Here is a 55,861-nt window from a genome sequence, read left to right as displayed (position 1 = left end):
ACCCGTGGTCTAGACTTTCACTAGACTAGATGAAATGTCATGCCCGACACACAAGCATAAAATAAGACTCCTGAAATATCAGGGGTCTTATTTTTATTTAGCACGACTTGGAATTTCAATAGTTGTCTTAGCAATAATGTGATCTTTCACTTTGGCTAAAAATTCATTTAGATAATAACCATCTTTTAATTCCAATTCATCATCCAAGGCATAGACTGTTAATGAATAATTATGCGTCTTATCTGATGGCATAGGACCTGTGTAGCCCAATACCGGTCCTGAATCTTTGGGCAAAAACTTACTAATATTGCTGTTATAACCTTGAACAAAATCAATATTTTGATGATGTTGACTAATATCAGCGGGAATATCTTTGACTGGCAAGTTTGCAGCTAACCAATGAATCCAAGTAAAACCACAAACTGGAACTGAATCATAATCATAAAAACAAACTGCTAAGTTTTTTTGCATCTTTAGGCACGTCAGAAACAAAAATGGGAAAAGAGCGGCTAGGCTTACCTTCAATTTTTTGATCTGCAGGTGCGAATTTGCTATAACGATCAAATAAGTAACCGTTCATTGTTGGTACTTCAATTTTCATATTATCACCTCATGTTCATTATATTAGTCCTTAACTCAAAAAGGTTATCAAAAGCAGATTAAAAGAGCCAGAAAAATCTGACTCTTTTTTGCTATTCAACTTTATTAATCCGCATGTCTCCACTTCTTGTCTGTTAAGATACGTGCGGCAAGCAGCCCAAAAGGAAGTGCAATGACAATCATCAATGCTTCAGTAATCCAGTAAGCACCGATGTTAATGTTAGTAATACCGAAGTTGAACACTGCGCGGTACATATATAGTCCTGGCACCATAATTACGATTGAAGGAACAGTAATCGCAATTCGTGGGAAACCAACTTTTTGTCTAACAATACTTGCCAAAAGCCCGGAAACAAGAGCTCCAATAAAGGCTGCTAAAGCCGGTGCCATATGAGCGTAATCAACTAGACTCAGTCGTAAAGTATTAGCCATCGCACCCATAATTGCGGCAGTTGCGGCCATATTCGGACGACTATTAAACATAATTGAGAAGCCAAATACCCCGCAGAAGCTGGCAATTAAGCGCAAGAATGTTAGCATCCCCGGATTAATGCTCAACTTAAGCATGGAACCCGGATGCAAATTCAAAATCGTAGCCACTGCCCACCCTGACATGGTGGCAATCGTAATGATCAAAAGCGCATAGGTCATTCTCTCAAGCCCAGATCTCATATCTAGCTTAGACATGTCCAGTCCTGAAGTAATGAATGGAAATCCCGGAATCACGAACAGCATTGCACCAATATAGCCGTAAGCATGATGATAATCCAAATGGAAAATCATCTTGCCAATGTGAAATGTCAAGAAGTAAACTGCACAAGCAACTGCTACAGCAACCGCGATTTTAGCTACAAGGGTCATTTTCCGCTTGCCCATGAGTGCTCGAACATAATTTCCTGCCCCTGCACCTAAGAAGGCACAGATAACTTCGGGCCAGCCGCCACCTAGTAAAAAGATAAAGCCTGCACAAGCTAAACCGGAACTTAGACCCGCAATTACTGCAGAATATGCTGATTTTTGATTTTCGATCTCACGCAAGCGCTTGTGAATCTGTCCAATATTCCAATTACCATGACCTGCTTCAAACTGACGAACGAATTTTTCTAGTTCATTCAATTTAGTCATATTAACATCAGTTGCTGGCAAAGATAGCGTCTGTGAATATGACTCATTATCTACGTCAAAACAGGTATACTCGATTGAAACCAACCCAATATCCGTCGAACAGGTAATTCCTAAAGTTCTTGCAATCGTGTCCATCGAATCACGTACACGCCAGGCACCTGTCCCACAACTTAACAGCATAATCCCTACTCGGCCAACAATTGAGGCCTTTTCTACTAGAGTAGCATCCTGTGCCATCGTCTTATTATCACTCTTGAAAAATTCCTCCCATAGAATCTTCATGTGATGTTTTTGCGACAAATGATATTCTCGTTCCTTTTCCTTCATTAGATTAATTACTTTCCCTCATTTTTAAAATTAATTAAAATACGCTTTTCTATTTTAACACAGTAATATTTACGGAAAGCATTTTATATTTTTCAAAAAATAAGCGTTCCATTTTACTATTTTAAATCTATAATGAATATATGAATCATATAATAAAGGACGGTTTATAGTGGCACAATTAACCGATGAACAACTTGCTAGCATTGCACATGACTTTTATCTCAGCAAGTTAAATATCGCAGAAATATCACAAAAATATAACCTATCGCGCTATTTAATCACTAAGGCGTTAGACGATGCAGAAATGCGCGGAATCGTTAAAATCAAAATTACTCAAGGAATTAAACGCAATCAGGTTTTAGAACGAAAATTCCAAAAGCTTTTTGGCTTAAAAGAAGCTTTTATTCTCAAAAGTTCTGAAAATGATGCTAACGACGATGAATCTGTTGTCAACTTCGCTACTAAGCAAATTCAAACTTATTTGCAAAATACCCATATCGCCGGAGTCACATGGGGCAGTACAATGCGCGGTGTAATTAACAACTTTAATGAAGAAAACTTTAATAAGCTCTACTTCATTCAGCTCCTAGGGCACGCCATTAATGCAAATCGCCGCAAAAATCCTTTGGTCCAAGACGCTGCAGAAAAATTCCACGCTAAAAGCTTAGGATTGCCTACGCCACTTTACATCTTAAATCCTAAAATTATTCCAGCTTTAAAGAAAGAACCCTACTTTAAAATAGTTGAAAATTGTTATCACAACTTAGACCTTCTTTTTACCGGACTAGGAACTCTTGATTCATTCAAGGCTAATCCATTCTTAGATAAAAATTACGGTCCGCAACTATTTAAGAACATTCCAGAAGAACAAGTGGCCGGATTAATTATGGGACGTCCCTATAATATCAACGGAGAATTTTTCACTGATTTCGAAAAACACATCTGTGGTATATCAATGAATGACATTATGCAAACACCTACACGTTTCTGCGTTGTTAATAATCGCTTTAAGTCTAAAGCACTATTAGGCGCTCTGCGTAGCGGCATCATCACCCACTTGGTTATTAATGATGATTTGGCCCACCGCGTTTTGCGAGAAGCAGAATAATTATTAGAGGGGATAATTATGAAAAAATCAAAATATGATCTATGGATCGGAGCAATCAATTTAATCAACTGTTGTCTATTTATCTGTTCCTGGTTTGCAATCTTTGGTGCAGATTTCACAGCTAAAATTGCCTTCTTTTTCTATCTTTTTGCCTGGATTGGCGTGATTCTTAATGCAATCGCCGTCGTTCAATCACACAACTTAAGCATTTCATTAATAGGACCGATCTTAGGCGTAATCGGCAATGCCTTATATGGTTTTACCGCTGTGTTAGCCTTACCGGCAGTGATTATCAATATCATTTCTGCATTCTTTATTTTCATGCAGCATAACAATAAGAAAAAAGTATGATCAGATTAACTTTTCGATAAATTCGATCTACAATGACGGTAGAGGTTATAATTATGGAATTTAGAGTAGATGACTGTATTCCAGATGTTGAAACAATTATGGCCTTAGCCGAGGACATCGCTGATTTTAATTTAAACGGTAAAAAACCAGAAGATGTTCATGTAGGAAGGATTAGCAATGTTTAAAGTTGCCCGAAAAAGTTTGTATCAAAAAATGCATCCCTGATTAAACAGATCAAGGGATGCATTTTTTTAGCCTAAATATGAAATGGCAACTTGCAATTGTGCCAGCTTCATTGCTGCCTGAGCTACATTCTTGCGGTCAACATCAACATAAATTTCACAGTGGTCTTCGTCAAACTGATACCCTGAACCAAGAGCAATATCTGCCGCAGTCTCATATAATTCCATATCTTCTTGATTAGGATCAAGTTTAAACAAAATTCGACCGCCATCACTTACGCGGCAATGATCTTCATCTTCCTTTACCCATACATAAACGGTATCGCCATAAGAATCAATCATCATTGTCGCAATTTGCATGGTTTGATCATCAACCCAAATAATTTTGGTCTGATCGGCCGCATATTGGCCAATTTCATTATCTAATTTTTTAAGTTCGTCTTGTCTCATTTTTACCTCTAACTACTACTTCACTATTATCATAATTTTAATTGTAACATATCCACCCTTTTCTGCTACATCCCCTTGACGGTAACCGCTTTCCAATTATACGGTGTTATTATCACAAATCGGAGAAAAATTATGAAAAAACAAGGTTTATCTGTTAAAAATGTTGTCGCTATAGGGATCGGTTCTGCCATCTACGTTATTCTGGCGCGCTTCACCTCAATTCCGACTCCTATTCCTAATACCAACATCGAGCTAGTCTTTCCTTTCCTAGCTCTTTTCGCAGCCATTTATGGTGCTAAAGTCGGTTTTGCGGTCGGTTTCATCGGCCATACCCTATCTGATTTTATTATGTATGGTCAAACCTGGTGGAGTTGGGTTTTGGCTACTGGTGTACTTGGTTTGATTATTGGCCTTGCCTGCAAAAAGCTTGATTTGAAAAATGGTATTTTCGGTATTAAGCAAATTTTGCTATTTAATATCACTCAAATTATTGCCAATATCATAGCCTGGATAATCGTTGCCCCTATCGGAGACATTATCATCTATAGCGAACCTGTTAACAAGGTATTTGTTCAAGGAATCAGTGCCACCCTCTCAAATGGTATCACCATCTTGATAGTTGGTACGCTTTTATTAAAAGCTTATGCAGGTACCAAAATTAAAAAAGGCAGTTTACGTAAAGAAGATTAGAAAGACTTAGGCATGACTGAACCTATTATTACTTTTAAAAACTTTTCATTTAAATATGACAGCCAGGCATTCCCGACGCTACAAGACATTAATTTAACTATTAATCGCGGTGAAAAAATATTGATTGCGGGACCATCTGGTAGTGGCAAGTCAACTATTGGCCGCTGCATCAATGGCTTGATTCCCAATATTGATACAGGAACGATTACAGGCGAATGCTCGATTAATGGCAAAAATATCAAGGAGACCGACCTCTTTGACCTCTCATTTACTACATCGACTATCTTGCAGGATACTGACAGTCAATTCATTGGTTTAACTGTCGGTGAAGATATCGCCTTTGCACTAGAAAATGGTTGTCGTCCGCAAAACAAGATTAGACAAACTGTTCACCGCTGGGCTGACAAGCTAGAGATCAGCGATTTATTAAAGCAAGCACCGCAAAGCCTGTCTGGCGGACAAAAACAAACCGTGACCCTTGCTGGCGTCTTGATTGATGAATCACCTATTATGCTATTTGACGAGCCCTTAGCCAACTTAGATCCCGCTTCAGGGATGAAAACGATGGCGTTAATTGATCAAATTCAAAAGGAATTAAACGCCACAGTAATTATTATTGAACACCGTTTAGAAGAAGTGCTCAGCCAACCGATCGACCACGTCGTTTTAGTCAATGATGGCAAAATTATCGCCGATAAATCACCTAACGACCTGCTTCATCAAAACAAGTTAGAAGACATCGGTGTAAGAAGTCCACTTTATCTAACTGCTTTAACCAAAGCAGGCGTTGACTTGGATGCCATTCCTGATCTCACCTCAATAAAAGCTCTACCTGATGACGAGGACAAAAATTACAAAAATGGGCAGATGATGCTTCTTTGACTTCTAAAAAAGAAGAAAAACAGCCCCTGCTCGAATTAAAAGGCGTAGGACACCGCTATAACCATTTACAAGTTAATCCACTACGCGACGTTACAGCTACCATCAACAAGGGAGATTTCGTTTCCATCGTAGGACAAAATGGTGCAGGCAAAACTACGCTTTGTCGCCTGATCTGTGGCTTTATTCCTAATGAAGGTAAAATCTTATTTGATGACGACGACCTATCGCAATATTCTATTAAACAAATTTCTGAAAAAATTGGTTATGTCATGCAGGATCCTAATCAGATGATCTCGCAAAAAATGATTTTTGATGAAGTTGCTTTGGGTTTATGCCTACGTGGTTACAGCAAAGATGAAATCAAGGATAAGGTTTTTAAGACTTTGAAAATTTGCGGTCTTTACCCTTACCGTCATTGGCCAATTTCTGCTTTGAGTTTTGGTCAAAAAAAGCGTGTGACCATCGCCGCTATTTTGGTTCTAGAGCCTGATATCATCATCCTAGATGAGCCAACCGCTGGTCAAGATTGGAAGACCTATACAGAGATCATGAGCTTTTTAAAGAAGTTGAATGAACAAGGCAAGACGATCATGATCATTACCCATGACATGTACCTGATGATGGAATACACTAATCGCTCATTGGCTTTTGCCGATGGTAAACTAATTGCGGATACCGAACCGATTAGATTATTAACCGAAAAAAGTTTAATTAAAAAGGCTTCTCTTAAACGAACTAGTCTCTATGACTTGGCTCATAAATATAATTTAAGAGATCCTAATTACTTTGTCCGCGCTTATGTCGATTCAGAAAGGACCAGTCAAAATGCATGATCAAAACCAGATTCTAGGCTACCAGCCCGGCACCAGCTTTATCTATCAACTAAACGCGACTACTAAGCTAATCTTCATGTTGCTGGTCTCGGCGGCTTGTATGATCACTTATGATACACGCTTCTTACTCGCAATTTGTGTTTTCTCGATCATTTTATTTAAAGAAGCACAAATTAAATGGTCACAAATTTCCTTTATCGTGAAATTTATTGTTGCCTTCATGATTTTAAATTTGATCTTTGTTTATCTTTTTCAACCAACTTATGGTCAAGAAATATATCATTCACGTAGCATCATCATTCATGCTGGCTACTTCACTCTCACGATCCAGGAAGTCTTCTATTTATTCAACTTGCTACTAAAATATATCTGCTCAATTCCGATCGTCTTATTATTCTTGTTGACGACCAATCCGAGTCAATTCGCCGCTAGTTTGAATAAAATTGGCATTAGCTACAAGATCTCTTACGCAGTGGCGCTGGCTTTACGTTATATTCCTGACATTCAGAATTCATATTGGGCTATCTCTGCTGCTCAGCAAGCTCGAGGCAACGAATTGTCAAAGAAAGCTAAGTTATCGCAGCGAATCAAAGGAACTTTAAACATCATTATGCCGCTTATTTTCTCTAGTCTGGAGAGAATCGATACCATCAGTACCGCCATGCAGCTACGTCGCTTTGGTTCTAAGAAGAAAAGAACCTGGTATGTAGCTCAATCATTTAAGAAAGAAGATTATTGGGTGATGGGATTGTCAGTCTTGTCTATTTTAATCGTGATTTTGCTCTGGCAATTGAATCATGGCCGCTTTTATAATCCATTTATGTAGCAAAAAGCTCTATCGCTTTTTGACGAAAAATAATTCTAATAAGGTTATTACTTCTAATTAATCGGAAATGAAAGGACCATAAGGTAAAATGAGAAAAGTTGTTCTATTTATTGCAATGAGTCTTGACGGATATATTGCAGATAGTAATGGTGGTGTTGAATGACTAAAGGGACAAGGTAATGATAACGAAAATATAGATACCTATTCTGAATTTACCCAAAATATAGATACAATTTTAATGGGCTGGAACACATATCATCAAATTGTTACAGAGCTTTCTCCGACAAAATGGATATATAGCGATTTTACTACTTATGTGATTACACACAATAAGAGTAATTCTAACAAGCAAATTATTTTTACAGATGTAAACCCTATAGATTTATTGGAAAAATTAAAGCAACAAGATGGCAAAGATATTTGGATTTGCGGTGGAGCTAATCTTGTTCAACAGATAATGCGTGCAGATTTAATTGACAGATATTACATTTCCATTATTCCAACACTTTTGGGGAAAGGTATTAAACTTTTTGGAGAGTTGCCAAAAGAACAAAAACTATCATTAGTTCGAACACGCAATTATAATGGAATTGTTGAGTTAGTATTATGAACACAGAACCAGAAACATAGGTGCAGAGTCATTGAATTTGTGAGAAATCACAGTTCGTTGACTCTATTTTATTTCATTAGGTTTCCTATCAGGCCAGAAAGAACAGATTGACGGCATAACTTAATAAAAAATGTCTGTTAAGAAACAGCTTATTCAGCGCACCTAAAAAGCTGCTTATTGCCTAAATTTGGACAACAAGCAGCTTAAAATTTTGGAATATTATCGTGTCAGGCTCTTAACTTAATGACATTGATTTTGCATTAGTCCTTTTTATGTTTTTTCTTTTTATCATCGTCATCAATCGTGACAACTTCAGGCTTCTTAGGAATTGGCGGTGTAATAACTTCATAGTTACGCAACCGTCGTTCTAAATAATCATCTAATCGCTGCGTGATCTCTTCATGCACTATAATCGCCATTACACTCACCCACCTTTACTACATTATATATTAGAAATGTAAGTTAAATAAAGTGATAACCAGATAAGTCATACCGCTGGCAATTACGGGACCGGCAGCCACGCCCTTAAATACTACTACGCCGATGATCGTTCCTAAAACCAAGGCGACAGTTACTTGTGGCACGGCGGCTAACTGATCAACGCCATATCTTGACAAAATAGCTACAGCAATCCCGGCTAAGATAGCGATCCACCCTGCTGGCGATTTGAAAGTATTGATCAAATCCTTAAAACCAATCTGCCCTGTCGCAATTGGAATCAAGATTGCCACTGAAATAACGGTAACGCCCCAATTGATACCTTTGGCTTGAATCACTGGCAGCCACTTGCTGGCAAACGGAATTAACTTTAACGCCATCACTACGCCTGTAGCGATGATCAATGACATGTTTTTACCAACCAGGGCGACAACTAATACTAATGCTAAAAATAGCCAACTCTCCATATTTTTCCCCTTCATTTTATCTATCTTTCATTTAAATCTACACAAGAAAAAAGTTAGTGAAGCTGACTCACTAACTTTCAATTAGAATATTTTCATTATAACTAAATCTGCTTAAAAATAGAATTATTTTTTCTCAAGTCAAAATAAGTGAAAACTTATTATTAAAATGTCATAATAAAGATACTCAGACAAATATATGTATACGCAGAGCCTATTTACCAAGATAGGCTCGTTTTTGTATAAAAAAGACATGCGCCTCAGCACATGTCTTTCAACAGAATCAATTTTTAGTCTTTTACTTCTTTAATAGCATCAATAATTGTACCATCACGGTATTCAACTAAAGCTACAGTCCGGTCAGTATATTCAAGTGGCTTTGGTACACCAACTTGCTTTTCTGCCGTCTTTTGCAAATCATGAATGTCCAAAATATTAAGTCCAGGCACATTCTTAAATGCATCAATCAAGTCCTTGCGGGCTGGGTTAATTGCAATGCCTCGTTCAGTAACCAATACATCGATTGATGAACCTGGTGTAACGATAGTTTCAACACTAGGTACAACAGTAGCATTTCTACCACGAACAAGTGGAGCAGTAATAATGGTCATCTTAGCACCTGCGGCAGCATCTTGGTGACCACCAACGGCACCACGAATTACACCATCAGAACCAGTCATGACGTTAACATTGAAGTTAGTATCAATTTGCAATGCGGACAAAATAGAAACATCAAGGTTATTAACAACCGCACCCTTGTTATGAGGATCGGCATACCATGAAGCATCAATTTCTTGTTGGTTCTTGTTATTAGCCATAGATTGAGCAGCACCCTTATCAAAGTCCTGAACATCCATTACTTTTCTAACAAGACCTTCTTCAAGCAAATCAGTAGTTGGCTTAGTAATACCACCCAAAGCAAATGAAGCAGTAATACCGTCCTTAATCATGCTTTGACGAAGGTAACGAGTAACAGCTAATGCGGCACCACCTGAACCGGTTTGGAAACTGAAGCCTTGCTTGTAGTATGGTGAGTTAACAATAACTTGGTTAACCATTTGCGCAATCTTAAGTTCCTTAGGATCCTTGGTAAAACGAGTAGCACCTGAACCGATCTTGTCAGGGTCACCTACTTTATCAACCTTGACTACGTAGTCAACTTGGTCTTGCTTGATTGAAGCTGGGGTATTTGGATAATCAACAATATTGTCAGTTAAAAGAACAACTTTGTTAGCATATTGAGCATCCATTAAGGCATAACCTAATGAACCAAAGACAGCATCCCCATCTTGACCATTAGCGTTACCTGCAGGATCAGAAACAGGCACACCTAAGAAGGCAACATCGATCTTGATTTCTCCTTCTTCAATTGAACGAGCACGATTACCGTGTGAACGGAAAATCACAGGATTCTTCAAGCCGCCGTGAGAAACGAAGTCACCAAGTGAACCACGCATCCCTGAAGAAGTAATGTTAGTAATGACGCCCTTCTTAATAGCTTCAATTACCTTATCATTCATAACACCAGTTAATGAACTTGGAGCCAAAGTTAAATCCTTGTAACCCATAGCAATGATCTTGTCCATTACCATGTTAAAGATGTAGTCACCATTTCTAAAGTGGTGGTGGAATGAAATAGTCATGCCATCTTTCAAGTTGTTCTTGATTACGTCATCAAGAGAAGCAACGACCTTATCTTGACCAGTAGTTACGCGAACCTTTGGAGCTACACGCTTTACTTCTGGATGACCAATTTCAGTAGTTTCAAATGGCTTTAAATCCATCTTATTCATTAAATCGTCTGGTAATTCGCGTTTTACTTTATTCTCCAATGTAGTTACCTTCTTCATCAATCAAGTTAGAAGCTTTTGCAGTTTCAAGTACACGAGTTGCTTTTTCTACAACTGGCTTATCGACCATCTTACCGTTAAGTGAGATAACGCCGCTACCCTTAGCCTTGGCTTCACGAATAGCATTTTCAACATTTTTAGCTTGTTCAATTTCTTCTTTAGTTGGATTGAAGACCTTGTTAACCATCGCAATTTGACGTGGGTTAACCAAACTCTTACCGTCATAACCCAATTCGTGGATGTAATTAGTTTCACGATAGAAGCCTTCGGTATCCTTCATGTTAGAAAAGACAGTATCAAAGGCATAAACGTCGGCGGCGCGAGCTGCTTGCAATACCATATTACGTGCAAATTCAAGTTCACGACCATCTGGGTAACGGTGAGTGTGCATATCAGCAGTGTAATCTTCACCAGATACAGCAAGTCCCATCATCAATGGTGTAGCTGTCGCAATTTCTGGAGCATTCAAAACACCCTTGGCACTTTCAATGGCAGCCATGACACCGATTGAACCTTTTTCAATGCCATATTCATCTTCCCAGTGTTCAATGTCCTTGACCAACTTTTGAATCATTGCTGCTGATTCGGTCTTTGGCAAACGGATAACATCAACGCCGGCCTTAACCATGGCACGAACATCTTCATCATAAAATGGCGTGTCTTGACCATTTACTCTAACTACGATTTCGCTACCGCCAAAATCAACAGTCTTAATTGCTTCGTAAACAAGCATTCTAGCTGCGTCTTTTTCAGTCAAAGATACTGAGTCTTCTAAGTCGAGCATGATTGAATCAGCGCCATAAATGCCGGCATCTTTGATCATGGCAGGGTTATTACCAGGAACGAACATCATGGTTCTACGTAAACGATTTTTAACGTAAGTCATTTAAAGCACCTCCAAGTCAGGCTTATCTTGTGTTTCAGTAGCACGTTGAGCAGCTGCTAAAGTACGAGCCTTAATCACACAATCAAGCGCACCCTTGTCAGTTGCCTTAACCTTGGCATTTTCTAAACCGTACTTCTTCAAAGTCTCGGTGATCACCTTTTCAATTTGATCACCATATGCCTTTTTAACTTCAGATTCCAAATCGATTTCAATACCGTTAGAACCTTTAGAGATCATGATTTGAATATCAGAACTTTCGAGGGTTCCTGCTACGGCAGTAGTTTTAATTTCCATCAATATTCATTCCTTTCTCAATTCTCGATTGCAATTCACTCATATTTTGCTTAATAAACTCATAGGTAGATTCGGGTACAAACTTGTTGATCTTTGCCAAATCTCCATCCTTGATCCATTGTCTTACCTGAGTAGCAGTCACAATTTGTCCTGACTTTTCTAGGCGCTTAACAGTAATCACTTCAATATCAGGACCAAGCTCATGAGCTAAACTAACATTATAAAAGTGCGTCGTACGTGAAATAGGTTCTTGACCGATATAACGACGGGCAATGTTCAAAGCGGGTGCAATTTTATTCTTGAACACTGCAGCATCGACTGAGGTTTGGACGTCAATCAATTCATCAGGTGATTTTAAGAAATAAGCTGGGAATGTTGCTGGAGAAACCATGTAATCGCCACCTGAAACAACTTTTACATTAGCAAATTGCTTGGTCCCTTCCTGCACCAGCTTCATTCTTTCGTTAAAATTGAACAAGGAAACATCATTAGCTACCACAAAAACATAGACTAAATCATTTTCTTCACTTGCCATCTTAACTAAGTGTTGATGACCCAAGGTAAAAGGATTGGCATTCATCACAATCGCTGCGATCTTCTTATCAGCTTGATCTTCTACCTTTGGCAAATCACTCAAGAAATCATTTACATCTGGCATCCCGTTCTCTAAAAAAGCTGCCTCATCTGTCTTAGCCAGCAAATTAAAATGCAAGTGCTCAAAACTAGACGCATACTTGGCTTTAGTAAAAACGAATGAATGGTAAATCTTCTGCTCAGCTAAATACTGGAGCAAGTTGGTAACCACCTTGTTAAAGCGGGCGCCTTGAGTATCTTCATTAATCACGCCCACATACTTCAACACGTTCCCGGCAACGCTGCCTGTACCAACTAGCTTGCCATCCTCATCTACTAAACCAATCGTATGGTCGATTTGATCAACTTCACGTGCACTAAAATTATGCAGATCTAAAGATGAAAGCAAATTCTCCCACTTTTGACGAGTTGCGGCATCACTTAAAAACAAATCAACTACTTTATCCATTGATATGCCACCTTACTATTATCAAAGAGCAAGTAATCTTTTTCACAAAGAATAGTTTACTCTTGCCGTTTTAATATTTCAAATTTGTGCTTAGTTTTTTAAATTTTGCAAAAATTTACTAATAATCTGATGAACTTTTGCTGGTTGTTCTGCCTGAGGCAAGTGCCCACATTCCGGAACAATTGCGGTTTCAACCTTCTCATTCAGGAATTTAATTGCCTTCGTAAAATCAGGATTAAAGAATGGTGATTTTTCACCAGCAATTACCAGCATCGGAACTGGACTATCCATAATCATATCGCGCCAATCTTGTTCCGCATGCTCTACCAAGCAATTGTAGTTTTCCTCAGGATTATAAGGAAAAGCTTGATATTCATTCTTGGCATCTTGGAACATTTTTTCATCAATATGATGGTAAAAAGCCTTGCCAAAATCGAATTTTAACATTTCTGGATAATTATCCCAGGTTAAATCCTTAAAGCCATATTGCCAGGTCTTGTCGGCGATCATCTTAGGTGATTGATCTAGATCAACCATCGCCTTAAGCCGGCCCTTACCATAAATGGACAAGTAGGCCCAGATGTTGGCCGCACCCATGGAATTACCGATAGCAACAACATCGTGCAAATCCAGCTCTTCCATCAATTCTTCCAGGTCAACGGCATGACGACTGATTCGCTGACCGCGGTAGGTGCGCTCGGATTGTCCTTGATTGCGCGGATCAAGCATGACGAAGCGATAACGATCATTAAAAAGTGCAATTAGGTCTTGCCACATTTGACTAGAACCACCGATACCGGGGATGCCTAATAAAACAGAGCGATCTTTTTCCCCTGTATCGCTGTAATGCAGCATGACATCATCATTTGTTTTAAATTTCATTTTGATCCTTCTTTGTATTCTTAGTTTTAACCTTATTATTACACAAAAAAGCAACCTGGTTTCCCAGATTGCCTTTTTCTACCAAACACCGATAATCTTCATCCAAAGTGAACCTACAATACCAAAGATCAGCATGTAGAGAATACCCAAGATGAAATTCATCTTCCACCATTCTTTTTGCTTAACGTAGCCTGTCGTAGCCAAAATTGAAGCAGGACCGTTAGCATAGTGAGTAGTTGAAGCGTTAATTACACCAGTAAATGCTAACAGCATAGCTGAAAGGCCAAGCGGTGCACCCATTGCAGTAGCTACAGTTAAGAATGGCAAATAAAGAGCTGTCATGTGAGCTGTACCACTAGCAAAGAAGTAGTGAGTGTAGAACATTAACAAAATAAGTACTACTAAAACAAGGCCCCAGCTGATGCCGTGAACTTCGCTTTGAATAAACTTGGTGAACCAATCGATAAAGCCGTAAGAAATCAACTTACCGGCCATGAAGATCAAGATTGAAAGCCAAATCAAAATGTTCCAAGCACCAGTTTCATGCAAGGCATCTTCCATGCTTAACACACCAGTAATTAATAAAAGCGTTACTGCTAAAAATGCAACAAAGGCTGAGTTAAGTTGTGGAATCTTGAAGAATCCTGAAAGAACCCAAAGTAAAATAGCTAAAGAAAAGACAATTGCCATGATCTTTTCAGGTTCGGACATTGGACCCATCTCTTTTAATTTGCCATCAGCCCAATTTTTAGCATTAGGAGTTTCCTTAATCTCAGGTGGATACATCTTGTAAATTACAATTGGAATAATCAATGTAGCCACGATTACTGGAACTAAGCCTGCCCAGAACCAGCTAATCCAGCTCATTTGATAGTCCTTTTGTGCGGCCATCTGTTGAGCAACCAAGTTAGGAGCAGCACCGGTAATAAATAGTGCTGTTGATAAAATATTAGCGTGAAAGGCGGTGAAGTCTAAGTATGCACCGATCTTCTTTCTTGAAGGATCGTGAGGATTAGACTTGTAACTCTTGGAAATAGATTCAACTACAGGCCAAGTTACCCCACCAGTACGAGCACTGTTAGATGGAATAAGCGCACCCATGATTAATTCCAAGCCGGTAACGGCATAACCGATACCAATTGATCGCTTACCGAACTTTTTAATCATTAAGTAAGCTACACGGTTACCTAAACCGGTCTTGCTAATACCATGAGCCATGATAAAGGCCATAGCGATTAGCCAAGCAGCAGAGTTGCCAAAAGAACTCAAAATACCAGTTTGTACTACCACGCCCTTGGAATTAACTATGTCTTTAACTGGAGCTAAGCCAACTAAGACAGTTACTACCATTCCGAGCAATGTTGTACCACCAATTGGCAATGGCTTTGTGATACATCCCACAATCGTTGCAACAAAGATTGCAAACATTTCCCAGGCTTGAAGTGATAAACCACTTGGTCGCCATGGTGTGATCAACCACAGCACTATACCTACTACTAAAGGCCAAATGAAGCCTTTATAATTTACCTTCTCTAAATTTTTCATTTTTCTCCCCTGATGAGTATTCAATAAAAAAATCAATTCAAAAATGAATTTTTTCACATAGTATTATATACCTTTCAAGGGAAATTTAAACTATTTTAAAAAGAAAGTTATTTTTTATTTTAAAAAACATAAAAAACAAGTGCATTTCTGCACTTGTTCGCTGTCTTAACAAACATTAGTTTGATAAAATTATATCTGCAAAAAAGTTAAATTAGCGGTGGTACTTCTTTTAGAAAGAAGTTGATGCTTATGGTGTAAATCATTTTGCTCATATTCTAAAGAAAGGAGGACCAATTTTACTTGATGAATCTTCTTGTATTCATCCTTGGTGTAACATTTTTCTTATGTTGCCTGGCATCGGAGCTTGTATATCTAATCACCCAGACTATTCGATTAGTTATTCTAATTCGAACATTAAAAAAATAGCGAAATTAAAAACCGCTTCAATAGCTTTTGGAAGAAGTTTAGCGGTTTTTAATTAATCCTAAACAGTACCACCGTTTTTTAACGGTTTTGCACTAAAGAGGTGCGGCAGTCGTAATGCCGGCCTCTATTTTCATTTCTAATTATATCACATTAGCCAATATTATCCCAAGGCTTCAAGTCTACTGCTGGACCTTCTGCAAGTTCAACTTGCTCCTTAGTCAAAAATTCTTTTCTAACTACGACATCATAAACATAGTCTTCAAACCATGGTTGACTCATTTCGTAAAAGCCCTTGTGACCAAACTTGTCACCCCATGAATTTTCAACCTTCCACTTGCGAATGTGGCCGTGATCTTCATCAACACCGACTAAGGTCATATCGTGAGTAGCAAAACCTTCGCCAGTCGCTAAACGATCAGCCTTGCTCATCTTGGTATCAACACCAAATAATTTATCGGTTTGGTAAAGTTCGGTATCAAGATAACCAGTCTTTCTTTCCATTTGCTTTAAAACGTCGTTACCAAAGATTACGGCATCCCCAGATTTAAGTTGTGCTACAGCAGCTTGAGCCAAGTATTCAATTGGCACATTCAAAAACTTAATTTGATCACCGCCATCAACATTGTCATAAAGTGGCATATGGTAAAGCTTGTTAAATTCGTGGTTAGGACAGTTTGATAAAACTACATAATCATCAAACTTAAAGTCCTTGAAATACTTTTGTACGAATTCACGTGGAGTTAAGTCTCTTTCCAAGTGATATTTTTTGTCGTCATCGCGGTATTCCAAGTCAAACTTCTTTGGTGGTTCGCCTAAGGCAACAGATACCATGCGGTAAACTTCATTCAAAAAGTGCTTCTTAGCCTTTTCAATTTCATCTTGTGAACTGCCTTCACTCACTAATTTACGTAAAGCAATAGCATCTTTTCTTTCCTTACGTGCTAAAGAATCGATCAAACCAGTAGTATTGTTGGAGTTAAAACTTTCAGGCATTGCGTATGAAGGTACAACACCATATTTTTTAACTAGGTTGATGGCCATGCTCCAAAGGCCGCCATCTTCACCAGCAAAAGCTAACCATGATTGCACTTCGCGGTCGTTAAGTGGCTTATCAGCCAAACGGATCATTGCATCATAAAAGGCATTTGCACGTTCAATCTTATCCCAGAAAAAGTTATAAGCTTGTGAGAAAGTGAAATCTTTTACTTTGTTTTGCTTGCCAAAGTAATGACGCAAAACATTCAATGTGGCAAATTCCCAGCAACGACCAGAATGCTTTTGGTCAGTTACGCCACCTACATCAAGTTCAGTTGAAAAAACATGGTTTAAACGTTCTGAAACGCGATCGTTAAAGGATGCTTCAAGTAATCCGCTACGACGAGCAGCACGTGAAGCAACTTGATTTTTGCTATTAGTATTGAAATCGGCAGAAAAGTCTGCGATCTCTTGATCAGAAATAACTGTCATATCCTACCTCGTCAGTCTCTAATTTCTTATTAATTCTTTAATCATAATAATACCTTCTTTTGTATTATCTAGCAAGCAAAAAAAAAAAGGCGTTCAATGAACGCCTTTTTCTTAATATATCTATATCAATTAAAGTTCAATACCTGATAAAACTTCTTGCATTTTATCAGCTGAGTTGAGCATCTTAGCCTTTTCAGCATCTGAAAGCTTGGTTTCGATTACTTGTTCAATACCTTCACCGTTGATAACAGTTGGAGTACCTAAGTACAAGTCGTGCTTAATGCCATATTCGCCGTTAATTGGTGCTGATAATGGCAAGCAGATTGAACGGTTGTCCAAGATGGCACTAACGATTTGGGTAAGCATCATTGCAACACCATAGAATGTAGCACCCTTGTTAGCGATGATCTTGCCGCCCTTCTTGCGGACGTCAGTTTCAATTTCACTTAAAACATTGTCATTAATTTCTGCATAGTCGCGAAGCGGCTTGCCATCAACAGTTGATTCATCAAAGTTTTCAAAACTAGTATCACCATGTTCACCAAGAACCATTGAGTTAACCTTGGCAACTGGAACATTAAGCTTCTTAGCAAGTTCAACGCGAAGACGCATTGAATCAAGTGAAGTACCAGTACCAATTACACGGTTCTTAGGGAAGCCTGATAACTTTTGAGTTAAAGTAGTTAAGATATCTACTGGGTTTGCGGAAACAACGAATACACCCTTAAATCCTGATTCAACAACGGGTTCTACAATGCTCTTTAAAATCTTAACGTTCTTAGCAACCAAATCAAGTCTAGTTTCACCAGGTTTTCTAGGAACACCAGCAGTAATTACACAAACGTCAGCATCTTTAGCATCACTGTATTCAGCTGGATGGATATCAGTTTGACCCATAAATGGAGTAATATCTTCAAGGTCCATTGAGTCACCAACTGGACGATCCTTAGCTACATCGCAAATTGCCAATTCATCAACAGTAGCGTTTTGCAATAAGTCATTTGCAAAAGTTGAACCTACGGCACCATCACCAACAAGAAATACTTTTCTACTCATAAGTTATATTAGTCCTTTCATAAACGTAATTTTCTACATATTCCAATTATACACTAAGCGCTTACATTAGACACTATTTATTAATTAATTACGTTAATATTGTGCTTTTCTTAACAAATATATTGAAAAAAAGACAACTCTCATTGTCTCTTTTTCGGTTAGATTTATTTGTGTTCTCTAGCGTATTTAGCCATTTGAATACCAGCTTGGCGACCAAAGATAACCGTTTCAGCAACTGAGTTACCACCAATACGGTTGTTGCCGTGAAGTCCGCCAGAAACTTCACCAGCTGCATAAAGACCTTTAATTACGTTACCGTTGGTATCCAATACTTGAGTTTCGGTGTTGATATGAATTCCGCCCATAGTGTAGTGAATAGCTGGGTGAATGTGAATAGCGTAGTATGGTCCAAGGTTTAATTCACGATCCATACCAGTAGTTCTGCCAAATTCCTTATCCTTGTGGTTTTCAACGGCCTTGTTCCACTCATCTACTGTGGCAGCTAAGTTTTCTGGATCAACATCAATTTCCTTAGCTAAGTCGGCCAAAGTGCTGCCCTCCTTAACCAAGCCAATGTGGTCATAAAATTCTACAGCTGCAAAATGAGCACGAACACCTGAATCGAAGACCAAGTATGCACCGTCTTCGTTTAAACCAGTAATCGCACTTGAAACAATTTTACGGGTGTTTAATTCGTTAACAAAACGCTTGCCGGCCTTGTTAACCAAAATAGCACCTTCACCACGTAAACCTTCACCGATTAAGTAAACGTGTGGGTTATCAGTATCTGCAGTTGGGTGAACTTGAATAAAGTTCATTTGCATCAATTGCGCACCAATTTCTTTAGCAAGCTTAATCCCATCGCCAGTAGCACCTGGTTGGTTGGTAGTCTTGTAGTCAACTAAATCTGGACGATACTTCTTGATGATTTCTTTAGAAGCGCCAAAGCCACCAGTAGCAAGCAAAACTGCCTTAGCCTTAATTGTTTTAACGCCTTTATCAGTTTCAACTTCTACGCCGTTAACATTGCCATTCTTGTCTTGCAACAATTTAGTTACTTTAGCACCAGTAAAGATGTCTACACCGGCCTTTTTAACTTGGTTAGTTAAACGTGAAGTCAAATAGAAACCAACTGGTTCCATTGAACCTGGACGGTGAGCTCTCTTTACGCTCATCCCACCGGTAATGGTTAAATCAGTCAAACGAACGCCATATTTCATTAACCAGCTAATTGCAATAGCAGAGTGGTTAACAAAGTACTTAAGCATTGCACGGTCGTTTAATAAACCGCCACCCTTTAAAGTTTCTTCGTAAAAGTCACGGTTGTTGTCAATGATTCCTTCATCAAGTTGAACCAATGATTCAGATGCGTTCATACCACTAGAAGCACGACTAGTGTTACCACCAATTTTACCGTTCTTTTCCAAAATAACAACATTCAAACCAAGTTCACGAGCTTGAAGTGCTGCTGTTAAACCAGTACCACCTGAACCAACAATTATTGCATCATATTTATTTTTTAATTCTTTATTATTTGGCATAATATCCCCTATTATTCTTCTGGAGTGGACTTGTCGACATTAGTCATCTTCATGTAGTCCATCCATTCATCGTATTGCTCTTCGGTAACCTTGCCGCTCTTTAAGGCAGCTTCTTTCAAAGTAGTGCCCTCTTTTTGTGCAGCTTGGGCAATTTTAGCAGCAGCATGGTACCCAATGTGTGGTGATAAAGCAGTAACTGTCATAAGTGAATTTTCAAGCAATTCATCCATACGCTCTTCGTTAACAGTTAAGCCATGTATCATTTTATCAGCAAAACCAGTAATTGTACCAGTTAATATATCACAAGAATCAAGGAATGAAGCAATCATGACAGTCTTAAAGACGTTCATTTCAAAGTTACCTTGACTTGCAGCAAAAGTAATCGTGGTATCATTACCAAATACTTTAGCAGCAGCCATAGTTACAGCTTCGGCTTGAGTTGGGTTTACCTTACCTGGCATGATACTTGAACCTGGTTCGTTAGCAGGAATATTTAATTCACCGTAACCAGCTCTTGGACCTGATGCCAAGAATCTGATATCTTGAGCAATCTTAAACATGTCGGCTGCGAGCGTCTTAAGTGCACCATGCATTACATCAAGACCTGAGTGGTGAGCTAAGCCCCAGAACTTGTTGGTCTTAACCTTGAATTCGTGACCATATACTTCTGATAATTTACCAGCAATCTTTTCAGTCATGCCTGGTGCAGCGTTAAGTCCGGTACCTACAGCAGTACCACCGATAGCCAATTCATAAAGAGTTGGCTTCAATTCTTGAATGTATGAAAGATCATGTTTCAATGCGGAAATGTAGCCAGATAATTCTTGACCAAAAGTAAGTGGAGTTGCATCTTGCAAGTGAGTACGACCAACCTTAACAGTTTTCCAGTACTTCTTTTCCTTAACTACTAATTCATCAATCAAATGCTTGATAGCAGGTTCAAGCTTGTCTAAGGCTTCAACAGCAACGATATTCATAGTAGTTGGATAAGTATCATTAGATGATTGACCACGGTTAACATCATCGTTAGGCAAAATACCTAAACCTGGGTGAAGCTTGTTGGCCAAGTTAGCCACTACTTCGTTAACGTTCATGTTACTTTGAGTACCTGAACCAGTTTGAAGTACGTGTAATGGGAAGTCTTTTCTTAAATCTGTATCATTAAGTGCTAAAAGATGATCAATTGCATCTTCAATTGCTTCACCTTTTTCTTTAGGTTCATCCCCAACCTCAACGTTTGATTCAGCTGCCGCCTTCTTCAAATGCAAAAAGGCACGGATGATTTGAATTGGCATTAATTCACCGCTTGGGAAGTTATTGCGACTTCTTTCTGTTTGTGGACCCCACAAAGCATCCTTAGGAATTTTTACAGGGCCAATAGTATCACTTTCAATACGATATTCTTCTTCGCTCATTATTTTTCCTCCTTACATAAGCATAAGGTTTTTGTTAGTTTTCAATCACCTTTTATGATACCTGTAAAGGCTTTCTTTTTCAATTAAAGAAAAAAGATCTAGGATAGCCTAGATCTCATCTTAAAAATTTCTACCTATTTTGATGGTTCATCTTTTTAGCAAAGAAGTCACCAACAATTTGTACAATAAAAATCAAAATAATTACTAAGACAGTAGCAACTAAGGTAACGTCATTGTTAAAACGATTGTAACCATATGAAATAGCTGTGTTACCTAAACCACCGGCACCGATGGCACCAGCCATTGCAGTTAAACCAATCAATGAAATGATGGTTACTGTTGAAACGCGGATTAATTCTGAACGTGATTCACGTAAGTAAACATCAAAAATGATATCTGAAACAGTTGCGCCTAAACTTTGAGCAGCCTCTACTTTACCTGTGTCAACACTTTCAAGGGCAACTTGTACCTGACGAGCGTAGAATGGGAAAACACCTAAAGTTAATGGAACTAAGGCTGCCTTCATCCCGATTTGAGTACCAACAATCTTTTGCGTAACAGGTGCAACAAAGGCAAGCAAGATTACAAATGGAATAGCTCTAAAAATTGAAACTATCTTATCGCAAACGTTATACCAGAACTTGTTTGGACGAATACCGTCTTCTTTGGTTACAACAAGCAAAACACCAAAAATAATTCCGAGAATGCCACCGAAGATTGTGGCCCAAAAAGTCATGAATAATGTTTGAAAGATACTAGTTCCCCAGCCAGCGTCTCCGCCCCAGCCGAGTTGTACGACATTTGGACAAACTTTTTCAAACCAACTAATCATCTAAATTCCCCTTTTCATCCAATCTAGTCAAAGTAACGTTTTGCTTCTCCAAGAATTCTCTAGCTTGCTTTTGCTTATCGGCATCCCCTTTAACCAAAACAACCAAAGTACCGATCGCTTCGCCATTTAACAGTTCCACGTTACCATAAAGCATTGAAACCTCTACTCCAATTTGACGGTAAAGTTCAATAATGATGGACTTAGTCACATTGGCAATGCTGTAAACCAGTTGATATACCTCTTCATTTGCTTCTAGTTTGCCAAGGTTCAAGGCCTCTAAAGTTTGAATAGCTTCAAGGCCACCACCAACAAAGCGTTTAGTCAATTCCTTCTTAGGATGCAAGAAGACTTGACGCAAATTGCCTTTTTCAATCATCTTACCGTGTTCCATTACAGCAACCTTATTACAGATCTTCTTAACGGCATCCATTTCGTGGGTGATTAAAACTACAGTCAAACCTAATTGCTTATTGAGTCGCTTCAATAGATCCAAAATTTGTTGTGTATTTTGTGGATCAAGCGCACTAGTAGCTTCATCAGAGATCAAGATATCGGGGTGGTTAGCCAAAGCACGAGCAATAGCTACTCTTTGTTGCTGACCACCTGATAATTCAACTGGATAAAAGTTAGCCTTATCTTTCAAATCAACTAAATCAAGCAATTCTAATGAACGTTTTTCTAATTCTTCATCGGAAAGTTTTGCATGCTTTAATGCAAAAGCAACATTTTCTAAAACCGTTGTTTCATTTAATAGGTTGAAGCCTTGGAAAATCATGCCGATTTTTCGACGTTCCAGTTGCAATTGTTTATTAGAAATAACTTGTTTGCCCTCTTTAACAAAATCGACATCGTTGACCTTGATATTACCCTTGCTAGGATGTTGCAGGAGGTTAATCGTTCTAACCAAGGTTGACTTACCGGCACCAGAGAAACCGACAACTCCATAAATATCGCCTTTTTCAACGTGCAAAGTTACATCGCTAACTGCTTTGACAACTTTACCCTTTTTTTGAGGAAAATCTATATCAATATGATATAATTGAATAATGCTCATTCTAACCCCTCCTACTTAATCTTGATATCCCAAGCAGCAATTTGTGAATTACCGTAGTAGTGCTTAGTCATCTTCTTTGTCTTTTCGGTTTGGTAGGCCTTAACCACATCTTTGTAAAGTCGGTTGTTTTCTTGACCCTTCTTAGCACAAATGATGTTGATCCATTGCTTAGAATCTTTGTTAACTGGTTCAACGTAAATAGTTTGCTTATCGCCTAAACCAGCTGGACCAGCATAGTCGTTGTTAACTACTGAAGCATCAACTGAGTTGATTACTCGACCAGTTTGTTCAGCACCAACTTCCTTTAACTTAAGGTTGCGTGGGTTCTTAGTGATATCGGCTACAGTAACAAGTGTCTTGCCCTTTCTTAAACCGATTAAGCCAGCGTTTTTAAGAACAAACAATGCTCTTGATTCATTAGTTGCATCATTTGGAATGGCAATAGTTGCACCATCTGGCAATTGAGACAACTTCTTGTATTTCTTAGAGTACAAACGAATTGGTGCAATATAAGTTTTACCGATTGGAACTACACCACCACCATTTGACTTGTTCCATGCTTTAAGGAAGGCGTAGTGTTGGAAAGCATTCAAATCAACATCGCCAGATTTCAAAGCCTTGTTTGGCTGGTTGTAATCAGTAAAATTCTTTATCTTAATCGTAATACCATATTTATCTTTAGCCGTTTGAGCAACGCTCTTCCAAATAGCTGCATCTTGTTTACTTTGTGAGACAACACCAACTGTTACAGTCTTGGCTTGGGTTTTACTTGGAATTCCTGGTCCAAAACTAAACCAACCAGCAATTAAGATTAAAACGCCGATAATTGTCCAAATAATTGTATTTCTCCGTCTACGCTTACGCATGTAACTCAACTCCTAATAATGAAAATAAAAAAGCATTCATCCTAAAAGGACGAATGCTCGTGTTACCACCTTTAATTCATTTATCACTCACGCGATAAATCTCATTAGCTATCAAATTAATAGCCTGCACTGTTAACGGGTACAAATCCGCTGATAGCTAAATATCACTATCAGTCATCGTTCCAAGCCCATATTCGCTAGAGCCTATTTGCTAACTTTCACCACCACGTTAGCTCTCTTTATAAATAGGAAACTAGTTACTCAGCTCTTCAAGATGTTTGATTAATAATTTGTTATAAATAAGTTATCATCATTTTTTAATCTAGTCAACATATTTTTAATTATTCTTCTGAGTAAGCGGTTTTATTTTATAATGTGATTATATCTTATAATTTAATAATTGCTAAGGAGAAAGAAATGAAGAAAAATCACTTTCGAAGTTTGGCTCTCTTATTAGTAGCGGCAGTAGGCTTGATTTCCTTTGCCAATACTAATGTCCCATGCAATAACCAAACCGTTTATGCCGTTTCAGATAAATCACTCGCTAATCTGAAATTTCATAAACAAGAAATTGTTACGGTCGACCATAATGAACCGCGCTTCTCTAAAAGTACGTTGTCAAAGAAAAATGGTCCCTGGCAAAAATACAGTAATTTAGATTACTTAAATAGAGCTCAGGCGGCTAATGCCCTTTTGAATAGGAGATTGATGCCCCATAGTCCAAGAGCTGGTTTGACTTGGGATCCAACTGGTTGGCACAACAAACGCATTGCTAGTGGCTGGCTTTACAACCGTTGTCACCTAGTTGGCTATCAATTAACCGGTCAAAATAATAATCCGCGCAACCTAATTACTGGAACACGTGAATTAAACGATCCAGACATGCTCAAGTACGAAAATGAAGTTGCCAATTATTTGAAAGACTCTTCAAGTAATTACGTTCGCTACAGAGTTACACCAATTTTCAAAGGTAATGACTTGTTAGCAAACGGTGTTGAAATGGAAGCTAAATCAATCGGCAGCAATGCTGTTGATTTCAATGTTTATATTTTCAATGAGCAACCTGGCGTAATCTTAAACTACAAAGATGGTACTAGTCGCGTTAAACATGGTTCAAGTACGATTGCTGAACATGTAAAAGCTAGAAGCCATCATGTGACTAAAGCAAGAACCATTCATAACATTAAGCACAAGATTTCTACTGCAAATTACCGTGTAATTGGTAACAAACGCAGCAAGATTTATCATGTTGCCAGTGGTGAAAACTATCATATGAGTTCAGCCAATGCAGTTTACTTCCCTTCAGAAGCTGCTGCTAGACGTGCTGGTTATCGTAAATCATTAAGATAATGAAAAAGAGTTATCTGCTTTTTTAAACAGATAGCTCTTAATTTTTTTATTGAACGCTCTTGCGCCCGCGTTGATAAGCTTCATGCAGTTCCGCAAAAGTCATATTCTTGCCCTTTTGATCAAAGACAACCAATACTTCTTGCACACCATCCAAAATTCTTGATAACCAGCGGAAAATTGTAGTTGCCGCACAGAACAAGATAAATAGAATGAACATTGCCTTATCAGAAATCATGGTCAGTGAGAACAGATTGTGTAAGAAGATAATCGCTAAAACTAACCCGGCGAATGATCCAATCATTACGCATAAACGGAATTTATTTAATGGAGCTGAAATGTGGTAAAGTACCATCATTCCCACTGCCACCAATAAAAGTGTTGCCGTTGTACCTACATCATTATGATCAAGCGATATATAGCCGCCTGCAACCACCAAAATACTTACCGCCAGCATATCGGTTACCCCACCAGGGATTGCTCTTGCCAAAATATTGGGAATAAATTGTCCGCGAATTCTATTGTGATTACTTTCTAGAGCCAACAAGAATGATGGTAAGCCAATGGTGAAGGCAGAAATCAAGGTAATCTGTGATGGCTGTAATGGATAATCAATGACCATTACGAGTGAGAAGATAGCCATCAAAAATGAGAAGATATTCTTTACCAAGAACAAACTGGCTGAACGCTGAATGTTATTAACTACGCGCCGACCTTCATTTACCACCTTAGGCATTCTAGCAAAATTTGAATCAAGCAATACTACTTGAGAGGCTTGAACAGCCGCACTGTTACCGGATGCCATCGCAATTGAACAGTCTGCTTTCTTCATAGCCAAAATATCATTAACACCATCGCCTGTCATTGCCACAGTATTACCTTGTTTTTGTAAAGCCTTAACAAATTTACGTTTTTGTTCTGGTTTCACTCTGCCAAAGACACTATAATTTTGAACAGCTTCTTCATAACCATCTTCTGGAATTTCGGAAGCATCAATATATGCATCTGAATTTTGGATACCGGCTTGCTGCGCTACTCGCGAAACCGTGACAGGATTATCACCGGAGATCACCTTAATAGCCACACCTTGTTTAGCAAAGTATTCAAAGGTTGCTTTAGCTTCTTTTCTAATCGGATTAGTCAAAAGAATGTAGCCATAGACTTCAACTGGCTTAGTCAACTTAGAATCATCTTCAGTTAAAATTCCAGGATAGTCGGCCACAATTAAGACACGATAACCAGTCTTGGCATATTTTTCAAATTCAGCTTGGTATTCCTCAAATTGGTCTCTCAACACCATTTCTGGTGCCCCAATTAATAAGGTATGATCGTCAAAAATGACGCCGCTGTATTTATTAACAGAGGTAAAAGGTAAAATGCTGCTGGCTTTTTTGCCATTATTTTGAGTGAAAAAGCCGTGAACAGCCTTCATCGTAGCATTATCAGCTGGCATATTTTGAGCAAAATCACCAATTACATTATCCAAGTCACCTTGATAATTTTTGGAAGGAACAGCCTTTTCCACGCTCATTTTTGGCTCAGTAATTGTACCAGTTTTGTCAACGCACAATACGTTAACGCGAGCTAGAGTTTCAACACTCTTCATATCATGCAGCATTACCTGTTTGCGTGCCAATCTTACAGCAGAAAGAGCCAACGCAATCGTTGTCAAAAGGTATAAGCCTTCTGGAATCATCCCGATAATGGCTGCTTCCATGGAAACGATGCTGCGGTAAAGCGACATTTTATTAACGAAAAAGCTCATTGAAAAGAGGGCTATTCCCAGGGGAATAATAATGATTCCGACCCATTTAATCAATTTATTAATGGAGCGAACCATCTCTGATTGCTCACTATTTCCCATGGCTTTTGCTTTAATAGTTAATTTAGAAATATAGCTTTCTTTACCAACTTTTTCTAGTTGCATGTATGCAGAACCTGAAACTACGAAAGAACCAGACATCAATTCATCGCCCACTTCTTTAGTAATTTCATCGGATTCACCTGTTAACAGTGATTCATTGACGCGGATATTTCCTTTAATGACTTGACCATCGGCAGGAATCTGATCCCCAGTTTTCAATAAGACAATATCGCCCTTAACCAGTTTTTCAATCGGAACTTGCTCTTCTTTTCTATTACGCAAGGCTCCAATATCCGTGGCATTCATCACATTTAACTTGCTTAAAATTTTCTTTGCTCGAATTTCTTGTACAATCCCGATCACGGTGTTCAAGATAATTACTGGCAAAAAGGTCAAATCCTTATATGCTCCAACCACTACCAGCAAAATAGATAGAACTAAGAAAATCAAGTTAAAGTAGGTAAAAACATTTTCACGAATAATTTGCTTATTTGTTTTAAATTGATCGTCAACAGCTTTGTTGACTTCTCCAGCTGCAATTTTTTGTTCAACTTCAGCTGTAGTTAATCCTGTTTCTAAATTTGTCTTTTCTTCGTTCATTTTCTTTTCCTAAGTAAATATTTTTACGTACTATTATACCGAAGAAATAAAAGAGCCCGCAACTTGCAAGCTCTTTTTTAATGGATTTAATTTTTTCTTTACAGTTCTTCTAAATCACTATCGGCCTTACTTTCAACAATGAATTCTTTCATTACATTTTAATCTTTGATCATCATTTTTAGTAGCCGATTATTACTTTTAGTAGGAATTTCACCTACTTCATATAAAGCTACAGTAGAAGGGCTCCCTCCACCTTATTACTTTTGCAAATTGCTTTTACGTTAAATTCCACTTTTGTCGTAATGCTTTAATCTCTTCAGGTTTAACGAAATCAAACATTTCACGATATTTATCTTGAGCTATCTTTATAGCTGCATTATCTAGAGTCATATCTGGAACAACTTTTTGAGTACTATCATCAAATCATGCAGGCGCAGTTATTTTGATTTCTTTGCCTCTAATATTGAAAGTGTTGGTATAGTTCTTAATTGAAGTAGTCATAGCGTTCCCCTTAATATAACTAAATTATATAGGATTTCACTATGAATTCATAGTAAAGCATTAGCTAAAATTTTAGATGTAAAAACACGTTACTAACAATCATAGTAACGTGCTCTCTATTTTAATTCTTTCTCTGATAAGTCAAAAAAGTATAAGGATATTTATTCTTTTCATCGGCTTCATGATGTTTTTTCTTCACCAACTTAAACTGATCATAATCTATCTCTGGCATAACAGTATCTGCTTCAAAAGTAGCGTCAATCTCCGTTTTTTCCAAAACATCTACTTGCTCAAGCAATGTCTTAAAAATTGACACCCCACCAATCGCGCAAAGCTTTTCACCCTGATGATTTTGAATATAATCATTTAATTCAGCAACCGAATTAACAATCAATACCTGATCATTATCTTGGTACTTCTTTTTCAAATCTTGATCATGAGTTAAAACGATATGCTTTCTCTGAGGCAATAATCTTGGCAAACTCATGAAAGTTTTTCTACCCATGATAATTGGATGACCAATGGTTTTCTCTTTAAAATGATGCAGATCTGCTGGCAAATGCCATGGCAAATGTCCGTCTAATCCTATCTGATGTTTTTGGTCTTCTGCCCAAACATACTCGATCATCGCGTCCTCCTAAACTGCAACCGGCGCCTTAATCGTGCCATGATGCTGATAATCAACCACTTTAATATCCTTCATTTCAAAATCTTCGATATTTTTCTTTTCAGGATTAAGCCATAATTGTGGTGAATCATACGGCTTACGGCTAAGCAATTCTTCAACTTGCTTGAAGTGATTGCGATAAATATGGGCATCCCCCAATGTATGAATAAACTCACCAACTTGCAAACCCGTTTCTCGAGCAATCAAATTAAGTAAAAGCGAATATGATGCAATATTAAATGGCACGCCTAAAAACATGTCCCCTGATCGTTGATAAAGCTGTACACTGATTTTGCCATCAACCACATAAAACTGAAACATGACATGGCAAGGTGGAAGTGCACTAGTCGGAACGTCTTCAGGATTCCAAGCGGTAACAATCATGCGGCGTGAATCTGGCGTTTCCTTAATTTGCTTGATCACATCGGCAATCTGATCAATAAATCCGCCTTCCCGCTTTTCCCAATGTCGCCACTGCGCACCATAGACATCGCCTAAGTTGCCATACTTCTTAGCAAAATCTTCATCATCCAAAATCCGTTGATCAAACTTTTTCATTTCTGCTTGATAAATCTTGTTAAACTCTGGATCACTTTGACTGCGCAAGCCAAAATCCGTCATATCGGGACCTTGATATTCGCTGCTATTAACCCAATTTTTAAAGGCCCATTCATCCCAGATATGGTTATTATGCTCTAATAAAAAGCGAATATTAGTATCTCCTCTTAGAAACCACAACAACTCACTTTTAATCAGGCCAAATGGCAACTTCTTAGTAGTCAACAATGGAAAACCTTGCGAAAGATCGAAACGCATTTGAGCACCGAAATAACTCCTAGTACCTGTCCCCGTTCGATCATCCTTATCATATCCTTCTGTCATAATTTTCTGCAATAGATCTAAATATGGTTGTTCAAGAATCGCCATTTTTGTTCACCTTTCAAAAAATCATTTTCTATTACAATACCATAGATATAGTGGTTTTGATAATGCGATATAGTCATATTTAGTAGTTTATATAAATTAAGCAAAGAAAAAAATCCCAAAACTTAATTTGGGATTTTTCTTCTAATTTTTCTTAAATTCACCTTTATGTCTTACCAAATATACGATTGTCGCAGCAATCAATACTAAGGCACCCACAATAACGGAAATTCTAGTATCCGGATTGATAAACATAAAGACAACGATGACTAAGAGCATTAAGAATGCGAAGTAATTTGAAAATGGATATAGTGGCAACTTAAATGGATGATTTGCCATTACGTCCTTATTGTGTCTTCTAAATCTAAGTTCAGCTAACAAGATTACAAACCATGGAATCATTCCCGGCAAAACTGATGAACTGAAAACTACTACAAACAAATCAGAAGCTGAATGATTAAATTGTGAAGCAATTACATTTAAAACAAAACCGATAAAAATACCACCTGAAATACCCATAATTGCACGATCTGGAACAATTCGCTTAGAAATGTGCTTGAAAATTCCAGGGGCTTCTTTATCATGTGACAATTTAAACAGCATTCGACTTGAAGAATAAATACCTGAGTTGGCACCCGAAAGCGCAGCCGTTAACACCACAAAGTTAATAATTGAGGCAGCTGCGGTAATTCCCACTTTAGCAAAAGTAGTTACAAATGGTGACCCCAGACTACTCAATTGATCCCATGGGTAAATAGTCACAATTACGAAGATGGCACCAACATAGAAGATCAAAATTCTGAATAAAACAGATTTAACACTTTTGACAATTGCTTCTTGTGGGTTGGCAACTTCCCCTGCAGAAATTCCTAAAAGTTCAATACCTTCATAAGAACCTACAATAATAGACATAGAGAAGAAGAAACCTTTAAAACCACCGGTAAAGAAACCACCATGTGCCCATAGATTGCTAAAACCGGTAGGTTTACCACCGTTACCCACGCCAAAGAAGATAACGATAAAGCCTAAAATGATCATTAAAATAATGGTAACGACTTTGATCATAGCAAACCAAAACTCCAAGGACGCATAGGCTTTGGCACTTGCAAGGTTAGCTGACAAAAGAAAGGCGATAATTATTATCCCCGACCAAAGCACGCTGATATTCGGCCACCAATATTTTAGATATTCGGTTGCGGCAACAACTTCGGACATCCCTACGACGATGTATTCAAAGACATTCGCCCACTCGGCAAGATACCCAGCTAAGGGATGCACATACTCTGTTGCATAATCAGCAAATGAACCAGTACCTGGGTTGACATAGAGCATTTCCCCTAGAGCTCTCATGACAATGTACAAGATTAACCCAACAAACATGTAGGCTAATAATACGGACGGACCAGTCCATTTAATAGTTGATGTTGACCCCATAAATAAGCCGACACCGATTGCTCCACCAAGTGAGATCATCTCCATTTGGCCAGCAGACATGGTACGGCGCAGTTGGGGTGCGTTATTCTTTTTACTCATATAACAACTCCAAAAAAATCAGTTCTATCCTATTAAAATATTCTTCGATAAATTTAATTTTAAACTTGATGATTTGTCAAGAGAAAAAGAAAAAAAACTACCATTCATTACATGGTAGTTTGCTAAAAATTCTAAGGAGTGTACAGGATTTGAACCTGCGCGCCAAGGAAAACTTGGTTCGCCGGATTTCGAGTCCGGTGCATTACCACTCTGCCAACACTCCATAACGTTATCATTATAACTCATTATTATAGATAATCAAAAACAAACTAGAATTTTATATAATTTCAAAATTTATTGTGCTAAACTATCCCTAAAGCATCATATCGGTACTCTATTTTTAGATATAGTTGATAGAAAAGAGAACAATTATGTGTACATCTATTATATTTAGTCCAAGGGATCACTACTTTGGCCGCAACCTTGACCTTGAAGTTACTTTTGGACAACAAGTTGTTATTACTCCACGCGACTACGTATTCAAGTTTCGTGACATGCCTAAAATCGATCATCACTATGCAATGGTTGGTATTGCATTAAATGCAGATAGTTACCCATTATACTTTGATGCAGCTAACGAAAAAGGCTTAGGAATGGTCGGTCTTAACTATCCAGATAACGCCATTTACTACGACGTAAAAGAAGGCAAAGACAATATTGCTTCATTCGAATTTATTCCTTGGATCTTAGGCCAAGCAGCTACTGTTGCAGAAGCTAAGAAATTATTATCTACCATCAACATTACCAAGAAGAACTTCAGTGACAAGATGCAAGCATCCCCACTTCACTGGATCATTGCAGATAAAACTGGTGTTTCTATTGTTGTTGAAACTGATGCAGACGGTATGCACGTTTACGATAATCCTGTTGGCTGCTTAACTAACAACCCACAATTCCCTAAGCAATTGTTCAACTTAAACAACTACGCAGATGTTTCTGCCGCAATGCCAAAGAACAACTTCTCAGATCAAGTTAAAATGGACGGCTACAGCCGCGGCTTAGGTTCACGCAATTTGCCAGGTGGTATGGATTCAGAATCCCGTTTTGTCAGAGTAGCCTTCAACAAGTTTAACGCCCCTACTTCCGATTCTGAAGAAGAAAACGTAGACACTTACTTCCATATTCTGCATTCAGTAGAACAACAAAAAGGCCTGGATCAAGTCGGCCCAGATGCTTTTGAGTACACTATTTACTCTGATGGTATCAATTTGGATAAAGGTATCTTCTACTACACTACTTACACTAATAAGCAAATCAACGTAGTTGATATGAATAAAGAAGATTTAGACAGCAGTGATTTAATTACTTACGATATGCTCACTAAAGGTAAATTTAATCATCAAAACTAAAAATTGCGCAAATAATGTTAATTTTGTTTAAAGATTAGCATTATTTTTTCTTTTGCGGTTAAAATAGATTTTACAAATAAGTTATTGGGGATATTGTGCATCAATGAATAATTATTTAGTGTTGCTCCTTGCAGCAACTGTTTTATTGTTACTCATTTTTAATATCAAGACCTCACGTCGTTTTAATCTATTTGACCACTGGCTACACCATCAATTAGTTAAAAAACGCAGTGGTTACAAATGGCAAGTAATTGCCTTTATTAACGATCCCAAATTGATGGTCGTTTGGGACGTGCTCTTAGCTGGCCTTTTGTTAAATGAAGAGCGCAATTTAACTGCACTTTGGGTATTGGGTACCTTAGGTTTTGCGGATATTTCCGGCATCATTTTAAAGAGATTGATCCGGCGCAAGCGTCCTATTCTCCACTCAAACATGGAAGAAGGCTACAGCTTCCCTAGTGGGCACGTTTTAGGAGCAACGACCATGGGGCTAATTCTATTGCAGCTTTTTGCTAAAGATTTAGGACTCGCCTTCATCATCACAGTTATTGCTGTTTGGATAATGGTAATCATTTCTCGCTTGAGTTTAAAAGCCCATTACCCATCAGACATAATTGGTGCAACTAGTTTGGCAATCGTTTGCTTTAGCATTTCACAACAATTGTTTTTAGCACTCTAAACAAAAACGAGTATGTTTCTTGGAACATACTCGTTTTATTTTAATTTATCTTTTATTCGTGAAAACCAACCATAATTCCGCCCTCTTCAGCATAAAAACTGCAAAGGCCGCGCATTGGACGGATCGTAACTTGAGCATCAGGATATTCAGCCAAGATCTTATCTTTGATAATCTCGGCATCTTTTTCATTTTCGCAGTGGTCAATAATCACTTCACCGCCATGATAATTGTCGTCCTTCATGTATTTAAGCAATTCACGTATTGCTTTTTTCATACCCCTAGCCTTAGTTAATGGTTCAAGCTTACCTTCCTTGCTTGCCGTACCGATCAAGTTGATTTTCAAAAGACCGGCAACCTTGGCTGCGACTGGTGAGACACGCCCATTCAGAGACAAATTATGTAGTGATTGCAGAATAAAGAGCAAATGCGTACGCATTCTGAATTTGGCAATTACTTCTTCGAGATCAACAAAGCGGATATCGCCTTGAATCATTTTCTCAATACCGTGCAAAACAATAGTTAATTCAGGGCCCGCACTTCTTGAGTCAACTACAATAATTTGACTGGTGGGATGCTTTTCCTCATACATTGTTTTTGCTTGAAGTGCTGAGGAAAAAGTACCACTCATACCACTAGTCATCGTGATGATGATAGCTTTTTCGGTACCTTCTAGTGCATTAAGCCAAGCTTGAATGCTAGGACAAGTAGTCTTACCGGCAATTTGATTTTGATTCATATCATTCAAAAATTCTCTGATATTCAAATTTTGATCGTCAATATAATCCTTACCGCCAAAAGAAATAGTCAAAGGTACTACTTCCACGTTGTGGTCAGGATCGCTTTTCATATTGCTACTAGAATCAATAATTAATTTAATATTCTCCATAATCGAATTCCTTATTTATCATAAACAATTATTTTAATACATGTATTATAGCGCGTTGATATAGTAATTTATTATTGTCTTTATTAATTTTTAAAATGTAAACCGCTTTCATATGTTTACATGATCACAAAGTTAGGCTAAAATTTGAATTGTAAGCGGGACAAAAATTGTTCCGTATGGCATGCAAAATTTTTGTTACATGCCATAATTTTTGAGGAGGTTTATAATGCTCAAATCAGTTATTGAAAATGTACACGCACTCGAAATTTTTGACTCACGTGGTAACCCAACTGTTGAAGTTCACGTTACCCTTTCAAACGGTGTCGTAGGTAAGGCTGAAGTTCCATCAGGTGCTTCAACTGGTGAAAACGAAGCCGTTGAATTACGTGACGGTGGTTCACGTCTTGGCGGTAAGGGCGTTTCAAAGGCTGTTAACAATGTTAACACTGAAATTAACGACGCTTTAAAGGGTATGGACCCATTTAACCAACCTAAGATTGACCAAACTATGATCGACTTAGACGGTACTCCAAACAAGGGTCGTCTTGGTGCTAACGCTATCTTAGGTGTATCAATGGCTACTGCTGTTGCTGCAGCTAAGGCTAGTCAACAACCTCTTTACCGTTACCTTGGCGGTATTGATCTTGAAATGCCACAAACTTTCCACAACGTTATCAACGGTGGTGAACATGCTGACAACGGTATCGACATCCAAGAATTCATGATCACTCCAATTGCTAAGACTTCATTCCGTGATGGTTTCGAAAAGATCGTTAACGTATACCATACTTTGAAGAAAGTTCTTGAAGACATGGGTTACGAAACTGGCTTGGGTGACGAAGGTGGTTTCGCACCTAACATGAAGAACTCAGAAGAAGCTTTGAAGGCTTTACACGAATCAATCGTTAAGGCTGGTTACAAGCCAGGCGAAGATATCGGTATTGCATGTGACTGTGCTGCTTCATACTTCTACAACAAAGAAGACGGCAAGTACCACCTTGAAGGCAAGGTTCTTGACGATGAAGAATTAGCTGCATACTACGACAAGCTTCTTGACGAATTCCCAGAATTAATGTCAATGGAAGACCCATACGACGAAAACGATGTTGACGGTATGGTTAAGTTCACTCAATCACACAAGGACCGTATCCAAATCGTTCTTGACGACTTCATTTGTACTAACCCAGCACTTTTGAAGAAGGCCATCAAGGAAGGTGCCGGCAACGCTTCATTAATCAAGTTGAACCAAATCGGTACTGTTACTGAAACTCTTGAAACTATCCGTATGTCACGTAAGAACGGCTACAACACTATGATTTCTCACCGTTCAGGTGAAACTGGTGACACCTTCATCGCTGACTTGGCTGTTGCTATCAACGGTGGTCAACTTAAGACTGGTGCTCCAGCTCGTTCAGAACGTGTTGAAAAGTACAACCGTTTGCTTGAAATCGAAGAAGAACTTGGCAAGGGCGAACGTCTTGCATTCTTCCCAGATGATGTTGACCACGATTAATTTCGATTAACCGAGTACAATTTCAACAAAAAGCATGTAGATTAATTTCTACATGCTTTTTTGTTTTATCTTTAATTATTATTTTTCAGTATATATCTTGCTAAAATCTTTATTTAGCTCCTTATCTTTTACTACTTTAACTATTACTGGATTAGCATTTTTAGATTGATCTAATAAAATAACTGGTTTATTCTTCATCAAGCAGAATAAATAGGTATTATGCCATGACTTAAAGTCCTCATTAGCAATGGCTACAATATTATATTGATAATTATTTTTTCCTAGTGGACTATAGCCAATCTTGATAACCTTTTTATTAAGTAAAAATCTATTCTTCTTAAGAACGTCAGGATAAGTGGGGCCATTTTTAGTTTTCAAAACACGTTTACCATCATAAAAACGATAATTTTGTCCCATTGCCTTACCCCATTGATTAACAGCTTTTTGCAATTTTTGCGTCTTTGCGGTATCCCACTTATTTACAATTTTCTTCTTAGGAGCCTTGGTCTTTTTCTTAGTGACTTTCTTTGTGTTTTTCTTTTTAACTACTTTTTTCTTTTTCGGCACAGTTTTCTTACTTGAAGATTGTGCCTTTTTTACCTTAGTTTGAAAACTTTCCTTTTTCTCACTGCCGATTGTAACTGCATCTTTTCCAAAATGCACTTGACTACAACCAGTCAGCGTTGTCATTAAAAATAGTGTAGATATTCCTACTAAAACTTTCTTATTCATAGTTTCCTCATCTTAATCATATAACTACGAATATTATACGATAAAAGGCTTACAAATAACCGCTACATGTAAAGCATACCACTTTACTTATGAAATTGCTTACAATTTTTGTATAAAAATTAGCAACCGCTTACACAATTATAAAGAAAACTGGTAAAATAGCAATGAAACATTTCCCTTTACAATAGAGAGGAGGCTTACCCTTGAGTCGTTATCAAGAAATAGCCAATGATATAGAAAAAGATATTATTGAAAAGAAGTATGTTAGACAGTTGCCTGAGCAATTTGATTTGGCTAAGAAATATCATACTAGCCGAGTAACTATTGTTCATGCTCTTAAAATTTTGCAAAGCAAAAAATTAATCAAAGCTGTCAAGGGACACGGTACCTTCATTACTAGCAAGTCGATTCCTGATATTTTTCTTAACTCTGGTGTCAACGAACATACCGGCTTCACCAGACATGTCAATAGCGCCTTTCTATTAACTAGCAATGTAATTTCGTTTAATATTCGACGGCCGAGCGCTGAAGAATGCAAAGCTTTATGTCTAGACAAAAATGATGAGGTTTATGACATTATTAGACAACGTATCTTAAATGGAAAACCAGCTAGGTTGGAATATACCGTCATGCCGATTAAGCGCATCCCCGGAATCACAATGGATATTCTGCACAAATCAGTTTACTCCTATATTCAAAATGAGCTGGGGCTTAAAATTGGCAAGGACGATCGGATCATTACCGCAGAAAAATCTGATGCCTACGATATGAAATATCTTGACTGTGCCATCGACGATCCCGTTTTATGTATTCAACAAAAAGCGTTTTTAGAAGACGGCCGTCCCTTTGAATTATCAGAATCGCGCAATCGCTATGATCGAGGCGCCTTAACAGTCAACGGTGACTAAATTCAACTTGATTTTAAAAATACACTGTGTCAGAATGACTATTGTAAACGTTTCCAGTTACATACAGAAAGAGAGGAATAATTAATGTATTCAGCAAAAATGCCAAAAAACTTTTTATGGGGTGGTGCTGTAGCTGCTCACCAACTTGAAGGTGCTTGGAAAGAAGGCGGCAAAGGAGTTTCCGTTGCCGATGTTATGACAGTCGGTTCCGCTACTAAGCCACGTGAAATTACTGATGGTGTTCTTCCAGGTAAGAACTATCCTAACCACTCAGCAATTGATTTCTACCACCACTACAAGGAAGACATCAAGTTAATGGCAGAAATGGGCTTTAAGGCTTTCAGAACTTCTATTGCCTGGACTAGAATTTTCCCTAACGGTGATGAAAAAGAACCTAATGAAGAAGGTTTAAAATTTTATGACGATTTATTTGATACCTGTCATGAATACGGCATTGAACCTGTAATTACCCTCTCCCACTTTGAAATGCCATTCAATTTGGCTAAGAACTATGGTGGTTTTACCAACCGTAAAGTAATTGACTTCTTCGTACATTTCGCAGAAGTTTGCTTCAAGCGTTACAAGAACAAGGTTAAGTACTGGATGACTTTCAATGAAATTGATAACCAATCAGCATTTAACAATGACTTCTTAATGGCTACTAATTCTGGTATTCTTTTCAAAGATGACATGACTGACAGGGATAAAGAAGCTGCAATGTATCAAGCTGGTCACTATGAATTAGTTGCTTCTGCATTAGCAGTTAAGATTGGTCACAAGATCAACCCTAACTTCCAAATTGGTTGTATGATCAACTACTCACCTGTTCGTCCACTTACTCCATCAAGTGATGATGTATTATTAGCTGACAAGTGGGAGCAACGCCGTGATTGGTTCTCAGACGTTCATGTTTTTGGCGAATATCCAAATGCTGTTGAAGCTTATATCGAAAGAAATGGCTACCGTCCTGACATCACTGATGAAGATAGAATTGTCTTAAAGGAAGGTACAGTTGATTATGTTGGCTTTAGTTACTACCAAACTACTACTGTTTCAAGCGAAAAAGTTAAGCCTGATGATTTAACTGATTTAGCTAAAGCTGTAGCTAAGAACCCTACTTTGAAGCGTAGTGACTGGGGCTGGGAAATCGATCCAGAAGGTTTAAGAATTGCCTTAAACCAATTGCAAGATCGTTACCACAAGCCATTGTTCATCGTTGAAAATGGTCTTGGTGCTTACGACAAGGTTGAAGACGGCAAGGTTCACGATGACTACAGAATCGACTACTTGAGAAACCATATTTCAGAAATGGAAAAGGCTGTTGAACTCGACGGTGTTGACTTAATGGGTTACCTTCCATGGGGCTGCATCGACTTGGTTTCTGCTGGTACTGGTCAAATGGACAAGCGTTACGGCTTTATCTACGTTGACAAGAATGATGCCGGTGAAGGTACTTTGGCTCGTTCACGTAAGGATTCATTCTTCTGGTACAAGAAGGTCATCAAATCAAACGGTAAAGATTTAGATTAAAATAATTATCTTAATTACTAAAAAAAGAGTTAGGTGAAATTCATCTAACTCTTTTCATTTGGCCTTTTTAACTTATTATGGCAAATCATTACCGGCTGCTAAATACAAATCGTACCATTCTTGCTTAGTTAATTGAATGTCGCTACCAGCCGCTGAATCCGCAATATGCTGAGGATTCATTGAACCAACCAAGATTTGAATCTGTCCAGGACAACGCAAAATCCAACTGGCTGCAATTGCATTTTTACCTACTTGATAATGTTCGGCTAACTTTTCTAATTCTTCATTTAATTGCGGAAACTTCGAATTATTGATAAAGGTTCCTTCAAACATACCATATTGGAATGGTGACCAGCACTGCAATGTTATTCTGTGCCGCAATAAGTAATTCCACGTTTGGCCATCATGATCTACTGACTTTTCATCGGTCATGTTGGTATGAACAATACTATCAAGCATCCCCGTATGCATCAAGCCAAACTGCAATTGGTCAAACATAATTGGCTGAGTCACTGCTGTTTTAAGCAATTCAATTTCACTAGCATTAAAGTTAGAAACACCAAAGAAGCGCACCTTCCCTTGTGCCTGCAATGTATCAAAAGCCTCCGCTACCTCCTCTGGATCCATCAAAATATCGGGCCGGTGCAGAACCAAGCTATCTAAGTAGTCAACCTGCATTCTGTCTAGGATGCCATCTACAGCAGTCAAAATATATTTTTCAGAAAAATCATATCGCTTGCCTGGTACAATCCCTGTTTTAGATTGGATGAAGAGCTTATCTCGGCCAATCTTTGTTTCTTTTAGTGCCTGCCCAAAAACTGTTTCTGACTTTCCACCGCCATATATATCGGCTGAATCGATAAAGTTAATTCCTTCTTCATAAGCTGCACTAATTGCATCCGCCGCTTCTGTTACGCTTTTTTGATTCATCCGCATAATGCCTAAAGCCATAGCCGGAATGGAAAGCGTAGATGGTCCCATTTTAATTTGTTTCATAGTTATTGCCTTTCTGTGTATATCAATATTCTTATTATAAGATTAATGTAAGCGGTTTTACAAATATCTTAAATTAAAATATTTCTTGTTAATTAGACATGCTAAAATGAATGTAATTAGTTAGAAAGGTTCAAAAAATGAAACAAATATATTTTAATCATGATGGTAACATTGACGATTTAGTATCTTACCTGCTTCTTTTGCAAGCTCCTGATATCAAATTGTTAGGTGTCGGTGCAATCGATGCCGACGGTTTTATCGATCCCTCTGTTGCAGCATGCCGTAAGATGACTGATCTTTTTAATCTGCGCGGAGATAAATTAGCAGTTGCCCGTTCAAATTCAAGAGCTGTCAACCAATTCCCACACGACTGGCGCATGGCTACATATTCCTTTAATTATTTACCTATCTTAAACGAAAAGGGTTCGATCGATACTCCACAAGCTGAATTACCTGCTCACCTTGATATGGTTGAAAAACTTAAGCATGCAAAAGAACCAGTCACATTAATTATGACCGGTCCTTTAACTGACTTAGCACGTGCTCTTGATGTTGACCTAGATATTGAAAAACATATCAAAAAACTTTACTGGATGGGCGGCTCTCTTGATGATCATGGTAACGTAGCCATGGTTAACGCAGATGGCAGTCAGGAATGGAATTCATTCTGGGATCCATACGCTGTTAAACGCGTTTTTGATTCCAATATTTCAATTCAAATGGTGGGCCTTGAAAGTACTGAAGAGATCCCATTAAATGATGAATTGCGGCAACACTGGGCAAGTTTACGCAAATATCCAGCTATGGATTTAGTTGGCCAAGGCTACAGCCTAATTATCTCAATCCCTTCTGCTGAACTTTACCTTTGGGATGTACTTACTACAGTTAGTGCATTGTATCCAGAAGTTGTTAAAACTGAAAAAGCTAAGGCTACAGTTATTACTGATGGAATGAGTGCTGGTAGCTTTAGACGTGATCCTAACGGTCGTGAAGTTGACATCGTTACTAAAGCAAACAAGGAATTATTCTTCCAAAAGATGGATGAAATTCTTGAGAGAACTAAGTAATAACATTACCATGAACAATAAAAGCATCCCGGAATTGGGATGCTTTTTAATTAAATTGCCTTAATAAACTTTTTATATAAAATCACGGCAATCCACGCCGAAATAAATGAAGGTAAAACGACAACCACTAGCAAATTCGGATCTAGGAAATTACCTACTCTAATGAAGTGAGTAATCGTACTGATATGCTTAATATTGCTGAAAATTGCCTGATAAACTGTCACATAAATCAGCGACCATTGAATATAATATTCAACCAAAGTCAAAGTCGTCGTCGAAAACTTGAAAACATGAGCGGCCACTCGCATTCCCCAATAGATAAACATCCCGGAAAGTACCACAAATGCCGCCAGCAACAAGAAGAGATTCCCTAAATTCACATGATCCTTATCCTGCATCATGAAATATGCAATTACAAAAAAGAGCAAAAAGTTAACTGTACTAAAGAAAATTTGAGCAAGAAATAAAATTGCCGCCTTCAAAAATTCAAATTTATGCTCCGAACGAAAAAGGGCAATAATCAAGATGATAATTGCTCCAATAACAAAGTATGTTGTAACGTGCATTAATCTTCCTCTACTTTTTTGCTTGCTTTAGAGCATCCGTAACTGCTTCTTTAACTCCATTTGAAGTAAAAGTTGCACCACTTACCGCATCGATATCTGCAGATTGCTTAGTCAGAATTTCATTTTCAAGCTGCTTTTCTGCTTTTTGACCATATCGTGGCGTTTCAGTAGATAAATCTAAATCAGCTGCCACGATTTTTTGATCCTTAACAGTTAACTTCACTTTAACAAAGCCTGCCATGCCTCTTGCTTCAGCATCATATATTCCATCTTTTAACATAAAAATTCCCCTTTTAAAATAAAAAAACGCCCTCATACATATTGTACAATACATACAAGAGTAATTTTTTCAAAAAATGTAAAGATATAAGTATACCATTAACTATCAATAACTGATATACTTATGTGCGGGTTATAATTTCTATAAGTCCTTATTATAATCCATCATTACAGGTAGTTGAATCCCCTTCTACCTGTTTTTATTATAGTATAAAATAACAAATGTTGCTAAATAGCTAAAAAAGTTTTTTGTTACACTATCTCTCAATAGTTACGTTAAAATTGTAGAGGGGATTATAGTTTTTTCATTTGAAGAGGTAAAACATGTATCCAGATAATAATATTCTTACATATTTAAAATGGCGTGGAGACATTGACTTTAGTACATCGCCTTTCAATGATATTGATGCACTTGTTTTATCTATTTTTTCTTATCTTGAATTGCATGATATTGTTAGTGGCGATGCTAAAACAATTACTGTAGATGAAGCAGCTAAGCTCTATTTTGCAGATGATCACCCACGTAAGGATAATTTGCAATATCAAGAACTATTTAAATTAATGGCACGAGCCGAGCGTTTTAAAAAGGCGCAATTATCTTATTTTACTAGCACGTTAACTGAACATACTCAATTTAGTGCCATTAAAATCGAATTAACTGATGGAACTAATTTCGTCGCCTTTCGTGGTACAGATGATTCACTTATCGGTTGGAAAGAAGACTTTGAAATTAGTTTCAGAATTACTGTTGCACAAAAGCAAGCAGTTAAATTACTCGAACGTATTTTAAAAGCGGACGATCAAGATTATTATCTTTGTGGTCACTCAAAAGGTGGCAATTTAGCCGAATATGCTGCAATTAATATTGAGCCCAAACTTCGTAAACGAATTAAGCGGATTTACACTTTTGATTCTCCTGGTATCGCTGAAGAAGTAGGTGCACAGCTTCCATTAAAATATCTACAAAACACGTTAAGAAGATTTGTGCCAGAGTTTAGCGTTATCGGCCGCTTATTTGAACCTGACGGGATCCATCCAACTATTGTGAATAGTACGCGCAATAATTTGAGTCAACATGATACTTTCAGTTGGCAAATCATTGGTTCGAGCTTTGATACTAAAAGGCATAGAAATCCGCAATCAAAAGTTTACAATCAACTAATCAACCAATGGATTGGAAACGCAACGCTTGAAGAACGCGAATCTCTAACCAATGATTTATTTGCTGCACTAGGCGCAAGTGGCGCTACCAAGATCAACGAATTAGATAAAAATGGTTTCGGTGGTTTTGGAGCTATTCTGCTGTCATTCACAAATTCTTCTCGTAGAACACGCTTCGTTTTTGGCTCCTTGTTTTCATCAATTTGGCAAACAATCAAAAGTCGCCATCTAACTAAAGTACTGTTTTCGACTGATACAATCGTTGGTTGGATCCTGGTAGTGTTGGGTATCATCAGTTTAACCCTGCCTCAATATGCATTACGTGCTTTTGGTGTTCTAGTAGCATTTGCTGGAATTGGCTTTAGTGTCCATCAAATTTTAGATACGGCAAATTCTAGTTTAAAAGGGAAGCAGAAACAGTTCTTTATTATTTCATACTTAGTTGTTTTTGCTCTATCAACGGCTTTAATTTCTAATAATCGTTTGTTAATCTTCTTAGCTCACTATTTCTTGGGAATATTTTTAATTATTTATTCTTATGTCAGACTGCGGCAACTAATTCTTCATAGAATATCAGGCGTATTCCGGATCACAGTCGTGGCTACGGAAGCAGTTATCGCCTTTGCCTTAGGAATTATCGTCATCATTAATCCACGAGCATTCGATCGCAAATCTATCCTGATAATGGGAATTTTATTAATTATCTACGGTTTCTTCAAACTTATTGGAGAATTATTTGATCAGCTGCCCAAGATGCCAAAAAATCACAGATGAAAAAGGCAAGATGGATTTTTCCATCTTGCTTTTCGTTAATCAAAAACAGTTTGCCAATTGGGATCTTTGGATGCCTCATAACACATCTTTATTTGTTCAGGCGTATTTCGACCAAGTGATAACTTAGGCAGATTATTTAATGAAAAGTAACGACAATCTGTAGTTTCAATGTTCTTTTCGAATTCGCCACCTATTACCTTGCACAAATAAAAAGCTTTTATAATTCCAGTAGCTCGAATTGGCTTATTATGTTTATTTCGATCTTGTAAAGCGATCAATTTAATTGGTTTGACATCTCTACCTGATTCTTCTTTTGCTTCCTTAATACAGTTTTCTTCTGTAGAAAGATTGGCTTCACACCAACCACCCGGAAGTGACCAATCGTCAGATAGTTTCTCATGAACTAATAAAATCTGATCATCTTTAAAAATTGCAGCTCTTGTCTCTATTTTTGGAGTCTGATAACCTTCATCACCGCAAAATAAAGTTTTCACCTTTTCAATTGGTATCTCTGTTTTAACAGTCATCATTTCAGCCGCAATTTGGCGAATCTGTTCATATCGTTCACGATCAAAGACATCATGACCATATTTCAAACCATTTTGAGCAATGCTCTGTAATTCAATTGCCCAATCAGTAAATTGATCTCCTGTTTTCATCTTTAGCCTCTATCTTTTAATAAAAGTGTTAGATTTAATATGTTTTAAAATGCTATAACCTACGCTTTTAATTTGATTTTTACTACCATATGACTGATTTAAAAACATCACAATTCCATTTTTATTGTCTGTAGTAAGTTGCATCCAATTAGTAAAATGAGTATCTCCAAAATTACCATAAGCTAATTTCAGTTTACCACCATCTTTTAAATAAAAACCGCCAGAGTATGTATTAACTTTGGATTTTAAATGACTTAAATAATTGAATTTCTTCTCAGTTAAAACTTTGCCATTATGCAATCCTCGTTGAATCTTATAATAATCACCAGCGGTAGAGAATAAGTTTCCCGCACCTGTAAGTTGAGACACTACATATCTATTAGCATAAGAAGCGCTTTGATAGTTTTTACCATGACGATAAAGATATGAAATAGCATCTGTCTTTGAACGAGGAATATTTTGATAAATATATGTATGTTTTAAATGAAGTGGTTTAATAATTCTGCTTTTTACGTTTGCTGCATAAGATTTGCCTGTTACCTTGCGAATGATACCTGCAAGCAAAACATAATTGGCATTATTATAATTAAAAGCTCCCCGCTTGGTGTGAGATGTAGCATTGGCCTTAGCAACAGTCCAATTAATTGCGCCCTTTTCAGAGAAATTAATACCATGACTAGACTCGGTACCAATCACATTAATTCCTGAAGTATGGGTCATTAATTGACCTACTGTAATATGCTTAGCCTGCTTTAATCTTGGATACCACCGTGAGATTTTAGTATTTTGTGAAAACTTTTTTTGATAAATTAACTGCGTAATAATTGCCGCTGTTACAGATTTTTGCAATGAGCCAACAGGATATAATAATTTCTTATTACCATTTTTAATTTTACGTCTGTAGTAGCCATAACCAACATTAGCAGTTTGACGATGTCCATCCTTAACAATTTCAATCGTGCCGCGTAAATGATGCTTATTCATTGTTTTAATAGCATATTTACGTAATTGACTATTGGAATATGTCTTGGCATTAACTGTTGCGCTATTACCTAAAAAAATAAATGAAGATAAAAATGAAATGGCTAACATTATCTTTTTTGACTTCAATCTAAAAAATCCCCCTCTGCCATTTAATCCTGAAATATTCTACCACAAAATTAAAAGCACAAATATTGCCTACTAAACAATATTTGTGCTTTTTTATTTTTAGTTTTAGATCAAATTCATTTTTACTAAGTATTCCGCATTTTCAACAGTGTTCCAAGCTGCACCCTTTAAGAGGTTATCAGCTACGATCCACATATTAAATGCACCTGGATTTTCATAATCAGGACGAATACGACCAACAAAAGTCTCGCGCTTACCTGCTGCATTAATAGGTTGAGGATAAATTTGATGTTTAATATCATCTTCAAGCACAACACCTGGGAAGTCAGCAACTGCAGCCATGATATCTTGAGTTGTTGCACTTTCATCTTCAACAGTGAAGTATACACTTTCACCGTGAGCAATTGGAACAGGGACTCTAACACAAGTTGCAGTGACTTTGATGTCTTTAGCGTTCATGTCGTTAAGCATAATCTTCTTGGTTTCATGAATCATCTTCCATTCTTCATGAGAATAACCAGAATCTTCTAAGACATCAATTTGTGGTAAAAGGTTAAATGCTAGTGGATAATGCTTCTTATCACCTTTAGTTGGCAAAATTTGTGCATCTGCTTGCATATCTTTGCCATCCAAATAATCTTGTGTTTCCTTTTTTAATTCTTCAATTGCGGCTTGACCTGCACCGGAAGCTGCTTGATAAGTTGAAACGATAATTTGCTTCAAACCAAACTTTCTTCTAATTGGTTCCAAAGCCATCACCATTTGAATAGTTGAACAATTTGGATTGGCAATAATACCGTGATGCTCTTTCAATGCATCTGGATTTACTTCTGGTACAACTAATGGGACATCTGGTTCCATTCTAAAAGCACTGGTATTATCTACACAAACTGCACCGCGCTTAACAGCTTCTGGTAAAAATTTCTTTGATACTGCACCGCCAGCTGATGAAAGAACTAAATCAACGCCATCGAAGGATTCTGGTGTAGTTTCCTCAACAGTTAAATCTTGATCTCTAAACTTTAATACAGTACCAGCTGAACGTGATGAGGCTAATAACTTTATACTTTTTACCGGAATAGTTGACTTAGCCAATTGATCAATCATTCTTCTACCAACAGCACCCGTAGCTCCTAAAATTGCAACATTATATTCTCTAACCATTTTTATTCAACCTCTTGTAAAAAATCATTCATTCTCTTCATTGCTTCTTGTAAGTTCTCATCGCTAGATGCATATGACAATCTTACATAACCTTCACCGCCAGGACCAAAGGCACTACCAGGAGTTACGCCTACCTTAGCTTTGAAGGCCAAGTCTAATGCAAATTGCATATCATCTTTGCCATATTGAGATGGGATTTTCGTAAAGATGTAGAAGGCTCCTTCCGGCTTTACTGCTTGCATCCCCATCTTATTTAATTTTTCTAAGACAAAATCTCTTCGTTTTTGGTAAACTTTGCGATACTCCACTGGATCATTTAATCCATTTTCTAATGCTTCGATCGCTGCGGCTTGGGATGAATCAGTTGTCGTTGTTACCATTAAGCCGTGTACTTTACCGATTTGATCCATAATTTTAGCAGGTCCTGTAATGTATCCTAAACGATAGCCAGTCATCGCATGGGACTTGGATAAACCAGAAATATAAATTGCTCGCTCAGGAATCAAACTAGCAATAGAATGATGCTCAACACCATAAGTCAAAGTACTGTAAATTTCATCAGTAATAACGTACAAATGATTTTCTTCAATTACCTTAGCCAAAGCCTTAATTTCATCTTCTGTATATTCCACACCTGTTGGATTAGTTGGATAATTTAAAATCACGGCTTTAATTGTCGGATTTTCTTTAATAGTCTCAGTCAATTTTTGCGGCGTTAATTTGAAATTATCTGCAGTTGTGTTCATCAACACGTAACTGGCATCGGCTAAAGTAGCAACTGGCCAATATAATGAAAAGACTGGCGTTGGAATAGCTATCTTGTCACCAGGATTAGTAATAGCAAAAAGTGCAGCGTTGATCGCTTCTGTAGCACCAACTGTAACTACAATTTCTGTTTCTGGATCGTATTTAACGCCGATAGTCTTATCTAAATAGTTGCTAATAGCTTGTCGCAATTCTAATTTTCCTTTTTGAGGAGCATAGTGTGAATCATTATTTTGGATGCTTTTAATTGCGGCTTCTTTAACATGTTCAGGCGTATTCATATCAGGCTCGCCTAAAGTTAATTTGATGATTCCTGGAATAGTTGAAACCTTATTATCAAAGATTCTAATTCCTGAAGCTTTGACATTTTGTACTTTTTGGCTAAAACCTAAATCATTAGCTAATTCCGGCATAATCTTTCCTCCCTTAGTCTTTAAAGGATATTTTCTAAACCAATTACTAATTCATCTAATTGGTCAACTTTTTCTAACGCCACTTTTACTCCACTCATAAATGAGCCACGATCAAATGAATCTTGACGAATAGTTAATGCTTCACCCGGTCCCCCAAATAATACTTGTTCATGTGCAATATAGCCAGGCAGACGAACTGAATGAATCTTGATTCCTTGATAATCACCACCGCGAACATTTTTCAAGGTTTCCACTTCATCTGGTGCTGTTTGATGTTCAGGACGATTTTCAGCAATCATCTTAGCTGTAGCAAGCGCCGTTCCGGACGGAGCATCTTTTTTATCAGCGTGATGCATTTCAATAATTTCAACATCTGGGAAATATTTAGCAGCTTCTTTTGCAAATTTCATCAACAAAACTGCGGACATTCCGAAATTGGGGGCAATCAGACCGCCTACTTTTTCTTTTCTTGAAAGTTCAATCAGTTCTGCTTCTTGCTCATCACTCATACCGGTAGTACCTACTATTGGTCTAATATGATGTTGCAATGCAAATTTTACATTGTCATATACTGCCTTAGGTGTAGTAAAGTCGATCCAAAAGTCTGCTAAATGATCAGGAATTTCTGTCAGGCTCTTAAAAATTTTAGCGTCTGCAGGCAAATGATATTGTTCAGGATTATTTTCGGCAATTGGAGAAAGTCCTGCAACTACTTCAAAACCTGGCATATTGTTAACTAAATTCACGGCTTTTTGCCCCATGGCCCCCGTAAAACCTGCAATTAATACTTTTTTAGTCATTTTCAAGGTCCTTTCCTAAATCTAGTGGCAATTTTTGCAATAAGGCTTTATCTTCTAAGCCTAAATGCTGGGCTAAAGTTACTTTTTCTTCATCATTCAAGGCAACTAAAGGCAAACGACAATCTCCTGTTTCAAAACCTTGTGCATTTAAAACTGCCTTTACTGGTGATGGAGATGGATACATGAACAGAGCTTGCATTCTAGGCGTTAACCAACGTTGAATTCTTGCTGCTTCGGGATATTTTCCTTCATATAAAGCATCATACATCCGGCGCATTTCTTTAGTATAAATATGAGAGGCTACGGAAACGACACCATTTGCTCCGAGCAATCTTGCAGTTAAGGCTTGGGTATCTTCTCCGGTAAAGACTTGAAAATTCGCTGCTTTATGATCGATGATGTATTCCATTTCTTCAAGGGATGCACATTGCTTAATTCCCTTAATATTATCTAATTTAGATAATTGAACAACCGTCTCTTTTTCCATCTTGACGCCGGTTCTGCCTGGAATATTGTAGATTAAAATTGGCATCTTAACGTTGTCATTCACTGCAGTAAAGTGAGCAACCATGCTGCGTTGATTTGGCTTATTATATGGCGGTACAACAACCAATGCATAATCAATGCCGTCAATTTCTGCCACTTCATTGGTAAATTTAATTGTTTCAGCAGTATTATTGCTACCAGTTCCGGCAATCACAACAGCACGGCCATTAACGATTTGACCAAAGTGTTTATACAATTCGATCTTTTCATCATGAGTCAAAGTCGGGGTTTCACCGGTCGTACCACCTATCACAAAGCCATTACAGCCTTGCTCAATTAAGTAATTGGTTAATTTTTCCAAACTATCAAAATCAATCTTTTTATTCTCATCAAATGGCGTCACAATTGCCGTCAATAAATCTGCATCAATTAATGTAGCCATATTAGTTCCCCATTCTATCGATTAAAAATCCCTTAATTGCGTTAACTCCGCGCATAATACTCTTTTCGTCTGGATTCAAAGTTGCTGAATGCAGCTGTGAATTTGGATCACCAACACCTAGCCAAAACATTGTTCCTGGAAATTTGGCAAGTAAGAAGCCAAAATCTTCTCCTGTCATTTTTGGCTTAGTTTCAACAAAATCCACTTCCGGATTATTCTTCATATAATTAATGAAGTTTTTAGTTAGCTCTGGATTATTTTCTACTGGCCAATAACCACCCTGATTTAACTCAAGATTTACTTTCATGTTATAGCTACGAGCTATACCTTCACATAGATCACGCAACCGTTGATCAATTTGCAGAATCATTTTTTGCGTTAATCCGCGAATTGTTCCTTCAATCCGAGTCTGTCCAGCGATTACATTTCTAATAGTTCCAGCTCTAACCTTACCCAAAGTGATAACACCGCTTTGAATTGGATCGATACTTCGTGAAATAACCGTTTGTACTTGCATAATTAGACTAGCAGCAGCCACCACAGTGTCATTAGCATTCTGCGGAAAAGCCGCATGACCGCCCTTACCAACCAAATCAATGTTAACTTCAGTAGTTCCTGCAAATAATGTACCTTCACGACAACCAATTATTCCAGCCGGTAATTCAGGGTTATCATGCAAGCCATAGAATTCATCAGGCTTAAACTTCCCCTGAAAGATTCCTCTTTCATATGCTTTTTTACCGCCACTTTCACTTTCTTCAGCTGGCTGGAAAAAGAACAGCATATTATCCTTAGGCTGATTTTCACTGAAATAACTAAGTAGTCCTAATGCAACACTCATGTGAATATCATGACCACAGGCATGCATAACTCCTGGATGCTTTGACGAAAAAGGTAAATCTGTTTTCTCCTCAACTGGTAACGCATCAATATCGGTCCGATAACCAATTGTTCTTTGCGGATTGCTTCCTTTAATTAGTACCAAAATCGCTGTTGGTAATTCTTCTGGTACTTTTACAGTTAAAAATTCTGAATTAAATCCCTTAATTACTTCTAGTAAATAATCATGTGTCTCTTTTTCTTGTAAAGCTAATTCAGGAATTTCATGCAAATGCCTTCTAATTTGAATTAGCCCGCTTTCAGTTAAAACTGCCATAATTAAATCTTTCTCAAGTTATCTTCTAGTCCTGTCTTGCTCTCAGTTTGATCGTCAACCTTTTTAATTACCTTAGCAGGAACGCCAGCTACCATCGTATGTGGTGCTACATCATGAGTTACGACTGCACCAGCGGCAATTACGGCACCTTCACCAACATGGACACCTTCGATCACTACTGCATTGGCACCCATTACTACGTTGTCGTCAATCTTAACTGGAGTAGCAGAAGCTGGTTCAATTACGCCTGCTAAAACGCTGCCTGCACCGATATGGCAATGCTTGCCGACGATTGCACGTCCACCTAAAACAACCCCCATATCAATCATGGTATCATCACCTATTTCAGCACCGATATTAATAATCGCACCCATCATGATGACTGCATTTTTACCAATAGCTACCTGATCTCGAATAATAGCACCTGGCTCAATTCGCGCATCAAATTTCTTCATATCAATCAGAGGCACAGCTGAATTTCTAGCATTATTCTCAATACGATAATCTTGAATCTTGTTGTAATTTTCTTTTAAAAATGGTTCAACATCTTTCCAATCACCAAAAATCACTCCGGAATGTGCTTCAGTGAAATTGTCGATTCCTTCTGGAAACTTGATTTGATCAAGTCGTCCCTTAATAAAGACCTTAACTGGCGTTTTTTTAGGAGCATTGCCAATATAATTGATAATACTTTTTGCATCTAATTTCGTCATAATCTTTCCCCTTTAAAAATTAATCTTCATTATTATATGGTTGATCTAAATGAACTAAATCTTCTAGACTTTCTCGTTTAATGACTAGTTGAGCCTTGCCCTTTTCTGCAAAAACAACAGCTGGACGAGCATTGCGGTTATAATTTGAAGCCATTGAATAACCATATGCTCCAGTATCAAGCATTGCTAAAAGTGAGCCTGATTTAGTTGCTGGAAGTGCTTGATCTTCAGCTAAGATGTCACCACTTTCACAATATTTACCAGCGATTCTGACATGTTCAGTCAATTCAGCTCGAGGATCAGTAGCCAAAACTGTTTCATATTTTGCATCATATAGAGCTGGACGAATATTATCACCCATACCGCCATCTACAGTTACATATGGACGATGACCCGGAACAATTTTGCGACTCCCTGTTGTATATAAGTTATAACCGGCTGGTCCTACGATAGAGCGACCAGGTTCAATATCAATTTCTGGAAGTGGAGATGAGGCATTTTTAGCTTCTTCTTTGATAGTTTTAACAATTGCCCTAACAAATTCTTCTGGCTTTAATGGATTATCTTCTGCAGTATATTTAATACCAAAGCCACCGCCGACATTAATTACTTGAGCAGTATAACCATATTGACTACGCCAATTTTCAGCAATTTCCATTAATTTTTTAGCAGCCATTTCAAAACCATTCAATTCAAAAATTTGTGATCCAATATGAGCATGTAGCCCGATCATATTCATTCTTGAGTTAGCTAAAACTTGTTCTAAGGCTAAATCGGCTTGACCAGATTCTAAGTCAAAACCAAATTTACTATCGACCTGACCTGTTTGATCATATTCATGTGTATGAGCTGAAATGCCTGGCGTAATTCTTAACATGACATCAATTTTGGTATCTTGTTCACGTAAGACCTGATCCAATAACTTAATTTCATGAAAATTATCAACAATAATTTTGCCCACATGATTTTTAACGGCCATTTCAAGTTCTGACTTGGACTTATTATTACCGTGAAAACTGATTTTCTCTACTGGAAAATGTGCTTTCAAGGCTGTATATAACTCTCCATCTGAAACCACATCAGTGTAAGCTCCTTCTGCTGCAGCTACTTGGTACATCGCTATACAAGCAAATGCTTTGCTGGCATAACTGACGGCATACTTTACATTTTCTTCTTCAAAAACCTTTTTAAAAGCTCTAATTTGATTACGAATTTGCTCTACATCGTATACAACAAGAGGTGTGCCATACTTTTTAGCTAATTCAACTGTATCAACACCGCCAATAGTTAAATGTCCTGCTTGATTGATCTGATTTTCTAAAATTTGTGAATTCATATCTTGCCCCTAGTCTCTATCCATGCGAAGCACCCAATAAAAAAATCCATTGTCTGCGCTAAACAAACAATGGATTAGTCTTCACTTAATCTAATGGTCGATAGCGCTCCGCGAATTTTGTCCGCGACAGTCCGTAATTTATTCAATCACGACCCAGCTTATCCCTTTAGCCTGGTTTAAGCTTCGGCAACCTCCCCTTTCGCAATTAGTCTTCGTTTTGCCTAACTCGTAATTGCTACTTATGTCAGTTGCGCCTCTTCGATTTACATGTAGTCTACATTCTTATTAAATTTTAGTCAATACTTTTTTATTGATTTTTAATTTATACTATATATGCTTTTCTATTCAAGGCCGGTATTTTCAACTTTTTGTTGCAAGATTAAAAAATAATGCTAAAATTCAAATTAATTTAGTTTGGATCCATTTTTAAATTAACGAATTATGAAATTTCACTTTAAGGGGATTATGTTATGAAAGTAGTTAAGTTTGGTGGTAGCTCTTTAGCTAACGGACAAAATGTAGAACAAGCATTAAATATTATTTTAAGTGATCCTGAAAGACGCGTAATCGTAGTTTCTGCGCCAGGTAAAAGAAACGATGACGACATCAAAATCACAGATCTTTTAATCAAGTACGCCAATATGACACTTAAGAGTGAAAATACTGATGAAATCGTCCAAACCATTTTTATGCGTTATCAAGAAATCGGGCATTTCTTTGGTGTAGCTGACGAAGAACTTAAGGTTATCAAAGATATTCTTTTAGCTTTACCTAGCAGAAATTATCCTAATTCGAGCTACTTAATGGCCGCTTTTAAAGCTCACGGCGAACGTCTTAACGCCCGTTTAATTGCCATGATATTGCAACATCAAGGTGTTAAAAGTCGCTTTCTTGATCCAACAGAAGCGGGTTTAATCGTTACGGGCGAACCTAACGATGCATTGGTCAATCCGGAAAGTTATCTCAATCTTGACCAAGTAAAAATAGAACCTGATGAACGGGTTATTTTCCCTGGATTTTTCGGTATCACCCCATCAGGTAATATTGCCACATTTTCACGTGGTGGATCCGATATTACTGGGGCGATTCTAGCTCGCGGATTTCATGCAGATATGTATGAAAACTTTACAGATGTTAACGGAATTTTTGCAGCTAATCCGCATATTGTAGATAATCCACAATCCATTAGGAAAATGACTTATCGCGAGATGCGAGAACTATCTTATGCGGGCTTCTCTGTTTTTCACGATGAAGCTTTGATTCCCGCTATTCAAGGCCAAATTCCTATCAACGTAAAAAATACTCATGAGCCTGATCAACCTGGTACTATCATCGTTCCAGACAAGGACTTTGTACCAGATAATGTTATTACTGGTGTAACCAGCCAAAAACAATTCTCAGCTCTTTATTTGCATAAATATTTGCTAAACAAAGAAGCTGGTTTTACTTTACGTATCCTACAAATCTTGTACAAGCACAATGTGCCATACGAACACATGCCTTCTGGTATTGATGACATCACAATTATTTTTAACAATGATTTCCTAAATGATCAGCTAATTGATCAAATTTGTAATGAAATTCAAGCAACAATCAATCCAGATCAACTTGAATGGATTGACGATTATGCCATTATCATGGTCGTTGGTGAAGGAATGAAGAAATATCATGTTGTTAGTCGCCAAATTTTAGATTCTTTAGGTGATCACGATATTTCACCTCGCATGATCAACCAAGGTGCATCCCAAATCTCAATGATGATCGGAACCAAGAAGGAAAAGGCAGACGAAGCAGTTAAAATTATCTATCAACAATTTTTTACGAAGGGAGAAAATCATGGTTAAGTTATTAAAAGTACATGGGTCACAAAATCATTTCTTTATCCTTGATCAAACCGAATTGAAGCAAGAATTGTCTGATTCTGAACTAAAAGAATTAACTATTAAGCTTACAGATTCACAAACTGGTCTTCTTGACGGTGCAGACGGTGTATTAGTAGTCAATAAGCCAGTCAGAGAAAATGCTTTGGCCCAAATGCGTGTTATCAACGCCGACGGTAGTGAAGCTTCAATGTGTGGCAACGGGCTTAGAACTGTCGCTCGTTATTTAAGTGAAAAGTACCAAAAAACTAATTTCTTGGTTGATACAATGAATGCTAGTCTCCGCGTTAGAAAAGACGATGACTTTGCCCCAAGCGTTCCTGCCTTTGCAGTTGAAATTTCGCCTGTCCATTTCAATAAAGAAGCCTTGCCATTTGATAATTTAGGACATGATCGTCTAATAGATGATTTTGCTCCTGAACTTTATCCCGGTTTACGTTTTTCTTCTATTGCCGTGCCGAATCCCCATTTAATTAGCTTTGTTAATCAAAAACAAATAACAGGTCCTATCCTAGGAATCGTCGGTAAACGACTCAATAGTGAGAATCCTTACTTCACTGATGGTGTTAATGTTAATTTTGCTCAAATCCTTGATAAGAATCGCTTATTTGTGAGGACTTATGAACGCGGTGTTGGCTTTACCAATGCTTGTGGAACTGGAATGTCTGCTACCTCATTAGCATTTTGTTTAACCAAACCAGAAATGGCAGAATTTGACACACCAATCAACGTTTACAATCCAGGCGGCATGGTAAAAACCATTGTTCACTATGAAGACAATAATTACTGGATTGAACTCATTGGAAATGCGACCTTTACTCATCAAATTTCTATTGCTGAAGAGGATTTAAGAAATAGGAACTTTGCTAATGCACAAATTACTGAAACTAATGAGCAAACCGCCTATGAAAGATTTGTCGATAATTTACCTAAATTCAACGACATTACAACTTTAGCGTAATCAAAAGTGTCTGGGAAAAAACTAATTCCTAAGACATGAAAAAAGAACGATGATTTCC

Annotated in this window: 50 protein-coding genes, 1 tRNA gene, 3 pseudogenes, 1 riboswitch and 1 other annotated feature; of the genes and pseudogenes, 17 read left to right on the top strand and 37 right to left on the bottom strand. The window is 37.7% G+C overall.

Going from position 1 to position 55,861, the window contains the following annotated elements; translation table 11 throughout:
* Positions 1-93: 93 nt before the first annotated feature.
* Together CP355_RS03065 and CP355_RS03060 are read right to left on the bottom strand one after the other, a co-directional pair.
* Positions 94-601: pseudogene (locus CP355_RS03065) on the bottom strand (YbhB/YbcL family Raf kinase inhibitor-like protein).
* Positions 602-705: 104 nt separating this feature from the next.
* Positions 706-2,052 (bottom strand): threonine/serine exporter ThrE family protein, encoded by a 1,347-nt coding sequence (locus CP355_RS03060; RefSeq protein ID WP_025005804.1) that lies wholly within the window; start codon positions 2,050-2,052, stop codon positions 706-708.
* Positions 2,053-2,221: 169 nt separating this feature from the next.
* On the opposite strand from CP355_RS03060, the gene CP355_RS03055 reads away from it, so the two are divergent.
* The 3 genes from CP355_RS03055 to CP355_RS10710 are packed head-to-tail and all read left to right on the top strand — an operon-like array spanning position 2,222 to position 3,696.
* On the top strand, positions 2,222-3,160 hold the full coding sequence (locus CP355_RS03055; RefSeq protein WP_025005803.1) for a sugar-binding transcriptional regulator: 939 nt from the start codon (positions 2,222-2,224) through the stop codon (positions 3,158-3,160).
* An 18-nt stretch (positions 3,161-3,178) separates the two neighbouring features.
* Positions 3,179-3,511 carry a transporter gene (locus tag CP355_RS03050; protein ID WP_087235593.1) on the top strand — a complete coding sequence of 111 codons (333 nt, stop codon included), beginning with the start codon at positions 3,179-3,181 and terminating at the stop codon, positions 3,509-3,511.
* 53 nt (positions 3,512-3,564) lie between these two features.
* Positions 3,565-3,696 (top strand): hypothetical protein, encoded by a 132-nt coding sequence (locus CP355_RS10710; protein WP_255404978.1) that lies wholly within the window; start codon positions 3,565-3,567, stop codon positions 3,694-3,696.
* Between the two features lie 66 nt (positions 3,697-3,762).
* Here the strand turns inward: CP355_RS10710 and CP355_RS03045 are convergent, their stop codons facing one another.
* Complete coding sequence (locus CP355_RS03045; RefSeq protein ID WP_025005801.1) at positions 3,763-4,143, bottom strand: DUF1828 domain-containing protein; 381 nt, start codon at positions 4,141-4,143, stop codon at positions 3,763-3,765.
* 132 nt (positions 4,144-4,275) lie between these two features.
* Between CP355_RS03045 and CP355_RS03040 the strand changes: the two genes are divergently transcribed.
* The 4 genes and pseudogenes from CP355_RS03040 (at position 4,276) to CP355_RS03025 (ending at position 7,984) form a co-directional block, all read left to right on the top strand.
* A complete protein-coding gene (locus CP355_RS03040) occupies positions 4,276-4,833 on the top strand; it encodes an ECF-type riboflavin transporter substrate-binding protein (RefSeq protein ID WP_087235594.1) in 558 nt (185 codons plus the stop codon).
* Positions 4,834-4,845: 12 nt separating this feature from the next.
* Positions 4,846-6,548: pseudogene (locus CP355_RS03035) on the top strand (ABC transporter ATP-binding protein).
* Complete coding sequence (locus CP355_RS03030) at positions 6,541-7,374, top strand: energy-coupling factor transporter transmembrane protein EcfT (protein ID WP_087235595.1); 834 nt, start codon at positions 6,541-6,543, stop codon at positions 7,372-7,374. The pseudogene CP355_RS03035 and the gene CP355_RS03030 overlap by 8 nt, the downstream one beginning before the upstream one ends.
* An 88-nt stretch (positions 7,375-7,462) precedes the next feature.
* Positions 7,463-7,984, top strand: a pseudogene (locus tag CP355_RS03025) (dihydrofolate reductase family protein).
* Between the two features lie 260 nt (positions 7,985-8,244).
* On the opposite strand, the gene CP355_RS10355 reads toward CP355_RS03025, so the two are convergent.
* The 15 genes from CP355_RS10355 to CP355_RS02955 form a co-directional block, all read right to left on the bottom strand.
* Positions 8,245-8,403, bottom strand: coding sequence for a hypothetical protein (locus CP355_RS10355; protein ID WP_164480598.1), 159 nt, complete (start codon positions 8,401-8,403; stop codon positions 8,245-8,247).
* A 30-nt stretch (positions 8,404-8,433) separates the two neighbouring features.
* Positions 8,434-8,889, bottom strand: a complete 456-nt coding sequence (locus CP355_RS03020; RefSeq protein WP_025005797.1) for a DUF441 domain-containing protein — start codon at positions 8,887-8,889, stop codon at positions 8,434-8,436.
* A 287-nt stretch (positions 8,890-9,176) separates the two neighbouring features.
* On the bottom strand, positions 9,177-10,718 hold the full coding sequence (gene citF, locus CP355_RS03015; RefSeq protein ID WP_025005796.1) for a citrate lyase subunit alpha: 1,542 nt from the start codon (positions 10,716-10,718) through the stop codon (positions 9,177-9,179).
* Positions 10,708-11,622, bottom strand: coding sequence for a citrate (pro-3S)-lyase subunit beta (gene citE / locus CP355_RS03010; RefSeq protein ID WP_003626613.1), 915 nt, complete (start codon positions 11,620-11,622; stop codon positions 10,708-10,710). Before citE ends, citF begins: the two co-directional genes overlap by 11 nt.
* A complete protein-coding gene (citD, locus tag CP355_RS03005) occupies positions 11,623-11,916 on the bottom strand; it encodes a citrate lyase acyl carrier protein (protein ID WP_025005795.1) in 294 nt (97 codons plus the stop codon). It abuts the gene before it with no gap.
* The gene (gene citC / locus CP355_RS03000) at positions 11,906-12,958 is read right to left on the bottom strand and encodes a [citrate (pro-3S)-lyase] ligase (protein ID WP_025005794.1); all 1,053 of its coding nucleotides are present in this window, start codon (positions 12,956-12,958) and stop codon (positions 11,906-11,908) included. Before citC ends, citD begins: the two co-directional genes overlap by 11 nt.
* Before the next feature lie 90 nt (positions 12,959-13,048).
* Positions 13,049-13,840 carry an alpha/beta fold hydrolase gene (locus tag CP355_RS02995; RefSeq protein ID WP_025005793.1) on the bottom strand — a complete coding sequence of 264 codons (792 nt, stop codon included), beginning with the start codon at positions 13,838-13,840 and terminating at the stop codon, positions 13,049-13,051.
* 78 nt (positions 13,841-13,918) lie between these two features.
* Positions 13,919-15,385, bottom strand: a complete 1,467-nt coding sequence (locus tag CP355_RS02990; RefSeq protein WP_098043865.1) for a DASS family sodium-coupled anion symporter — start codon at positions 15,383-15,385, stop codon at positions 13,919-13,921.
* Positions 15,386-15,961: 576 nt separating this feature from the next.
* On the bottom strand, positions 15,962-17,278 hold the full coding sequence (locus tag CP355_RS02985; protein WP_087175846.1) for a C1 family peptidase: 1,317 nt from the start codon (positions 17,276-17,278) through the stop codon (positions 15,962-15,964).
* Between the two features lie 129 nt (positions 17,279-17,407).
* Positions 17,408-18,334, bottom strand: coding sequence for an L-lactate dehydrogenase (locus CP355_RS02980; RefSeq protein ID WP_025005791.1), 927 nt, complete (start codon positions 18,332-18,334; stop codon positions 17,408-17,410).
* 164 nt (positions 18,335-18,498) lie between these two features.
* Positions 18,499-19,875, bottom strand: a complete 1,377-nt coding sequence (locus tag CP355_RS02975; RefSeq protein ID WP_087235598.1) for a flavocytochrome c — start codon at positions 19,873-19,875, stop codon at positions 18,499-18,501.
* An 11-nt stretch (positions 19,876-19,886) separates the two neighbouring features.
* On the bottom strand, positions 19,887-21,290 hold the full coding sequence (locus CP355_RS02970) for a class II fumarate hydratase (RefSeq protein ID WP_056945423.1): 1,404 nt from the start codon (positions 21,288-21,290) through the stop codon (positions 19,887-19,889).
* 130 nt (positions 21,291-21,420) lie between these two features.
* A complete protein-coding gene (locus CP355_RS02965) occupies positions 21,421-22,122 on the bottom strand; it encodes a methionine ABC transporter permease (RefSeq protein WP_013437718.1) in 702 nt (233 codons plus the stop codon).
* The gene (locus tag CP355_RS02960) at positions 22,115-23,176 is read right to left on the bottom strand and encodes a methionine ABC transporter ATP-binding protein (protein ID WP_098043862.1); all 1,062 of its coding nucleotides are present in this window, start codon (positions 23,174-23,176) and stop codon (positions 22,115-22,117) included. Before CP355_RS02960 ends, CP355_RS02965 begins: the two co-directional genes overlap by 8 nt.
* A gap of 11 nt (positions 23,177-23,187) precedes the next feature.
* The gene (locus tag CP355_RS02955; protein WP_013437716.1) at positions 23,188-24,042 is read right to left on the bottom strand and encodes a MetQ/NlpA family ABC transporter substrate-binding protein; all 855 of its coding nucleotides are present in this window, start codon (positions 24,040-24,042) and stop codon (positions 23,188-23,190) included.
* 42 nt (positions 24,043-24,084) lie between these two features.
* Positions 24,085-24,324: a binding site (T-box leader), on the bottom strand.
* A gap of 135 nt (positions 24,325-24,459) precedes the next feature.
* On the opposite strand from CP355_RS02955, the gene CP355_RS02950 reads away from it, so the two are divergent.
* A complete protein-coding gene (locus tag CP355_RS02950) occupies positions 24,460-25,392 on the top strand; it encodes a DNA/RNA non-specific endonuclease (RefSeq protein WP_098043861.1) in 933 nt (310 codons plus the stop codon).
* Between the two features lie 46 nt (positions 25,393-25,438).
* Here CP355_RS02950 and CP355_RS02945 read toward each other — a convergent pair whose 3' ends face one another.
* The 5 genes from CP355_RS02945 to CP355_RS02920 all read right to left on the bottom strand — a co-directional run bounded on the left by CP355_RS02945 (position 25,439) and on the right by CP355_RS02920 (position 31,701).
* The gene (locus CP355_RS02945) at positions 25,439-27,853 is read right to left on the bottom strand and encodes a cation-translocating P-type ATPase (RefSeq protein ID WP_087235601.1); all 2,415 of its coding nucleotides are present in this window, start codon (positions 27,851-27,853) and stop codon (positions 25,439-25,441) included.
* Positions 27,854-28,475: 622 nt separating this feature from the next.
* A complete protein-coding gene (locus CP355_RS02935; protein ID WP_087175838.1) occupies positions 28,476-28,982 on the bottom strand; it encodes a dihydrofolate reductase in 507 nt (168 codons plus the stop codon).
* 9 nt (positions 28,983-28,991) lie between these two features.
* Positions 28,992-29,948, bottom strand: a complete 957-nt coding sequence (locus CP355_RS02930) for a thymidylate synthase (RefSeq protein ID WP_098037153.1) — start codon at positions 29,946-29,948, stop codon at positions 28,992-28,994.
* Between the two features lie 141 nt (positions 29,949-30,089).
* Positions 30,090-31,478: an amino acid permease gene (locus CP355_RS02925; protein ID WP_087175836.1), complete on the bottom strand. Its 1,389-nt coding sequence runs from the start codon at positions 31,476-31,478 to the stop codon at positions 30,090-30,092.
* Positions 31,479-31,612: 134 nt separating this feature from the next.
* Positions 31,613-31,701 (bottom strand) — tRNA-Ser (locus CP355_RS02920).
* Positions 31,702-31,849: 148 nt separating this feature from the next.
* Here CP355_RS02920 and bsh point away from each other — a divergent pair.
* Both bsh and CP355_RS02910 read left to right on the top strand, forming a co-directional pair.
* Positions 31,850-32,827 (top strand): choloylglycine hydrolase, encoded by a 978-nt coding sequence (bsh, locus tag CP355_RS02915; RefSeq protein ID WP_087175835.1) that lies wholly within the window; start codon positions 31,850-31,852, stop codon positions 32,825-32,827.
* Positions 32,828-32,930: 103 nt separating this feature from the next.
* Complete coding sequence (locus CP355_RS02910; RefSeq protein WP_087175834.1) at positions 32,931-33,506, top strand: phosphatase PAP2 family protein; 576 nt, start codon at positions 32,931-32,933, stop codon at positions 33,504-33,506.
* A gap of 52 nt (positions 33,507-33,558) precedes the next feature.
* On the opposite strand, the gene CP355_RS02905 is transcribed toward CP355_RS02910, so the two are convergent.
* Entirely contained in the window at positions 33,559-34,392 is an 834-nt protein-coding gene (locus CP355_RS02905; protein ID WP_087175833.1) for a DegV family protein, read from the bottom strand.
* A 226-nt stretch (positions 34,393-34,618) separates the two neighbouring features.
* On the opposite strand from CP355_RS02905, the gene eno reads away from it, so the two are divergent.
* Positions 34,619-35,905: a phosphopyruvate hydratase gene (eno, locus tag CP355_RS02900; RefSeq protein WP_025006139.1), complete on the top strand. Its 1,287-nt coding sequence runs from the start codon at positions 34,619-34,621 to the stop codon at positions 35,903-35,905.
* A 78-nt stretch (positions 35,906-35,983) separates the two neighbouring features.
* Here eno and CP355_RS02895 read toward each other — a convergent pair whose 3' ends face one another.
* The gene (locus CP355_RS02895; protein ID WP_233186976.1) at positions 35,984-36,637 is read right to left on the bottom strand and encodes a DUF4767 domain-containing protein; all 654 of its coding nucleotides are present in this window, start codon (positions 36,635-36,637) and stop codon (positions 35,984-35,986) included.
* 203 nt (positions 36,638-36,840) lie between these two features.
* Between CP355_RS02895 and CP355_RS02890 the strand changes: the two genes are divergently transcribed.
* Complete coding sequence (locus CP355_RS02890; protein WP_025006149.1) at positions 36,841-37,545, top strand: GntR family transcriptional regulator; 705 nt, start codon at positions 36,841-36,843, stop codon at positions 37,543-37,545.
* 84 nt (positions 37,546-37,629) lie between these two features.
* Positions 37,630-39,075: a 6-phospho-beta-glucosidase gene (locus tag CP355_RS02885; protein WP_098043860.1), complete on the top strand. Its 1,446-nt coding sequence runs from the start codon at positions 37,630-37,632 to the stop codon at positions 39,073-39,075.
* Between the two features lie 75 nt (positions 39,076-39,150).
* Here the strand turns inward: CP355_RS02885 and CP355_RS02880 are convergent, their stop codons facing one another.
* Entirely contained in the window at positions 39,151-40,071 is a 921-nt protein-coding gene (locus tag CP355_RS02880) for an aldo/keto reductase family oxidoreductase (RefSeq protein ID WP_087175823.1), read from the bottom strand.
* 137 nt (positions 40,072-40,208) lie between these two features.
* Here CP355_RS02880 and CP355_RS02875 point away from each other — a divergent pair, with 137 nt between their 5' ends.
* The gene (locus CP355_RS02875) at positions 40,209-41,138 is read left to right on the top strand and encodes a nucleoside hydrolase (RefSeq protein WP_087235613.1); all 930 of its coding nucleotides are present in this window, start codon (positions 40,209-40,211) and stop codon (positions 41,136-41,138) included.
* A 50-nt stretch (positions 41,139-41,188) separates the two neighbouring features.
* Here the strand turns inward: CP355_RS02875 and CP355_RS02870 are convergent, their stop codons facing one another.
* Together CP355_RS02870 and CP355_RS02865 are read right to left on the bottom strand one after the other, a co-directional pair.
* On the bottom strand, positions 41,189-41,704 hold the full coding sequence (locus CP355_RS02870) for a hypothetical protein (protein ID WP_087175821.1): 516 nt from the start codon (positions 41,702-41,704) through the stop codon (positions 41,189-41,191).
* 10 nt (positions 41,705-41,714) lie between these two features.
* Positions 41,715-41,984 carry an FMN-binding protein gene (locus CP355_RS02865; protein WP_098043859.1) on the bottom strand — a complete coding sequence of 90 codons (270 nt, stop codon included), beginning with the start codon at positions 41,982-41,984 and terminating at the stop codon, positions 41,715-41,717.
* A 323-nt stretch (positions 41,985-42,307) separates the two neighbouring features.
* Between CP355_RS02865 and CP355_RS02860 the strand changes: the two genes are divergently transcribed.
* Positions 42,308-43,918, top strand: coding sequence for an Mbeg1-like protein (locus CP355_RS02860; protein ID WP_098043858.1), 1,611 nt, complete (start codon positions 42,308-42,310; stop codon positions 43,916-43,918).
* Between the two features lie 35 nt (positions 43,919-43,953).
* Here the strand turns inward: CP355_RS02860 and CP355_RS02855 are convergent, their stop codons facing one another.
* The 9 genes from CP355_RS02855 to lysA form a co-directional block, all read right to left on the bottom strand.
* Positions 43,954-44,577, bottom strand: coding sequence for an NUDIX hydrolase (locus CP355_RS02855; protein ID WP_025006154.1), 624 nt, complete (start codon positions 44,575-44,577; stop codon positions 43,954-43,956).
* Between the two features lie 9 nt (positions 44,578-44,586).
* Complete coding sequence (locus CP355_RS02850; protein ID WP_369823211.1) at positions 44,587-45,687, bottom strand: serine hydrolase domain-containing protein; 1,101 nt, start codon at positions 45,685-45,687, stop codon at positions 44,587-44,589.
* A gap of 105 nt (positions 45,688-45,792) precedes the next feature.
* Entirely contained in the window at positions 45,793-46,851 is a 1,059-nt protein-coding gene (locus CP355_RS02845; RefSeq protein ID WP_098043857.1) for an aspartate-semialdehyde dehydrogenase, read from the bottom strand.
* Between the two features lie 2 nt (positions 46,852-46,853).
* Positions 46,854-48,029: an aminotransferase class I/II-fold pyridoxal phosphate-dependent enzyme gene (locus tag CP355_RS02840; RefSeq protein ID WP_025006157.1), complete on the bottom strand. Its 1,176-nt coding sequence runs from the start codon at positions 48,027-48,029 to the stop codon at positions 46,854-46,856.
* Between the two features lie 20 nt (positions 48,030-48,049).
* Positions 48,050-48,829: a 4-hydroxy-tetrahydrodipicolinate reductase gene (dapB, locus tag CP355_RS02835; RefSeq protein ID WP_025006158.1), complete on the bottom strand. Its 780-nt coding sequence runs from the start codon at positions 48,827-48,829 to the stop codon at positions 48,050-48,052.
* Positions 48,822-49,757 (bottom strand): 4-hydroxy-tetrahydrodipicolinate synthase, encoded by a 936-nt coding sequence (gene dapA / locus CP355_RS02830; protein WP_098043856.1) that lies wholly within the window; start codon positions 49,755-49,757, stop codon positions 48,822-48,824. The genes dapB and dapA overlap by 8 nt, the downstream gene beginning before the upstream one ends.
* A gap of 1 nt (position 49,758) precedes the next feature.
* On the bottom strand, positions 49,759-50,913 hold the full coding sequence (locus CP355_RS02825) for an N-acetyldiaminopimelate deacetylase (RefSeq protein WP_098043855.1): 1,155 nt from the start codon (positions 50,911-50,913) through the stop codon (positions 49,759-49,761).
* A gap of 2 nt (positions 50,914-50,915) precedes the next feature.
* On the bottom strand, positions 50,916-51,626 hold the full coding sequence (gene dapD, locus CP355_RS02820; RefSeq protein WP_025006161.1) for a 2,3,4,5-tetrahydropyridine-2,6-dicarboxylate N-acetyltransferase: 711 nt from the start codon (positions 51,624-51,626) through the stop codon (positions 50,916-50,918).
* A gap of 19 nt (positions 51,627-51,645) precedes the next feature.
* Positions 51,646-52,962 carry a diaminopimelate decarboxylase gene (lysA, locus tag CP355_RS02815; protein ID WP_098043854.1) on the bottom strand — a complete coding sequence of 439 codons (1,317 nt, stop codon included), beginning with the start codon at positions 52,960-52,962 and terminating at the stop codon, positions 51,646-51,648.
* Positions 52,963-53,054: 92 nt separating this feature from the next.
* Positions 53,055-53,229: riboswitch (Lysine riboswitch) on the bottom strand.
* Between the two features lie 203 nt (positions 53,230-53,432).
* Here lysA and CP355_RS02810 point away from each other — a divergent pair.
* Both CP355_RS02810 and dapF read left to right on the top strand, forming a co-directional pair.
* Positions 53,433-54,806, top strand: coding sequence for an aspartate kinase (locus CP355_RS02810; RefSeq protein WP_087175812.1), 1,374 nt, complete (start codon positions 53,433-53,435; stop codon positions 54,804-54,806).
* Entirely contained in the window at positions 54,799-55,803 is a 1,005-nt protein-coding gene (gene dapF, locus CP355_RS02805; RefSeq protein WP_025006164.1) for a diaminopimelate epimerase, read from the top strand. The genes CP355_RS02810 and dapF overlap by 8 nt, the downstream gene beginning before the upstream one ends.
* Positions 55,804-55,861 lie beyond the last annotated feature (58 nt).

This window comes from Lactobacillus sp. UMNPBX4, from assembly GCF_002554115.1.
GTDB classification, from domain to species: Bacteria; Bacillota; Bacilli; order Lactobacillales; family Lactobacillaceae; genus Lactobacillus; species Lactobacillus gallinarum.
The sequence above is the reverse complement of the archived record's forward strand: the minus strand, read 5'-3'. Positions and strand labels throughout refer to the sequence as shown.

Excerpts from the sequence above, each read along its gene's own strand:
- CP355_RS03060 (WP_025005804.1), bottom strand. The coding sequence starts at position 2,052 with ATGAAGGAAAAGGAACGAGAATATCATTTGTCGCAAAAACATCACATG.
- CP355_RS03050 (WP_087235593.1), top strand. The coding sequence starts at position 3,179 with ATGAAAAAATCAAAATATGATCTATGGATCGGAGCAATCAATTTAATC.
- CP355_RS10710 (WP_255404978.1), top strand. The coding sequence starts at position 3,565 with ATGGAATTTAGAGTAGATGACTGTATTCCAGATGTTGAAACAATTATG.
- CP355_RS03045 (WP_025005801.1), bottom strand. The coding sequence starts at position 4,143 with ATGAGACAAGACGAACTTAAAAAATTAGATAATGAAATTGGCCAATAT.
- CP355_RS03040 (WP_087235594.1), top strand. The coding sequence starts at position 4,276 with ATGAAAAAACAAGGTTTATCTGTTAAAAATGTTGTCGCTATAGGGATC.
- CP355_RS03030 (WP_087235595.1), top strand. The coding sequence starts at position 6,541 with ATGCATGATCAAAACCAGATTCTAGGCTACCAGCCCGGCACCAGCTTT.
- CP355_RS10355 (WP_164480598.1), bottom strand. The coding sequence starts at position 8,403 with ATGGCGATTATAGTGCATGAAGAGATCACGCAGCGATTAGATGATTAT.
- CP355_RS03020 (WP_025005797.1), bottom strand. The coding sequence starts at position 8,889 with ATGGAGAGTTGGCTATTTTTAGCATTAGTATTAGTTGTCGCCCTGGTT.
- citE (WP_003626613.1), bottom strand. The coding sequence starts at position 11,622 with ATGACTTACGTTAAAAATCGTTTACGTAGAACCATGATGTTCGTTCCT.
- citD (WP_025005795.1), bottom strand. The coding sequence starts at position 11,916 with ATGGAAATTAAAACTACTGCCGTAGCAGGAACCCTCGAAAGTTCTGAT.
- citC (WP_025005794.1), bottom strand. The coding sequence starts at position 12,958 with ATGGATAAAGTAGTTGATTTGTTTTTAAGTGATGCCGCAACTCGTCAA.
- CP355_RS02995 (WP_025005793.1), bottom strand. The coding sequence starts at position 13,840 with ATGAAATTTAAAACAAATGATGATGTCATGCTGCATTACAGCGATACA.
- CP355_RS02990 (WP_098043865.1), bottom strand. The coding sequence starts at position 15,385 with ATGAAAAATTTAGAGAAGGTAAATTATAAAGGCTTCATTTGGCCTTTA.
- CP355_RS02985 (WP_087175846.1), bottom strand. The coding sequence starts at position 17,278 with ATGACAGTTATTTCTGATCAAGAGATCGCAGACTTTTCTGCCGATTTC.
- CP355_RS02980 (WP_025005791.1), bottom strand. The coding sequence starts at position 18,334 with ATGAGTAGAAAAGTATTTCTTGTTGGTGATGGTGCCGTAGGTTCAACT.
- CP355_RS02975 (WP_087235598.1), bottom strand. The coding sequence starts at position 19,875 with ATGCCAAATAATAAAGAATTAAAAAATAAATATGATGCAATAATTGTT.
- CP355_RS02970 (WP_056945423.1), bottom strand. The coding sequence starts at position 21,290 with ATGAGCGAAGAAGAATATCGTATTGAAAGTGATACTATTGGCCCTGTA.
- CP355_RS02965 (WP_013437718.1), bottom strand. The coding sequence starts at position 22,122 with ATGATTAGTTGGTTTGAAAAAGTTTGTCCAAATGTCGTACAACTCGGC.
- CP355_RS02960 (WP_098043862.1), bottom strand. The coding sequence starts at position 23,176 with ATGAGCATTATTCAATTATATCATATTGATATAGATTTTCCTCAAAAA.
- CP355_RS02955 (WP_013437716.1), bottom strand. The coding sequence starts at position 24,042 with ATGCGTAAGCGTAGACGGAGAAATACAATTATTTGGACAATTATCGGC.
- CP355_RS02950 (WP_098043861.1), top strand. The coding sequence starts at position 24,460 with ATGAAGAAAAATCACTTTCGAAGTTTGGCTCTCTTATTAGTAGCGGCA.
- CP355_RS02945 (WP_087235601.1), bottom strand. The coding sequence starts at position 27,853 with ATGAACGAAGAAAAGACAAATTTAGAAACAGGATTAACTACAGCTGAA.
- CP355_RS02935 (WP_087175838.1), bottom strand. The coding sequence starts at position 28,982 with ATGATCGAGTATGTTTGGGCAGAAGACCAAAAACATCAGATAGGATTA.
- CP355_RS02930 (WP_098037153.1), bottom strand. The coding sequence starts at position 29,948 with ATGGCGATTCTTGAACAACCATATTTAGATCTATTGCAGAAAATTATG.
- CP355_RS02925 (WP_087175836.1), bottom strand. The coding sequence starts at position 31,478 with ATGAGTAAAAAGAATAACGCACCCCAACTGCGCCGTACCATGTCTGCT.
- bsh (WP_087175835.1), top strand. The coding sequence starts at position 31,850 with ATGTGTACATCTATTATATTTAGTCCAAGGGATCACTACTTTGGCCGC.
- CP355_RS02910 (WP_087175834.1), top strand. The coding sequence starts at position 32,931 with ATGAATAATTATTTAGTGTTGCTCCTTGCAGCAACTGTTTTATTGTTA.
- CP355_RS02905 (WP_087175833.1), bottom strand. The coding sequence starts at position 34,392 with ATGGAGAATATTAAATTAATTATTGATTCTAGTAGCAATATGAAAAGC.
- eno (WP_025006139.1), top strand. The coding sequence starts at position 34,619 with ATGCTCAAATCAGTTATTGAAAATGTACACGCACTCGAAATTTTTGAC.
- CP355_RS02895 (WP_233186976.1), bottom strand. The coding sequence starts at position 36,637 with ATGAATAAGAAAGTTTTAGTAGGAATATCTACACTATTTTTAATGACA.
- CP355_RS02885 (WP_098043860.1), top strand. The coding sequence starts at position 37,630 with ATGTATTCAGCAAAAATGCCAAAAAACTTTTTATGGGGTGGTGCTGTA.
- CP355_RS02880 (WP_087175823.1), bottom strand. The coding sequence starts at position 40,071 with ATGAAACAAATTAAAATGGGACCATCTACGCTTTCCATTCCGGCTATG.
- CP355_RS02875 (WP_087235613.1), top strand. The coding sequence starts at position 40,209 with ATGAAACAAATATATTTTAATCATGATGGTAACATTGACGATTTAGTA.
- CP355_RS02870 (WP_087175821.1), bottom strand. The coding sequence starts at position 41,704 with ATGCACGTTACAACATACTTTGTTATTGGAGCAATTATCATCTTGATT.
- CP355_RS02865 (WP_098043859.1), bottom strand. The coding sequence starts at position 41,984 with ATGTTAAAAGATGGAATATATGATGCTGAAGCAAGAGGCATGGCAGGC.
- CP355_RS02860 (WP_098043858.1), top strand. The coding sequence starts at position 42,308 with ATGTATCCAGATAATAATATTCTTACATATTTAAAATGGCGTGGAGAC.
- CP355_RS02855 (WP_025006154.1), bottom strand. The coding sequence starts at position 44,577 with ATGAAAACAGGAGATCAATTTACTGATTGGGCAATTGAATTACAGAGC.
- CP355_RS02845 (WP_098043857.1), bottom strand. The coding sequence starts at position 46,851 with ATGGTTAGAGAATATAATGTTGCAATTTTAGGAGCTACGGGTGCTGTT.
- CP355_RS02840 (WP_025006157.1), bottom strand. The coding sequence starts at position 48,029 with ATGCCGGAATTAGCTAATGATTTAGGTTTTAGCCAAAAAGTACAAAAT.
- dapB (WP_025006158.1), bottom strand. The coding sequence starts at position 48,829 with ATGACTAAAAAAGTATTAATTGCAGGTTTTACGGGGGCCATGGGGCAA.
- dapA (WP_098043856.1), bottom strand. The coding sequence starts at position 49,757 with ATGGCTACATTAATTGATGCAGATTTATTGACGGCAATTGTGACGCCA.
- CP355_RS02825 (WP_098043855.1), bottom strand. The coding sequence starts at position 50,913 with ATGGCAGTTTTAACTGAAAGCGGGCTAATTCAAATTAGAAGGCATTTG.
- dapD (WP_025006161.1), bottom strand. The coding sequence starts at position 51,626 with ATGACGAAATTAGATGCAAAAAGTATTATCAATTATATTGGCAATGCT.
- lysA (WP_098043854.1), bottom strand. The coding sequence starts at position 52,962 with ATGAATTCACAAATTTTAGAAAATCAGATCAATCAAGCAGGACATTTA.
- CP355_RS02810 (WP_087175812.1), top strand. The coding sequence starts at position 53,433 with ATGAAAGTAGTTAAGTTTGGTGGTAGCTCTTTAGCTAACGGACAAAAT.
- dapF (WP_025006164.1), top strand. The coding sequence starts at position 54,799 with ATGGTTAAGTTATTAAAAGTACATGGGTCACAAAATCATTTCTTTATC.